Origin of the sequence: Brevibacterium ammoniilyticum (assembly GCF_038429965.1) — a bacterium.
Taxonomy (GTDB): domain Bacteria; phylum Actinomycetota; class Actinomycetes; order Actinomycetales; family Brevibacteriaceae; genus Brevibacterium; species Brevibacterium ammoniilyticum.
The window spans coordinates 1-56,378 of sequence record NZ_BAABNP010000011.1; the positions used below are offsets into that span (position 1 = coordinate 1).

The following is a 56,378-nucleotide window of genomic DNA, read 5'->3' on the forward strand; positions in this document are numbered from 1 at the left end:
GTGAACGTCCTGCGATTCGTAGACATGATTCCCTGTCGTGCCTTCCTGGTAACGACTGTCTACGAGAAGTGTCACACCCCAGTCGGTGGTGAGAGCGGTGAGGTGGCTGCGGGCGCGTTCGTAGTCGAGGCGCTGTGCGTCATCGTCGGGCACCGCGCCGAGGGGGTCGCGGCCGGTGATCTGCCACCGGTCACGGTAGGCGGCGACCACGACCAGGGAATGCTCCTCATCGGCATCGACCGGCTCAGCGAGCCCCATGATCCAAGGCTCCTGCCCGGTGCGGGCGCGGTCGACGACGGCGCGGGCACGGGCTTCGATGAGCTCCTCCCGCTCGGTCAGGGCCTGCTGGTCGTCGGGGTTCAGGGTGCCGGTCGCCCGCGGCAGCAGCCCCGCGATCAGCCCCGACACCTGGGGCGGGTGTGCGGGCGGGAACCGGTCGGCGAGCTTCGTGACCCGGTATCTGAGCAGCGTTCCGAGGTCGTCGACGTCCTCGAGCCGTCCTGCGCGGGTGATGGTGTCCAGGAGCTGGTCGACGTGGTGGCCTGCGGCCTCGAGGCGGCGCAGTTCGGCAGAGAGCGGCCCGAAGGAGTCGGCGTCGATCAGCTCGGTCAGCTGGCTCGTGGTGAGGCCGGCGCCTGCGAGGATGGTGACCCAGCGGCGGGTCTGCGCTTCCACGGCGATGGTCTCGTACTCCCCAGCCAGTTGCGCAATGGAGGAGGCGTCCTCGTGCTCTTGCAGGATCGTCTCGTGCGCGGAGACCTCTGTGCCCTGGTGCTTGAGGATCCCGTACAGCACCGAGCGGGCGGTCATCTTCAGGTTCTCGCGATGCTGGTGCTCCTCGAGGTGGGCCTGGTCGCTGGCGACGTAGACATGGTTGGCTTCGCGGCCGCGGGTCATCGACACGTACAGGCTCTCCCGGGTCATCTGCGGGGAATGCACGATCGCATGCGCCGTATCCACGGTCGCGCCCTGCGCCCGGTGCGCGGTCGTCGCGTACGCCAGCTCCAGATCCTGCGCGACGTACTCTGCTGGCAGGGTGATCGTGGTGCGCCACCTTGAGTGTTCGCGCCGTAGGGTGATCGATCCGTCGTCGCGGGTCTTGGTGACGATCCACCGGTCCCCGTTCTTCACCCATCCCCGCCCGAGTGCGAGGCGCCGGTGGTTGCGGCGCGTGACCACGACGTCGCCCTTCGATGCGTTATTGCCGTCGTGGAGGGTGACGCCGGGCTCGTCGGCGACATCTCGGCTGGCGATGCGGTCGGCGCGGGCGCGGGCGTTCAAGGCGGAGACGGTCTCTCCGGTTTCGGCGATCAGCAGCGACGTCTTCCTGGCGTCGCGGTCGGTCTGCCATGCGGTGTAGGCGTGCTCGAGGATTGCGTCGTAGTCGCCGTCGTGGACGCGGTCGTGGCCGATGTAGGCGTCGATCGCCTCGGTCTCACCCAGCCGCAGCGAGAGGGAGGCGTGCTTCTCCCAGTCGTGGCGGAACCGGTGCAGCTCCGACAACCGCGGGGTGTCGGGGCGGTCCCTGACCAGCAGCCCGAGGGCGCCGCCGGCGTCGACGGCGGTCAGCTGCTGTGGATCCCCTACCAGCAGCAGCTTCGCCCCCACCTCCTGCGCGTGGGCGGCGATCTCATCCAACGCGAGCGTTCCGGCGAGGGATGCCTCGTCGATGATGATCAGCTGTCCGGCCTGCAGATCCCACCGCCCCTTGGCATGCTCGTGCCGCCATTTCGCGGTGTTCTCCGTGCTGATCCCGAGGTCCTCGCTCAGCACCGCGGCCGCTGCCGCTGACGGTGCGAGCCCGACGACCGAGTCTGCTCCGTGCTCGGCTTCCCAAGCGCGCCGCAGTGCCAGCATCGTCGCGGTCTTGCCCGCACCGGCGGGCCCGATGAGGGTGTCGACGGCCCGCCCGGAGACGCCGATGCGGGAGATCGCATGCGCCTGATCCGGCGACAACACCGGACCATTCTTCGTGAACGGGGTGGCGGCGGTGGTCTCGATGCGCTCCAACGTGACGGTGGGTGCGGTGCGGGTGCGGGAGGCGGTCAGCAGCCGGTCCTCGGCCGCGAGCACCTGGGTCGAGGAGTAGACGGTGGCGTGCCGGGGTCGGAACGCGCTCGACCCGTCACGACGCCGGAACCTGGCCGGCGTCGACGCCAACAATGGCGGGGTGAGGGCGAGCGAGGCGTGCTCTGCGGCATCCGTGATCGCTCCGATGATGCGATCCCGATCCTCGGCGGAGGCGAACCTCCACGGCATCGACTGCCGTACTGCCTCCGCATGCAGGTTCCAGCGCCGCCACGTCGAGCGACGATCCCCCACCACCTCCAGCACGGTCTCGGCGAGCTCGACGATCGTCTCGTGCGGAAGATCATCCGCCCGGAGCAGCGGCTCCTCATCAGCAGCCGCGACCATGCGGGTGGCCCAGGTGACCGGATCCTCCTCGAGCATCCGTCCCGCACGCTCCCGCCACCGGCTGGTCAGTTCGGCCAGGGAGTGGGTCTGTTTCGCGGGGCGGGTCTCGAGGGTGGCCTGCTGGCGGATCTGCCACAGCACTTTCTTCGACGGCTGCCGCCCGAACTTGTCCACATAGTCGGCGATGAGGCGGTCCTTGGCCTCCTCGATATCGCGGGTGCGGGAGGAGAACGCATCCATCAGCTCCTGCGGGACACCGGCGATCTCCCACGCCGTCGACCGGCCAGGACCCCGCTCCCGCGACTCCCAACTCGCGGCGAGCGAGCGGGCGAGGTGATCGGAGAGGACGGCGTTGTAATGCTCGGACAGGCCGGTGACGGCGTTGTGCAGGGCACGCGAGTCCAGGGTGCGCCACTTCCCATCCCGTGCGGCCTGGACGCGGTTGGCGATCACCAGATGCGTATGCAACTGCGGATCGCTGGATCTGCTGTCGTAGTGGTCGTAGGCGGTGGCGAGCACCCCGCGCGTCTCCACCTGCGCCACCGCACCCCGCGGACCCGCCGCACCGACCCTTGTCATCGCGATATCCCGCTCGATAATCCCCAGCACGTCCTGCATCGCGGCATGGTGGGCCTGCGCGATCAGCGACTGCGTCCCCGCATCAGAGACCGCCCACAGGGTAGAGACCGACTTCGGCACCGAGAACGTCAGATCGAACCCCGCCGTCGGCGCCACCGACGGCCTCGCCGCCTCCTCCGCCGCGACCTTCCGGGCCTCCACCTCGCGCTCGTGATCCGTGAGGGACTCCGGCAGCTGCTCGAGCCGTGCCGCCACGCGCTCCGGCTCGGTCGCGAACGATCGGAACGGGCGGCCCAGCTGCTCGCCCGTGGTGGGGTCCTGGCCGTGTCCAAGGAGGCGACGCAGCTGCTCCTCACCGACCTCGCTCCCGACCGCCAGAGGCTCGGCCAAGCCGGTGAGCCCGGAGCCTTGCCAGCGGCCGGGAGGGGTGCCTGTTTGCTCGTAGTAACGGGCCAGCGCGGTCGCGGCATCACGATCACCGTCACCGACCACGACACTGTTCAGCAGGTACCGGAATCCTTGCCCTGCAGTCATCACTCTGATCGAGACCGTCACGCACCGTAGGTAGGTCCCGGAGATCCCGGTCAGCGTCGGCCGATGGCCGAGAAAGGTCTGTACTACCGCGAGCTACGGGGTCACAGGCCGAGCATGTCAGCGTCGCGATAGGACTGCAGGGCGGCGAGGCGATGACGTATCGGGTCGATGTCGCCGATCTCGGCACCGATCCATGCCCGGCCCATGCGCTCAGCGACCGCGTACGTCGTTCCTGATCCCCCGAAAGGATCAAGGACGAAATCACCGGGGCGGGTGCTGACGGTCAGCACCCGTTCCAAGAGCTTCTCGGAGAGCTCGTTCGCCCGGCGGGTCTTGGTGCTGCGATGCCGCACCGGTGGGATGTCGGTCCAGACATCGCTGAGGCTGAGCCCATCGGGGTGGAGCTTGTTGCGGTGCCCGCCGTAGTCCTTCACATCGCCGCCGCAATGCCTGCAGACCGGCACCGGCACACGCGGGGGCTCAAACCGGGCCGGGCGGCCTTTCGTGTAGTAGAGGAGGCTGTAGTGCGCTGGATAAAGGCGGTGCCGGATCGGGAAGCCGAGCGTGAGATACACCGCGATCCAGTGCCGGAACATCATCCCCGCTCTGCTCAGGTGATGGCCCAGCTCGATGTTCCAGCGCGGGAGATGGAACAGGTAGAACGCCCCTCCCGGGGCCAGCACCCGCACGCACTCATCAATCCACGCTCGGCACCACGCCAGATACTCGACCTCTGGACGGGCGTCGCTGACTTGTGAGCCGTAGTCCTTGCCGAGATTGAATGGTGGATCCGCGAAGATGAGATCCACCGTTCCGCTGGGGATGGTGCGCAGCACCTCCACGCAGTCGGCGTGGTAGACCCTCCCCAACCGGGTAATGAGAACTGGCTGCACGACACTCCTACCGAATCAGCAGCCCGATCAGCGCATCCGCGCCTCGGGCCTCTTACCGCGCTAGGTAGGAAGGAAGCCCGCCTACGACAAAGACTCCCGCGAAGCGCTTCGGCAGCGATCAAGTGGGGTCGTTGAACCAAGACACGTAGACGACAGGGCTCCGGCTTCGAGGTAGTACCTCGTGAGCGCCGAGGACGCGTCGCGGTCGCCATCCCCGGTCACGACAGAGTTCAGCAAGTACCGGTACCCATCGCCAGCGGTCATCACCCGGATTGAAACCGTCATCCCGGGCTCCCTAGCCATTCCCTACCGTGGGGGTGGTTAGGGATGCGCGATCGGATCGCGCTCTTGTGACCTCACGGCGCGCGGTCGAGCATCGGAATCTGCGTCAAGTTGACGTTCCCGCTGCTCGAGGAAGCTCCGATAGTTGCGGAGCTCCTCAGCAGCGAGCGGGTCATGCTTCGGCCACACCAACGACGATGCTTCCGAGCCCACCCCCATCAATGTGCTCCGCAATCCACTCGCCTGGCTCGAGGCCGTTGCCAGAAGCCCACCCGCGAACGCCGCCCGCATCGAGCCGCGCGACCGGCTACCGGTGGTTGTGACCGCGGTCGCTCCGTGCTCTTGGAACGCGTCACCAGCGGCATCCAACACCCGACCCAGCGACGACGGCATGCGAATGAGGTGATCCACGACATCGGCAACCTGCTCTGAATGCTCGCGCAGCACGCTCTTCGCTTGGTCGAGCCTCTCGGCGTGTTCAGCAAGCGCTCGCGCGACCTCGGCAGGATCAGTGACTGGAGACATCACGAGCTTCCTTTCAGTAACGGGCAACCAACAGGGCGGGTACCTCACCCGAAAGGTGTGGACTCAACAGAAGGCTCAGCGGCGATCTTGCCTAGGTGCAAGGTCAAGGTTCTCAGTGCTGTGTAGCGACGAAGTCCTCGTAGACGAGTTCATTTATCTACGTCCTCGTAGCTTTGCGTCCATCCAGTTGTTCCAGTTCATCCAGTTCAGTCGCTCGTGGCGGGGCTAGGGAGTGCCAATCTGGGGTGCCAGTAGCTCGTCATGGGGATAGCGTGAGCAGATGAATGAGCGTGAAGATGCGGCCTGCTACCCTAGAGTGGTGAGTTCTCCTGAGTCAGACAGAGCAGGGCTGCCGGTACATCGGTAGCCCTGATGCTTCTCGTCGCCCCGCAGTCGTAGCCCTCGCTCCTGCTCGGCTACACAGGTCGGGTTCTCGCGCATCTGAAGCGCCGGTAGTGCCGCAACGCATCGTTCCTCACTACTTCTCGCTCTTCGGAAGGCTCGCTCATGCCTGCTGTGCTCTATTTCCTTGCCTTGGCGGTATTCGCCCAGGGCACCTCTGAATTCGTCTTGGCGGGTTTGCTGCCAGACATCGCCCTTGACCTGGGTGTTCCCCTTGGCCAGGCCGGTTCGCTGACATCCGCGTTTGCGGTCGGTATGGTCATCGGCGCTCCGACAATGGCGGCGGTCAGCCGACGACTTTCTCCGCGCTGGACGTTGACGGGGTTCCTCGCCGTCTTCATCGCCGTGCACATCATCGGTGCATTGACTGACGACTTCGGCGTGCTGTTCACGACGAGGGTCATCGCGGCGTTCGCCAATGCCGGGTTCCTCGCTGTGACGCTGTCGACCGTCACCCGTTTGGTGTCGCCTGCGCGTCAAGCCCGCGCTCTATCTGTGATCCTCGGCGGAACGACGCTGGCGTTGATCGTCGGAGTACCGATGGGAGCACTTGTCGGCTCCGCGCTGGGTTGGCGTGCCACGCTCGGAGCCATCGCTGCGATCTCACTACCTGCGCTGGTTGCCGTCGTTATCACGACGCCTACGCGAGCGGGCGACCGCGCCCCGGCGACCAAAGGGCAGACGTTGGCGCGCGAGTTCGGTGCGTTGCGTGCTCGGCCAGTGCAACTGGCCATGATGCTCGCGATTCTCGTGAACGCCGCCACGTTCTGCTCGTTCACCTACCTCGCTGTCGTGGCTTCCGGCCCTGCCGGAATCACCGAGGCTCAGATCCCCCTCCTGCTCGCTGTCTTCGGGATCGGCGCGTTCGGTGGTGTGACGCTTTCGGGGATGTATGCCGACGCGCACTGGCGATGCATGATCGGCGTGAGTGGCCCGCTCTTGCTCCTGGGGTGGGGCTTGTTCGCACTGCTCTTCGAGCAGCCGGTCGCGATCTGGATGTTGGCATTGGTGCAAGGAGTGCTCTCCTTCGCGCTTGGCAGCACACTGATCGCTCGGATCGTCGCCTCGGCCAGCGACACCGCTCCCGCAATGGGCGGCTCGTTCGCGACCGTGGCGCTGAACCTGGGAGCGGTGATCGGCCCGATAGCCGGAGGCTTCGCGCTCGAGGTGACGGGCGTGCGCGGCCCGCTGCTGGTGAGCACTGACTTCTCTCTTGTCGCTGTTGTGCTCTGGGCCATCATCCGGATCATCGCACTGATTACCGGCGTCTTTCTGAAGGTGACGAAACGAGCGGCGCGGCGCTAATGAGACAGAGATGAGGACTCAGCATCTGAAAACAACCGCCAGCACCAAGCCTGCTATTCGTCCAACCAACACTGGACGGGGTTCGCTCCTGCGCGAAGCGCCGCTTCTGGTTCGTGATCAGACCGCTTATGCACCATCCGGGCCGGTAGCTGTCCCCACCGTCAAGGTCGTCTTCATGCTCTCTGGCTGGGCTCGAGTTCGCTCGACGTCGGGCGAAGCACTATTGGAGGCAGGAAGCGTGTTGACGATTCCTGCCTCACTACGTTGCTGGGGATTCCCCGCCGGGTCTGCACGGACGGTCACGCTCTATGTGCAGCCGGAGTTTCTTGCCGATCAGATGCGGTGGGTGCCTGCTGCTCATCCGTTGGTGCATCATCTGCATCTGGCACTCGATGGAGATCCCGACCTGCGATCGTTGCAACTCTCGGCTAGGGGCGTGCGGGAGCTCGCCCCGCTGCTTGCACGGCTCGCTCGCCCTCCCGATAGCGGTGTGGGTGATTTCGCACTCCTGGGTGGGGCTGCTGAGGTATTCGATGCACTCGGGCGGTTCGCTGGCGCACCGTCGGCGAGTGCAGAGGCCGCAGGCGGCCTGCCGCGCCGTGAAGTCCTTGCTGCGCTATCTCTGCTGCGGTCTGATCTGAGCGCTCCGTGGCGGATCGAGACGCTCGCCCGGGCCATCTCGCTCTCGCCGTCGCAGCTCACTCGCCTGTTCCGAACACAGGTCGGGGTATCGCCGGGCGCGTTTCTGAACCAGTTGCGGGCGGATCGGATGGCTGAGCTCCTCGCATCAACGTCGCTCGCGGTTAGTGAGGCCGGAGCCGCGGTGGGCTGGCCTGACCCGGCGGTCGCGTCGCGGTCGTTCAAACAGCGCTATGGAGTCGCGCCGAGCGCCTACGCGAACTTCCACCGGCCCCGACCGCTCCTGGACCGAAGCACCGCTGCCGATTCTCTAGCCACGACTACCGGTGAGCCCGAATCCCCGAGGTGACTTCTGATGCGACAAATCCTGGTGCAGGGGCCGTATTCGAGTGAGGCGAGTAGCTTCGCCGCTATCCTGAGAGTAGCGTTCTTCCGTCCGCATTAGAGCAGGTCGCGGCTTTCTTCGCCTTGGGATGGTTCGCCTGACCATATCGGAGAGTCGGCGTCCAAGCTTCCTAGCAATTCAACCGCAGCGCTCATATAGGTGCTGATCCAACGATCAAGTATGCGCTTGATCGGCATCGGCGCTGCTTCCTGGGCTCTACCCAGTTGGAACTGCAGGCGCTGTCGTCTGCATCGGCGGGGCCATCCTCCATGCCATCGCAGGGTTCGGGTACGTTCGCGCTCTACTCCACCGCCGTATCGACGGGGACGCATCGGAGCAGTAGTGCTGTCGCGCTTCGGCTATTGGCGCTGTCGTCGACGGACGGATCCGGGGGTCTGTCCGTTGATTCGGGTGAAGGCGCGATTGAACGCAGCCTCCGATCGGTATCCCAGTTCGGCGGCGAGACGGGTGGCGGTGATGTCCTCGTCACGCAGCCTGGATGCGGCAATGCTCATGCGCCAGCGAGTGAGGTATGCGATCGGTGCTTCACCGGTAAGTGTCGTGAAGCGGTTGCTGAACGACGACCTCGACATCGTTGCAAGCTGTGCGAGGCGGTCGAGGCTCCACTCATTGCCGGGGTCATGGTGGATTGCTTCGATCACGCGACCGATTCGTTCGTCTTCAAGTGCGCGCAACCAACCCGCGGGCGTCGTCGCACCGTTCATGAGCCAGGAGCGGATCGCTTGGACGACGAGAATGTCGGCAAGTCTGGTAGCGACGGCTTCGCCGCCGATCTGGGGGTGGGAGAGCTCGCCCGCCATAAGACGCAGCGTGTCCTTGATCGAGGACGCTGTAGAGAGCGTGTCACCACCGATGAAGAGCACGGCGGGCAAAGTGCGCATCAACTCGCGGGCGGCGGGATCGTCGAACGACACAATGCCGCAGATCAACTGCGCTGCACGGCCAGGACCCCCGTATTTGAGTATCGAGTACTGGGGATTCACATACTCCTGGGGCAGCTGGTCGACCCTCGGGCCGTGGTGCGCGTCGGCTTCGCTCAGTAGGTCATGACCCAGGCCGTGAGGAACAAGGGCGAGGTCTCCAGCGCGCATCTCGATCGGATCGGCTTCGGGCAAGCGTAGCCAGCAAGTCCCTGCGGTGACGACGTGGAAGCTCACCGAGTCGGCGATCGCAGGCATCTCCAGCGCCCACGGCTCCGAGAGCTCGGCATGGCAGTAGAAGGTGCTGCACATCCGGAGCGTGTGGAGCACGCGCGCCAGCCGATCCTGATGCTCAACGCGCGGGGTGACCTCCATGAGGCAATCGTGCCACACGGATGAACAAGCACACCGCAAGACCGGACGAACGAGCAAGAAATACGCTTTTTCGAGCATGGCTTCGCCGGGTATCGACGCATAGCGTAGAGGAACAGTTAAACGAATCTCACGGGAGGAGCAATCATGTATGCCATCGCAGGGGCCACGGGCAGAGTCGGATCGATGACCGCACAGATACTGCTCAATGCAGGCGTCGACGTACGCGTTCTCGTGCGCCGTAAGTCGGATGCGGAAGCGTGGGAGGCACAAGGCGCCGAGACACGGATCACCTCCTTGGAAGATCAGGCGGTGTTGAGCGATGCGCTCGATGACGTAGCGGGGTTCTTCGTGCTGCTGCCGTTCAATCTGTGCGCCGATGACCTCGAAGCTCACGCCGACGCGCTGATCGCTTCGATCACGGGTGCGGTCGCTGCTCAGCAGGTACCGCACGTCGTCTTGCTCTCATCAGGTGGAGCAGACCTGACCGAAGGCACCGGCCCGATCATGGGGCTGCACCGATTGGAGCAGGCACTCCTCGCGACCGGTACTATAGCGACCGCGCTGCGCTCGGGTCACTTCCAGGAGAAAGTGACCGACGTGATCGACGTCGCCCGAAGCAGCGGCATCTATCCGGTGTTCGCGGCGTCAGCCGACGTACCGCTTCCCTTGGTCGCGACCCGCGACATCGGAGCCGTAGCCGCCCAGATGCTACTCTCACCACCCGCCCGCAGCGAGGCCATCGATATCATCGGCCCCTCCTACACGGAACGTGATGTCGCCACGATGCTCGGTGAGGGCCTCGGGCGCGAGCTACATGTCGCCATGATGCCCGAGGAGGCCTGTGCCGACGCGCTGATCGATGCGGGGTTCCGCCCGCACATCGCAGAGAGCCTCGCCGAGCTGTACCGGGCCAGCGAACAGGGGCTGCTCGCGCCGCGCGGCGACCGCAGCATCCGAGTGGAGACGAGCATCGACGTCACCCTCGATCGTCTGCTCGCCCCACGCGCTGAGTAAGCATCGTGTTCAGCTTCGTATTCACGGCAGTGCTCACTGTCTCCGTCGTCACCAACGGGCTGCTGGCCGGTCTGTTCTTCGTGTCCTCCTGCGCAATCTGCCCTGGGTTCCGACGCATGGACGACGGGAGCTACGTCCGGGCATTCCGCGCTATCAATAGGACGATTCTGAACGTTTGGTTCCTCAGCGTCTTCTGCGCCGCACCGCTCACCGCCGTAGTAAGCACGATCATGATCGTCGGTCGAGAAGAGCCGACACCTCTCGGCTGGCTCCTCGCGGGTGCTGCCTGCTCAGTGCTCACCTTCGCCATCACCGCCGCCGGAAATGTGCCTCTGAACCGTGCTCTCGAGGTGGCTCCCGCCGACACTGAGCAGCAACAGCGCAGGGCCCGCCATGATTTCGAGGCCCGCTGGAACACATGGAACCACGCCCGCACCCTCTCAAGCATTGTCGCACTCACAGCCCTGGCGATCTCTTCCACAGGCTGAGGAGGCGGCCCAGGAACCAGCTCGTCTGCTCCTCCAGGGGGGCGAGGGAGGAATACCAGAGCTACTCGAAGCAGGTGCAAGCTCCGTCCTGACGCAGAGGTCCGATACGAGCAGCCGGGGGCTCAGGGCGGACTGCGCCTCTCGGGGATACCTCTCATCTCCGCCGAAGAGGTCGGGCTGCAAAAGTGTCGCACTGTGATCCGACGATCAAATACAGGCGCGGTCGGCTACGGCTGCTCCAGGGGCTTCGGAGAAGAAGTGAAGCGGGTCGGACGGGCGCTGATAGCCATGATGCGGCGTCGGGCGCAGCTCAGCATCTCGACAACGTGAGTTTCAGATGGGTCAATAGCCTTGCTCTGCGCCTGCAGCCTCGAGGAGATCCGGGACGCCACGATGAGACGAGTCACAAAGGTTTTTCAAGACCTGCGGCCAGTCCATCGACCAGAGCAGTGAGCCCAAATTCAAAAGTGTCGTCGTTATCGGTCTTGTCGGCGACGTCGTGTGCTCCGGCTTGTTCTTCCAATACGACCCCGACGGTGTATCGACTGATTGCTATCAGCGCGCTGATAGCGGAGTGCTCTTCGAAGCCTTGATTCACGAGTAGCCTAATCTGTTGGCTGGGTGCCTCAGAGAGGTTGGTTGACTCTCTGCAGGGCCTCCGATGGTATCCCGCGTGCAATCGCGCACCGTCACGCACGGCGTGAAGCGCTGTGCGGAAGCTTCGTGCGTTGCGCATCAGAAACGTTTCCCACCCTTCACCTGGCTCTGGCAACGAAGCGTGGTGTTCACGCTCGAGAATGTCCGCAGCCAGCGCAGACAACAAATCAGCCTTCGTGGGGAAATGCCAGTAGAGCCCCGGCTGCCGCACCTGCAGGTGGGCCGCCAATGCGCGGGTCGTGAAGCCGTCAAGCCCAGTTCTGTCGAGAACCTCGCGAGCACCGCAGAGAACTGCCGTTCGGTCCAGCCGTGTCCGCGCCTGAGTCATAGTTGAACTTTATCATCGATAACTTTATCGTTGATAAAGTGCAACCTCGTCACCCACACAGCGGAACCGTCGCCATGGTGCTCACTACCGCCAGCCTCGACGCCGTGGGGCTAGGCCTGGTTCTCCCGATCCTGCCCGCACTACTGGGTCAGGTCGGCTCGGCCGCAAGCACTATCCCCATGCATGTCGGATTGCTTACCGCGCTCTACGCGGTAATGCAGTTCCTTTGCGCTCCGGTACTGGGCAGACTGTCCGATCGCTTCGGCCGCCGTCGAGTACTGTTGGCTTCCTTGGCCGGCGCGACTGTCGACTATCTCATTCTGGCCTTGACTTCGAGCCTCTGGGTCTTCTACGTAGCACGGGCTGTCGCGGGCATCACCGGTGCAACAAATGCCGTGACCGCCACCGTGATCGCCGACGTCACCCCACCCGCAGAGCGGGCCAAGCGATACGGATGGCTCGGGGCTTGCTACGGCGGAGGAATGATCGCCGGCCCGGTAATCGGCGGTCTCTTCGGTGGCTTCTCACCCCATTTGCCGTTCCTCGTAGCTGCTCTCCTGACGGCGGTGAATCTCACTCTCAGCTTGAGCATGCTGCACGAGACAAGACCAGATCTCCCAATCAAGTCACAGGAGTCAGCATCGACGTCTGCGCCTTTTCGACTCCAAGCTATCCAGGGGGTGGTGCCCCTCATTGCGGCTTTCGGCCTCGTACAGCTCATCGGCCAGGCCCCCGGCTCGACGTGGGTTCTGTTCACGCAACAACGTCTCGACTGGAGCCCCGTCGAAGTCGGGATTTCCTTGTCCCTCTTCGGTCTGGTGCAGGTGCTTGTTCAGGCCGTCCTCACCGGACGGGTCGTGACGCGACTCGGCGAAACTGGAACGATCTATCTCGGCATTGTCGCCGACGCGTCGGGTCTCATAGGTCTCGCATTCGTCACCGGCTCCTGGGCGATGATGCCCATCCTCGCAGCACTTGGAGTCGGAGGTATCACGGTCCCGGCCCTGCAGACACTGCTCTCCCAACGTACTCCCGAGCAGCACCAAGGCCGGCTGCAAGGCCACCTCGCTAGCCTCAACAGCCTCACATCAATCCTCGGGCCTATTGCCTTCACGACGATCTTCGCCCTGAGTCAGATAGACGCCGATGGCACTCTATGGTTCTGCGCCGCTGCGCTCTACATTCCTTGCGCGATCCTCGTCACAAGGAACGCAAGATCCTCTGGGTAGGTCGGGCCAGGCGAACTGCTCCTTCCCTCGGGCTACTTCCGCGATGCAGCTCCAGCCATACGCTCACGCGTGCCTTGGCGCGCGGCTGGCGCACGGTACAGCCCCCTGGAAGATGCAATAGATCAAGATTCGCTGACGGGCATTTCGAAGCATCCAATGACACGCCAAGCACATCTGATAAGCCCCTGCTACGGCGACGCAGAGTCACCGCAGCATGGGCTTATCGTATTCAGATCAGTTCCATCACCGGACCGTCATGAAGAGCCCGATAGATTGTGTTTCGTATCGTGTTCGCCTGGTCTGCGGTGAGTGTATGGTCGATCGGACGGAGGATGATCCGCAGGAGTAGGTTGACCTGGCCCGGCTGAGTGCGCAGGCGTGATCGCGCGGCCTCGGGCAGCTCCTCATGCGCGGTGCGGCCCAGCACCTCGACCGTCTCGATCACCTCTGCGTCGTCGCCGAGAGCCGTGCGAACACGGTCGCCGAGGGTTTCCTCGTCCTCTTCGGTCGCGACAACCACGGAGATGTCGCGTCTGGCCGGTGGGAGCGGAGACACGTGCCGCCAGGGTTCCAGGGTGAGCATCTGAGCGGCGATCCTCGGGTCGCGGGCACGCAGGTAGCGGATGTCCGGAATCGCCTTGCGCAGCATGAGCGCGCGTTCGAGGCCCATGCCGAGCGCCAGTCCCGACCACTGCTCGGGATCGAGACCGCAGCCGCGAAGTACCTCAGGATGGATGCGCCCGCACTCGGCAAGCTCGAGCCACTCACCTTCGTGTCGAACGTCGATCTGCCTTCCTCCAACAGTGTAGGGGTGTTCGGCCTCGGTGATTCTCCACTCCGCGCACGGGAGGACTGCCTCGACCAGTTCCTCGATCATGTTGAGCATGTCCTCGTCGCGGGTGTCGGCCGCACTGCGGATGCGCCACAGGTCGACCTGGTGCGGTTCTCCAACGTGGCTACGATCAACGACGTCACGCCGGTACACGAGCCCTGGTGCCACGATCAGTTCGTCGATGCCAGTCTGCCCGGCATACGCTTCCAGCGCGGTCGGCAGCTCGGCGCTCATGTGGCTTCGCAGCATGACCGTTGGGCTGATGTATCGGGTGTACCGGCGGGCGCGGGTCACGTCATCCGGGTCGTAACCGAGGCGATCGTAGTTCGCGGCGACCGAGACGATAGGAGAGCTGCGCACATAACGAACCGTGCTACCCCACGTGCGTTCGAGCGGAGCGACCACGGCGCTCAAGAGCGCTTGCATCGCGTGCTCACCCTGGGCAGGGTCAGTGAGATCGCGCAGAGCGAGAGCGCGGCAGAGTTGATCAGGTGTCAGATATGCGGCATGAGCCATAGGAGAGTCTCCAATAGGGTTGCGGGCTGGTGAAAGATGAGAACATCCCCCGGCCGCGCCTGCGGAGACCCGGTGAGCTAGTGACGCACGTCGAGAACCCCGCGGCCGTTACCCGGCCGGGGGTGTAGAAATCGCTGCTGCCAACTCATGCGAGGAATACTAGCAGGAATCGGGGCATCGCAGTAGAACGTCGTGACAGCCGCGCCAGATACGAGTTGACCTACTCGGATACGGTGGCCGGCCTGCGAGCCGTCCTGCTCTGGGAAGCCAGCGGGGGCGATATGGCGCGCGCTGCGAGTCATTTCGCATCAACCAGAGGAGCGGGATGAAGCAAATGGGATACGGCAGACATGAATATGGATGCCATTGGTTGCGGTGACTACTCTTCGCCAGCCTGCCGGAGGGAGAGCGTGGCTGCCACGTCGACGGAGGACGGGCCTCCAGGGAACCCAGCCTGCGAGACGAGCACAGCGCCGAAGACTGCACTCCAGAACGTCTTCGTCGCACGGCCGATGTCTTGGTCCGTCGCCCATCCGTGCTCGCCCAGCACGCCCTCCAAGAACCGTTCGGATTGACGGAACAGGAGGCTGAGGCCAGTCTCGATCATTGGCTGCACAGTGGGATTCCCGCGCGCGAGGGCGAGCGCGCTGACGACGACGGTGGTGGACGGCATGGTGAGAGCGGTTCGAGCGAGCACCTGGCGCAGAGACTCTGGCGTGGACGCTCTGCGCCCTGCGTTCTGGAGACGCTCGGTGTCTCGCAGCAGAAGCCCGAATGCGGCATCGATGTACAGCGCATCCTTCGAACCGAAATGATGAGTGATCTGATTGGGGTAAGCGCCAGCTGCCTCAGCCAGCTCACTCACCGTGACGTCCGCGAACTTACGTTCTCCGAAGAGAGACATGGCGGCCTCGCGAATCCTCCGTCGCGTGTCTGCGCCACGAAGTGCGTGACTGGGCTGGTTCCTGCCGACCATGGCCATATTGTATGTGATACAACTGAGTTGTATGAGATACAAGATGGGAGAATGCTGATGCGAGTTGCGATGACGGGATACGGCGCGGTGACCCCCCTGGGAGTCGACGTGAGCACCTTGTGGTCGGGTTTGATCGAAGGACGCTCGGGCGTGCGCGAATTGGACGCACTTGACCAGGTGTGGGCCAGGCTTCCGGTCCGTGTAGCCGCTCCCGTGACAGCCGACCTGGAAGAAACTCTTGGCCGCGTCCGCGCAAGGAAGCTTGACCGAAGCCAGCAGTTGGCTCTGATCGCAGCTGATGAGGCGTGGCGTGACGCTGGCCTTGGTGACGTAGATCCCGATCGGCTGGCGGTGGCCGTCGGGACCGGGGTGGGTGGCGTTCAGACACTGCTCGACCAAGACGACCTACTTGAGAGCGATGGTGCGCGGCGAGTGGCGCCTCGTGCCGTGCCGATGCTGATGCCCAACGGCGCTTCAGCACAGATCAGTATTGCGTACACGGCCAAGGCCGGTGTGTTCACCCCCACCTCGGCCTGTGCATCGGGTGCCGAGGCGATCGCACTGGGGGCTCGCCTCATCCAAGACGGCGACGCGGACGTGGTGATCGCAGGCGGGGTCGAAGCGGCCATCACTCCTTTGACCCTCGCGGGATTCGCCCAATCACAGGCACTCGCCAAACCGGACGGAGGGCCAGCTGATCGGCTCTCCCGGCCGTTCGACACCGACCGCCGCGGCTTCGTGCTCGGCGAGGGAGCCGGCATCGTAATCCTTGAAAGCGAGAGCCACGTCGCCGCGCGCACGGGCCGAGTCCGCACTTGGCTTGCCGGGTGGGGCATCACCTCGGACGCCTACCACATCACCGGAACAGAGCCGGGCGGACTCGGCCAGGTCCGCGCCATACGCAAGGCTCTCGCAGTAGGCGGTCTCACAGTGAACGACATCGACCATGTGAATGCTCACGCGACCGGAACGACTATTGGGGACCGTGCAGAGGCGCAGGCACTCCGTGACGTGTTTGGAGAGGAGATGAACGTCACTGCCCCGAAGGGCGCGCTGGGCCACCTGGTCGGAGGGGCTGGGGCACTCGAAGCCATTATCACCGCGCGGACTATTGAATCCGGAATTATTCCCCCAACCGCCAACCTGCAGCACATCGATCCCGAGGTTCATCTGGATATAGTCAAAGAGACACGCCGCACGCCAGTGCGGGGTGCGATCAGCAACTCCTTCGGGTTCGGCGGGCAGAACGTGACACTTGCAATCTGTGCCGCATCGAATTGAGTTCGTCTGCGAGCCCGAGCTCGAAGCGCACAGCGAGCCTTCTGACGTTAAGGCCGTCCTTGTCCTTGCCTAGCCTCCTATCTGCCGAGCTCGCTCGGCGTGCGAGAGCGAGCAGGATGAGCGCTCCGAGCGTGAAACCCGCGGCGATGCGCGGAAGTGCAGTTATCCCGAACCTGGATGGGGCTACACCGTCGATCGCGGTTCCCATGGAGACGCCGAGGTAGGCGCCGGAGGTGTTGAGTGCCAGCGCTTGCCCGGCGACAGATCCGGCGAGCACATGCAGGCGGGCCTGAATCGCTGAGGAGTTCCAGAACGTCATCCCTCCCTGCATCTGACGCATCTCCTTTGAACAGAGGCCCTAGCCCAACAATGTCGCGTGTGTGCCGCGCTTACCGCAGCGACCGAAAGAACTCCCGCACATCGTTCAGCAGCAGGCCCGGCTCCTCGAGCGCGGCGAAGTGTCCGCCGCGCTCCTCGACATCCGTCCAGCGGACGATGTTGTTCGTCTTTTCTTCCGCGAAGCGCAGTCCGACGTCGTGCGCGAACACGATCACCGCAGTGGGCACCCCGGAGCTTGAGGTGTCTGCGCCCCAACCGGCATCTTGCGCATAGCCGACGTACGCCGACGACCCACCCGTCGTCGTGAACCAGTACAGCGATGCGTTGTCGAACAGGAACTGTTCACCGACGATCGCAGCGGCCGGCACATCTGCGGGGTGAGTCCATTCCTGGAACTTGTCGTGGATCCACGCGAACTGGGCGACGGGACTGTCCGCGAGCATCGCACCGATCAGTCCCGGCCGTGTCGACTGGATCGCGATGTAGCCGAACTCCCTCTGCATGAACTCGCCGACCCGTCGCATCCGATCCTGTTCGATCGGAGTCAGGGCCGCTGCGGTTTCCTCATCGACCTCGCCGACGAAGGAGCCCACCGACCCGTTCACATGCACGCCAATCACACGATCAGGGGCGAGCCGCCCGATCTCCGGCGCGACGCCCGCGCCCACATCGCCGCCCTGCACCGCGAATCGGTCGTAGCCGAGTCGAGTCATTAGCTCGAGCATCACCGTGGCGATGTCGCTGCGCTTCCAGTCGTGTCCGACCAGTGGCGTAGAGAAGCCGAATCCCGGATGCGACGGGATCACGACATCGAACGCATCGGCCGCGTCGCCGCCGTGCGCGATCGGATCGGTCAGAGGCCCGATCAGCTTCTCGAACTCGAGGAACGACCCTGGCCAGCCGTGCATCAGCAGCAGCGGTATCGCCTCCGGATGTGGCGACCGCACGTGCACTGCGTGGATGTTCTGCCCATCGATGCTCGTGATGATCTGTGGCAGGGCGTTCAGCCGTTCCTCGGTGGCGCGCCAATCGTGCTCGGCCCAGCGCGCGATGAGACTCTGGAGCTCGAACGAGGGGATGCCGGTGCTGCGATCATCGACCGGAAGCGGATGCTCGAATCGGGCGTTCACGAGGCGTGAGCGGAGGTCTGCGACGGCGGCCTCCGCGATCTCGATGCGGAAGGTCTGGATGGTTTCGTTCGTGTGCATGTCTTCCTTACTTGTTGGTGCGCTTGTAGTTAGTTATCAGCGTGTCCGTGTTCCTCGGGTGAAAGCCTTCCTGCGGTCGCGAGGGTCGCCACGCCCCAAATCAGCCATCCGCCGTAGATGAACAATCCGGTGGCGGGATCTTCTGCGGGGCTCTGGGCGACGCCCCACAGTCCTGAGACGCCGAGGGATAGCAGGACCAGGCCGCCGATCAGTGCAGTAGGTCGCATCCATCTCGGCGCGGGGCGATCCCACCAGCGCATGGCGATCAGGAGCGCCGGTACCGCGGCGAGAGAGACCGCCACCGTCGCGTAGAAGGTCGCATCGACGACTCCTACCGTGTCGGGCGGAGCCGCAACATCGATCCCGAACGCCCAGAGCGTCTTGAACGTCGGGTACACGAGCGACGCGGCGATCCCGACGATGGGCGCCCAAATTGGCACCGGTACCTGCATATCGCGTGCAGGCCTGAGCGGGCTCGGGAGGAGCCACAGGCCGAGAAGTGCGATCGCTGCCCCAATGGAGACGCAGGCGGAGATCGGGTCCACCGGGAACGGGATCGCGCCCACTGCCCGCAACAGATGCAGAAGGGACAGCGTGCACGCGCTCGGCAGTAAGAGTGCTGTCGCGATGAGCAGGCCCGCGTAGCGCTGACCCGTCGTTCGTGCGAACACGCGAGCCAAGATAGCGACGACGATGCCTGCCAGGACGAACCAGCGAGGCGAGTTATCTGCGACATACCCGGCGGCCGGGTGCAGGAGTGCGAGGACCCCGGCGACGGCCCCGATACCGAGCGTGACCCAACTCGTAGTCGCTCCCCGGGTTCTCATCCGATTCGATTCGGGAGCTTGTTCCAACATTCTCTTTCCTTCAAGGTCGTGATGGACTGCGGTGTCACAGCTTCTCGGTTCTGCGGTGCAGGGCATATCCCCACGTGGCGAGCGCCAGGAGCGGCCCCCACAGCCAGAACGGGAAGACCAGGGCAGTGGTCAACCTCGCTATCGCGAGTCCAGTTGACGGCTCACCTGCGAGTAGGAATGAGTCGAGTCCGGCAGCGGTAAACAGTATGGACACGGTCAGGGCGGGTATTACGGCCAGTGATACCGGAACAGGCTTACCTCCGAAGCGACCGAACCAGCGCGGAACGCGAAAGCCCCATGGCAGGACGAGCCCGAGCGTCAGGATGCCTCCTGTCAGCATTGCCGCGCCGAGGATGAGGCCGTTGACGAATGTCGATGCGGGGTCGTCGAAGTCGCGGGGATCCCCGAAGAGCGGCCACGGTGTCAGCCAGCTGAGCCGTGCGCAGACGTACGGGAGACTGCAGCATGCCGCGACCACGGTGATCGCGATGCGGTGCCGGAGCACGAACCTTCCGATCGTTCCCGGAGTTCGATACAGGAATGACGCGCCGATAAGGAACCAGATACCGGCGAACAGCATCAACACCAATGGTGTGATGAATCGCACGTCGACTAAATCAACGGCGAAGTCGAGGTACAGCGAACGGAGTGTCGTCAGCCCGAGAACGAGGAAGCTTACCGCTGCAAGACCGACGAGTGCGGTGAGCACGCGCTTCGCGAGTGTCCTCATCATCAGTGCGAGAAGTACGATGATGACCAGGGGCAGGGAGTATGCGAGCGTGTAGCCGGCAACGGCGAGGCTGCGCAGGCCTGTCAGTCCGACAGCGCAGACCATACCGATTGTGACGGCGATGCCGCTCAATATCGGAGTCATGCCGCGTCGACCGAACAGGGCCGCGAGGCCGACCGCCGACCCCGCGGCGCCGATGCAAGCCTGAAGCACGGAAGCAGCCATCTGGCCGAGGGCAGCGCTCTTGAAAAGATGGTGAATCGGCGCCGGGTTCGGACGAGCGGCATAGGGGCTGAGCTCTGGAGCGACGAGCCACACCAGGCTCGCCGAGAGCATCACCACGCCAAGTGCAGTGCCGAGCCAGATCAACATCCGCACGCGAGTCACTGGCGTATCTGTCGGAGGACGGGCAGTGGAGTTCATGGCGTCTACTCTTCCGAGAAAGACGGCCGAGATCATCGCCCCGGAAGGCGAGAGCGGCTCACCCGAACGGGTGATCTTCAGCGGTCGCCAAGCTGTCACCCGGTTGCACGACGCCGTTCTCGTACACCCAGATCACGACCTGGGAAGAAAAGCACGAGCGTTGACCCATCAACGGGAAATCACCTTCCCAGAACCGGAAATCTCCTCCTTGATCTTAGGGTCGCCGGAGTAGCGAATCTCGCCGCTTCCATCGATCAAGGCGTCAAGCGTGCCACTGATGAGCACATCAGCCATACCAGATCCTCGAACCTCGATGCGAGCATCAGTGCTTTGGAGATCCTCTGCTTGATACTCGCCCGATCCGCGAATCTCGACATCTTGCGTTGCAGTGGTTCCGCTGGCGGCGACTGAACCTGCCCCGTCGATCTTCGTCGTCAACTCTTGGACGTCGATGTGATCCACAGTGATCGATCCAGAGCCGTTGACGGTGATTGAAGCAACATCGGCTTTGATTCCGCTAGCGCGAACACTGCCCGACCCTTGGACAAGAACCATGGGCTCCGCTGCACCGGTGAAGTCAACTTCGGCGTCTCCCGATCCCAGAACTGTGACTGCGTCGAGTGTCGGAATGGTGAGTTCGTACCGGATATCCCCTCCCCAGGCAAGAGGCTCACCATCAAGACCTAAGTGCAGGACTTCGTCCTCAACGTCAGAAGTGAGTCGGTCGATCACCCTCTCGCCCGCCGTTACGGTGAGCCCTACGTGCTCACCTCTTGTCACGATCAGTTCCCCTGATGTGTCCAGTTCCACGGCGTTGACCGTATCGATCTCCCTCTCCTGTGTAGTTGCGGGACCAGTGTATGCCGAGCTGCACCCTGTGAATGCAGCGATACAGATCGACAGGGAAGTCACCAATGTGATCGTGCGTGTGGGTTGTTTGTTCATGCTGTCCACTCTTCTGTGGGGGACGGCCGAGGTCATCACCCCAGCGTATGAAAGCGGTTCACCCGAACGGGTGAGCTTCAGATGCTGAGCTGTCGCCCGGTTGCACGAGGCCATTCTCGTACGCCCAGATCACGACCTGGATCCGATCAGAAAGACCCAGGCCCGCGAGTACGGCCTTCACGTGTGTCTTCACAGTGTTATCGGTGAGGTAAAGCTTCGAGCCGATCTCAGCGTTGGATGCTCCGCGCGCCAGCAGCGCGAAGACTTCGCGCTCGCGCGGTGTGAGCGCGTTAAGGAGTCCGTCGGATGGCAGCGCCTGGCGGCGCACGTGTCGCAGCAGAGACGCGGCGGCGCGCGGGGCGATTGCGGCGTCTCCTTCGGCGACTCGACACACCGCATCGCACAGGTCTTGCGGTCGCGCGTCTTTTGTAAGGAAGCCACTCGCGCCGGCCTGGATCCCACCGAACACGTACTCGTCCAAGTCGAAGGTCGTGAGGATCAGCACTCTGGTCTGCGGGCTCGCTCTGAGAACCTCGACAGTCGCAGCGATGCCGTCCATCCCCGGCATCCGCACGTCCATGAGGACCACGTCTACGCGATGCGACAGGACGAACGACACGGCGGCCGCTCCGTCGTCAACACCACCTGCGATCTCGATGCGAGGGTCGGCGCCGAGCACCGTGCCGAGCGCTTCACGCAGCAGCACCTGGTCGTCGGCAAGAAGCACCGAGATCGGCCTGTTCATGAGGGCTCCTCAACAGGCAGTATCGCGCGCACGCGCCAACCGTGCTCCTTCCGGACGTCCAGGACCCCACCCGCGCGCCGTACCCGCTCGACCAGGCCGATTAAGCCTGTGCCGTTCAGGTCGTCGCGGTGCAAGGATCCTCGTCCGCCATCATCGCTCACCGTGATGACGACCTCGGCCGCGTGCCATTCGACGCCGACGTCTATTCGTGTCGGTGGCCGGACATGCCTGATCGCGTTGGTAACCGCCTCTTGGACAACGCGGAACGAGGCGAGATCGGCGTCAGGCGCGAGACGCCGAGGATCGCCCCGCACGGTCAGATCGATCGTGTGCTCAGCGCTATTGGCGTGTTCGACAAGCCCGGCAATCGCATCGACCCCGGAGACCGGTGCCAGCGGACTCGCGTCAGGATCTCCGAGCGTATGGATCATGCTGCGCAGGCCACGCATGGCCTCGCGTCCGGTCTCCGCGACGCGCTCGAACGCGGCATCGGCCTCCGGGCTGTTACGGGAGACGCTGGAGCCGGCCACAACACGAGCGGCCTCTGCCTGGGCGATCATCACCGTTAGCGAGTGCGATACGACATCGTGAAGATCCCGGCTGATCCGCGCTCGTTCTTCACTGACGGCATGCTGCATCGATTCCTGAGCTCGTCGGTACTCCGCAAGACGCGACTGGCGTGCCAGCGCACCGAGAGCCCACGCCGCAAGGACCGCGGCGACGAGGCTTACCGCCTCAAACATCAACGTCATGCGATCGCTGAGACTAGTCTGCACTGCGCTTACCGCGGTGATGACGCCGACCCCGATTAGCCAGTCGTCAGGGCGCCGAGCGAGTGCCGGCGGTTCGGGCTCGAGGCCAAACGCCACAGCAACAACAGGTAGGCGACGCTTGACGGCAGCAGCGCGGCGCTACCGACGCCAGGAACGATCGTGAACGCGAGGAGGAGCATCAGCGCCGATCCACCGACGAACGCGGCAATCGGGCGCCCAGAACAGAAGAACCCGGTCACGTGCAGCAATACGAGGAGGGAAATAAGCCATGTGAACTGCCCCGGGCTTAGCGGCTCCGGCGCCGCTTGTAGGAGACCCACAACCGTCAACGGCAAAGCGAGAACCATCATGATCGCCGCAGTGACAATCTCCCCTGGCACGGTTCGCCGGAACCGCCCGGCGGGAAGTTCGTCATCGCTCATCACAACGCCATTATCCGGCAGGAGCGAATGTAACGCATCACCCGCGAGAGTGAGACAAGCCTAGCGAGGATCTTGACCTCTGCACCGCTCGGCCATGGGGCTTCCGCGGCACCCGGACCATACGGGAGTCAGCAGCTGCGCACCTTGCCATAAGCTCTATGCGAGTGACCCCTATGGCTACGCCCGCAGTGAATCTGGCAAGGAAGCGTGTGACGGGGATACGGGTGTTGGAGTTCGAGGGCGTCAGTCGATTTCGCTAGGGGGATGATGTCTCCTGTTCCTCATGGTCTCAACGTCATACGTTGAGGCCGACCCGCGGATAGTGTGGCAGCTCGATGTCGGTGGATTTATTGAACTGCTTCTGCATGAATCCTCGCATCGGCCAGCGGGTGGCCCAGGACATCGATGCCTGAACAAGACGGATCGTGAGGTCGTTCATCGGGGCGAATCCTCCCGTGCCGCCCGCGAGCTGTTGGGCACCTTCGGCATAGGGACGCACTATCCGATCGTAGGCTTCGAACGCGGCAACATGCCCTGCCCCGCTGCCGAGTTCTCCCGCTAGGACGTAAGCCCCGACGAGGGCGACGCTGGTGCCCAGCCCGCTCAACGGGCTCGGGCACGCCGCAGCATCGCCAATCAGCGCCACCCTGCCGTTCCACCACTGGTCGAGGTCGACCTGACCCATAGCGTCGAAGGAGAAGTCTGACGACGTGCGGGCGGCCTCGAGCAGCTGTGGCGTTCGCCAGCCGGCGTCCGCGAAACGCTCGACGAGGAGCGCAACCTGCGCGAGGCGGTCATGTCGGTTGTGGCGGAGCGTCTCGCCCCGGCGCAGGCGAAAGCTCAGCGCCGCCTTGGACTCCGTCCTGACCCGACCGGGCCGGACGGAGGCGACGAGCCCGCCAGCACGGTTGTACGTCTGGTACCAACCGTTTAGGTCGTCGAAAGCGGGTGCTGTAAACCAGGCCGTGTACAGGCCGAGGGGCTTGACGAATTGCTCCTCAGGCCCGAAGGCCGCGGCTCGCACCGCCGAGTGGAGGCCGTCGGCGCCGATGACGAGGTCGAATCGACGTGCTGGCGCGTGGCGGAAGGCGACCTCGACGCGGTCGGAGTCCTGGGTGAGCCCCGTGATGGTGTCGTTGAAGAGGTATTCAATGTCGCTGTCGAGCTCGCGATGGAGCAGATCGACGAGGTCGCCCCGAAGGATCTCGATCTCCGAGATGAACCCCTCCCCGTCGAAGTCGTCGGATCTGATCGCTGCGCGGGGGCGGCCGCGCTCGTCGACCCAGGAGATACCGGCCTGATCGAGACTGATGCTGCGGGCATCTTCGAGCAGGCCCATGCGTTCGGTCACTGTGCGTCCAGCTCCACGCAGGTCCACGGCCTGCCCGCCTCGCCGTGGCGTTGACGCGATTTCAACAATCGTAACGGCGAAGCCGTGCTTGCGTAGCCAGTACGCACAAGCTAGTCCAGCGATGCTTGCACCCGAAATGAGTATTCGTTTTCCAGTCATGCCGCCAGCCTAGAAACGCCCGAGGCGAACGGGCAATCGCGTACTAGTACAGCTAGTGTCCCTGGCCGGGGAGACGATGATGATCGCGGTGTTTGCCGATCAGTGGTGTTCTAGTACAGGATGAAGAGATGAGCACCTCGTCGATGACTATCGCCGCTGAACTGCGCGACCAGATCGTGTCCGGTGCCCTGCTGCCCGGAGAGCCACTTCCCTCTGCGCGGGAGATCATGCGAACCCGGCACGTCGCCATCGCCACGGCCAGCCGGGTGCACGCGCTATTGCGCGCCGAAGGACTCGCGCTCCCCGTGCCAGGGGTCGGAACTGTCGTAGCGGGAGATCGCAACGGCGGTGCGCCCCGCCTTCGCACCCGTCGGCCGAAGAACCGACATGCTCAGTCTGCAGCACAGCGAGCTGCGCCACTCAACGTCGAGCGGATCACGGTTACCGGCATCGCGATCGCCGACGCCGAAGGCGTGGAGATGCTCTCGATGCGCCGAGTCGCTCATGTGCTACGAACCCAGCCGACGTCGCTGTACCGGCATGTGACCAGCAAGGAAGACCTCGTCTCGCGGATGATGGAGTATGCCCTCGGAGAATGGTCTCCGGTGGCCGGAAATGGCGATTGGCGAGATCGGCTGATCCAAGGTCACCGGGAGCTCTGGCGGGTCTTCCGTCGTCATCCGTGGCTCGCGCCGCAGCTTTCAGTGACCCGACCGCAGCTTCTCGCCGCGGCGCTATCCTTTGCAGAGTGGGCGATCCAGACATTGGGGCAGGCCGGCATCAGCTCCGAGGAGGCGTTCGAGGCGCACTTGCTTCTGTTCACGCAGATACGCGGCATGGCCGTCCTGCTCGAGCCAGAGGCTGAGGCCGAATCTGCCTCCGGGGTTGACGCTGACACGTGGGTTGAGGAGCGCATGGACATGCTCCGGGATCTGACCTACCGGGATCATCATGCTGGCTTGCGTTCACTCGTCGGATCTGGCTATGAGCTCGATCTGGATCGACTCTTCGAACGAGGCCTGGGTCTTCTCGTCGACGGCATCGCCTCTCGACTCGACTCCTAATGCCGCACTTCCAACGTCAGCGGAAGTGTTTGGCGTGCGAACTAACCTGTTAGAGAGTGCGACCCAATCACGAGCTGCGACGGAGCGCCACGACCCGAATGCCCAAGTGGATACGAGTGATCTGTCCTGGACTCAGCGGCTCGGGCGGGGCCTGCAGCAACCCAATGACCGTCAGCGGCAAGGCGAGAACCGTCATGATCGCGGCAGCGACCGTTTCCCCGGCACAATTCTCTGGAACCGTCGGGAGGGAAGTTCGCCATTGCTCGTCACGGTGCCATTATCCGACAGGGGCATCTATACCGCATCACCCTCGAGAGTGAGACGAAGCGAACCGGGATCATAACCTCGACCTCGTTCGCTCGTAGACAGTTCGCTCGTGGGCCGAGGGGCTCGAGAGCGAACCGGGGCCGACAGCACAGCAATGCGTCTCAGCTCTTTCTGCGAGTGAGGTCCGCAACAGGTGCGCTGGCGGTGAATCCGGCTGCGAGGTAGGTGGCGAGAGCGCCGGCGTTGGAGTTCTCGGCAACGACGACCGCGGCAGAAGCGCCGTGCTCTCGCAGAGTTTGAGCGCCAGCGAGGGTGATGGCCGTGCCGTAGCCATGGCCGTGGTGCGCGCGGTGCACTCCCATCGGTTCGATGAGGCCGGGGCGTCCGTCTCCGGCCGTCCAGACAGTCGTGACAGCAACGGGCTGATCTATAGTGTCGAATCCGATGAGGTGAGAGGCGAGGTGACCGAACGGGCCCGTTGCCATCGCGGTCCACCGTCGGATAAGACTCTGCCTTTCCTCGACGGTCGGCAGCGTTCCCCTGAATGCGGAACAGTGCACCGCAGTCCATTCTTCTGCCTGGTCGAGGCCGATCTGCTCGACTCTCAGCGCTGCGTTGCGTGGATTCTCGGGGACGGGAGAACGCAGGTCGAGCTGCATCGGCGTCCAAGGCTCGTCGTTCTCCCACCCATGGAGGCTAAGTAGGGCCTGCAGTGCAAGCGCGCCGCGGGCTTCGACGGTCACCGTTCCGGGAGGAAGCACCGTCATGAGATCGGTTTCCATGCGACGGGCGAGTGCGTCATCGTCGAAGGTCGAGGGGCTCACCGCCATGCGGAAGAGATCGTCGCCATCGAACATGCCGATCGCGACAATCGATCCATCGTCTGTCCAACATCGTAGATCCGCGGCGGTTCTCTCCGCGCCAACCATCGAGTGCCAACCGAGGTCTCCGGGATGCAGCTGTCCCTTCCAGTCGGCGGTCTGCCACGCGCTCAGCGTTCTGATGATCTCGGTGAATTGAGAGGTAGTCGGTGTCGTGAAGGTTGGCATCTTTTCTCCGTGACTTGCAAGGCTGGTGGCGCTGTCGGGCGTGAACTCATCGCTTGATGGCACGGGTGGCGATGTAGGCCGGGAAGTACTGCGCAGTGATGTCTGCGTGATGTGGCGCTTCAGTGAGATCGGTGAGCAGGAAACCCGCTGACAGCTGCCCGCCGATCTGCTCGGTGAGCGAGTGGCTGTACTCGATGGGGCCGTCTCCGTAGGCGCGCATTCGGTCGTTCTCCGAGAGGTCGAGCGAGCTGAAGGGAAGTGGATGGCGCAAGACGAGCTCTTGTTGATCGAGCGACACCTCGTCGAAGAGGTAGACGTCGGGGTTCATGAACCCGGTGAGGAGCAGTCCGCCGGGCCGGAGGACGCGGAACGCCTCCGCCCAGACCGGAGCGAGGTCGGGGCAGAACACGTTCGACACGGGGTTGACGATGATGTCGAATGCGTCGTCGTTAAGAGCGCTGAGGTCGCGCATGTCGCCCAGAACCGTGTGAATCTCGAGCCCCTCACGTGTGGCGACCTCGTCGTCACGGGCAAGTTGCTTGGGAGAGTTGTCGAACACCGTTACGGTCGCGCCCGCGGCTGCGAGGATAGGCCCCTGCTGACCTCCACCAGAAGCGAGGCAGAGTACGCGAACGCCGACCAACTCGGCGGGAAACCAATTGCGCGGCGTCGGTTCATGGCCGATGAGGACCACGGACCAGTCGCCCTCGCGTGCGCGTTCGATGATGTGAGTGCCGACCGGTCGCGACCATTCGATATCGCTGTCGACGAGACGATCCCAGGCGAGGCGGTTATGTGCAACTGGGTCTAGGTCTTCTCCCATTACAGCCGGCTCTAACACGCCGCTGGAACGCTCCCTTGCGTTGGGAACCATCGAGTCGGGCCGATCAGTCATCTCGAAGCGCAGACGGAGAGATGCTAGGGCTTGTCATTCTCAACGTCGCCCCTGGTGCCGTAGGTCGTATCAAGGCAACTGAGCTACTCGTCATATTGGCCGTATCGTCCTGGAATCCAACTGAGCGGTAGTAGTGGATCGCGTCCTCGTTCGAGCGTTGAATCACGGCGCGGATGCGCTGTACTCCGTTTTCTTCTGCGATGGCTGCGGTCGCATGTGACAGGCTCCGACCAATGCCCGAGCCTCTCGCACGGTCAGTAACGAACGTGGCGATGTCCGCCATGTCGTGCGGAAGGTCCGCATGGAAGCGTTCAAGGGCCTGGAAGCCGAGGATCCCCTCGTCGGTGTCTGCCAGGAGGCAGCTGATGCAGTGGGGGCCGGTGATGAACCATTCCGCGAGCTCGGGGCCGGACAGCGGAGTATCGATCGCGGTCTTTCCGCCTTCGGCAATGATGCTGTTCAGTATGCGGGCCAACTCTTCAGCGTCGTCGATTTCAGCCTGACGGATGTGCATGCAACCACCCTAATTCCAGGCTGTAGTTCCTCGGATCACCCGTCCGGGTGATCCGGTCTCACCCGAGTGAGCGATGCTCTGAGCCGCCGCCCGCGGAAGAGTAGACGGCATGAATACCACCGCTCTTGCTTCTGCAGGGGAATCAAAGATGGTTGAAAGTCTTCGCTTCACGCTGGCATCCGCGCTGAGTTTCGACTCCTGCGCAGTGCTTCACACCTACAACTCTGCTGACCGGCCATCGCAGGCTGGCTCTCGCTGAAATAAAGAAAGGAAGATCAGATGTCGTTCCAGGCATATCTAGACACCATTGAAGACAAAACCGGCCTCACGCCGCGTCAACTTCTCGACATCGCCAAGAGTCGCGGTTACGACGCACCCGAGGTTAAGGCAACCGTCATCCTCGAATGGCTCAAAGACGACTACGGACTCGGCCGCGGCCACGGAATGGCGCTTGTCCATGTCATCAAGAAAGGGGCACGCATCGACAGCAGACACGTCGGCACCACCGGATCGCACCGCGACGAATCCGACATGCTCTGGCTCGATGGCAAAGCGAGCAAACCGCAGTGATCACGATCATCGACCGAAGCGCCCTGCAACTTCCTGGTTCACCCACCTCCCGATTCGAAGGAGCCGACCACAGCGCCGATGTGTCGATGTTCTGGGTTCATACTCCACCGGGGAAAGGCCCAGATTTTCATTGGCACCCCTACACCGAGACATGGGTGGTGCTCCAGGGGGAGGTCCGGATCGAGGCAGGCGACGAACAGTTGCTGGCGCAGACCGGCAACATCGTGACCGTCCCGGCGAACACCAACCATCGATTCCGGAACGTCGGGAGAGCAGAACTGGAAATGCTCTGCATACACGCCTCTCCGACCATCATCCAAGAGTTCGTGACACCTCCACCCTCGCCTCGATAGCGCTCGACGCCGAGGATTCTGGAAGAGGGTGACCCCCGTGACAACATTGGGCGCGCCTCCGCTTGGATCCACCAGCACGCCGCTGGTAGTCCATGATCAGAGGGCGGATAAGCCTTCAGGCCCAGTTGCGACGACCGCGACAAAAGTCGTGTTCACCATTTCAGGTTGGGCTCAGGTGCATTCATCGTCAGAACAAATCTGCCTGGAGCCCGGGAGCATCTTGACGATCCCGGCTGAGGTGGAATGCCGAGGCTTCCCCACCGGGCATGCGCGCACGGTGACCTTCTACTTCCATCCCGATTATCTGGCTGATCAACTGCGATGGCTGCCTGCCGCGCATCCCCTCGTCCACCACATCCACCACGCACTGCACGGCGATCCTGAGTTGCGCACTCTGCAACTTGCCAGCGCCGCGGTACGCAAGCTCGCGCCGCTACTCGTACGCTTGGCGCACCCCACAGACATCATAGGAGACCTTGCGAAGTTATCGATGGCCTTCGATGTGTTCGATGCGGTCGGTCGGCTCAGCGGCGTGCACGCTGGAAATGTCGACCCTTGGAGAACGGCCCCACGTCGTGAGGTAGCCAGAGCCATCTCACTGTTGCGCGCGGATCTGAGCCGGGCCTGGAGGATCGATGAGCTCGCCCGAGAGATCGTATTGTCCCCGTCGCATCTGGCTCGGCTGTTTCGTACCCAGGTTGGTGTCTCACCAGCAGAGTTTCTTCGGCAGCTTCGAGCGGACAGGATGGCGGAGGTGCTCGCAACGACGAGCTTGACTGTGGGTCAAGCTGGAGCGGTCGTGGGTTGGAATGATATGGCGATGGCATCCCGTTCGTTCAAACAGCGGTACGGCGTGCCGCCGAGCGTCTACGCGAACCTGTATCGCAGATCGACAGTAGTTCCTTCGGTCATGCCAGAGACGGTCCGTTGAGCCACAGGCATGATGACGAGGACGCCCTCAAGGGCTCAACGAGTGATTGCCGATCGTGTGGAACAGCTTGGGAGGCTCCCCGGTCACCGGTTCTGACGCGGGCCTGATCGCACGATGGCGTGCGAGATCCTCCAGCCGGTTTGCCGCCGGGTCGGGGTTTCGCGCCTTGGCTGGACTCAGGCCTTGATCGGGGGCGGCTTGGAGCGCAGCACACCTGGCAGGTGCCGTTCGTCTCGCAGGATCCCCTTGCGGGCCGGCCTACTGCCAGGAGGTTATGCCCGTGTCGATCCCCCCATCCGCGCCCGCCGCGCTGCCCGAGCCCGCCCTCGATCGTGACGGGGCGCTGATCTACCACGGCGATGCCGTCGCGCTGCTGCTCCTGCTGCCTGAGCAGAGTCTCGACGTCCTGATCACCGACCCTCCCTACGGGCTCGCGTTCAACGGGCAGGACTGGGACGACGTCACCGGGTTCCGTGAATCCCTCCCCGATGTGGACACCTCCGGGATGAGTGCTGCGGAGGTGTTCGAGGAGTGGTGCTGCGCGTGGGGCCGCGGTGCGGTGCACGCGTTGAAGCCGGGCGCGCTTGTTGCAGCGTTCGGTGGTGCACGCACGTGGCATCGGATGGTGCGCGGCCTGGAGCGTGCAGGGCTGCAGATCCGGGAGCAGATCGCGTGGCTGCACTCGACCGGGATGCCCAAGAGCACCGATATCTCGTATGCGATCGATAAGCACCACGGCGCCGAGCGCACAGACCGGGTCGTGCAGCACAGCGACACCGACGGCGTGCTCGGCCAGACCCGCTCGGTCACCGAGCAGGGCACCCCGGTGACCGAGGACGCGAAGCAGTGGGAGGGGTGGGGCACGGGCATGCGGCCGGCGTTCGAGCCGATCATCATCGCCCGCACTCCGATGGCCGGCAGCACGATCGCGAACGTCCTCGAGCACGGCACCGGCGCCGTCCATGTCGAGGCGGGCCGGTTCGGGGGCGGGAAGTGGCCCACGAACGTCGCCCTGGATCAGAGCCAGGCCGATGCCCTGGATGTCCTCACGGGCACCTGGGATCAGGCGGTCCCGATCTCCTCCCGGTTCCCGATCTTCCGGTTCGAGGCGAAGCCGGGGCCTGGGGAGCGGCCGCGCGCGTTCGGGGTCTCGCACGCCACGGTGAAGCCGCTGGGTTTGATGCGGTGGCTGATCGAGCTGCTCACCCCGGCAGGGGGTCGGGTGCTGGAGCCGTTCGCGGGGTCGGGCACCACGATCGAGGCGGCCCTGCAGTGCGGGTTCGAGATCACCGGGATCGAGCGCGACGACACGTATCTGCCGCTGATCGCCTCTCGCCTCGACCGCCTCCAGGACGCTGCGGTGAGTTGAGAACTGTTCGCAAGGAAGCGACCATCAACACCCCCCCCTGTGGCCACTCCCCGACGACAGGGGTCGGGTCTTGCGGATACCCGTACCTCGCTGGTGGAGCGCCTGGGCGATGGGCCGGGGGCGTGTGAGGAACGGAGGATGAGCATGGCCGAGGCGAGGACCCCGGACGATGGGGACTATCTGGCGGATTTCCGGGTCGGGGTCGACTTCACCGTCGGCGCCGGTGACATGACCGAAGCGCACGCCCTGATCGAGCGTGCTCTAGATATGGAGGACGAGGTCGGCCTGACGTTCATCGACCAGTTCCACGATGTCCTCGACGACGGGCGTTCCTGGGGGCCGTCGGGATGGGAGCTAGCCCCGGCCCGCCCCTCGCAGGTGGCCCTGGTGCAGGAGCGGTACCCGGGGCTGGTGAACGATGCCGCTGTGATCGACGTGCTCGAGGCCGTCACCCGTGCCGAGGACCGGTCGTTCGTGCCCGCTGAGGTGCTGTCGCAGGACACGCGCGATCGTGTCCGGGAGATGCTCGCGGGCCTTGACCCGGCGGTGCGGGTGGAGGATCCCGACCGTCACGACCGGCTGATCTACGAGGGACCGGCCAGCGGCGCAGCCCAATATCTGACCGAGGGCGCGTATCGCGCGTTCGATATGAACGACCGCGAGCACGCGCTCCTGGTCGCCCCGTCGGAGCTCACCCCCTCGGGGCGGATGTCGCGGGCGATCCCGAAAGACCGGCACGACATGCGCACCCTGGACGAGATCGCCGCGCTGCTGCGCGAGCACACCCGCGAGCAGTCCCTCCCCGACTTGGTGCGGCACATCAGCCGACGCCTGGAGACCACCAGGCGTGAGGGACTGCCCAGCTGGATGCCGCTCGGAGATGAACCGGCCGCGGTCGAGCCTGCGGAACATGTGAACGTGGGGGTGATCGTCTGGTCCGATATGGCCGAGGACGAGCCCACCGTGCTGGCCGACCAGCACCCGGTGCGGCTGGCACGGGCTCTGGCGGAGACCTTGCACGCCTCGCTGCGGGACTCGGACGTGTTCGCCGGGGCAGCCGATTTCCTCGATCATCACCAGCCACCGGCTGCGTGGGAGAAACCCGAGGACGTCGATGCCTGGCTCGAGGATCTGCGTGCGGCGACCGACTACCCCTCGTTCTCCATCCAGCGCCTCCCCATCGGAACACCATCCTCCCCGGCCAGAGAGCTGCCTGCGGCCGAGGCCACGAGGACACCCGTAGCGCAGGAGCCGCTGTTCACGTACCGGATGCCCGTGACGTTCGAGGTGTCCGCGCGCACGGACGAGGAGGCGCGCGAGCTGCTCGATGAGGCCCTCACCGGGGATGCGGCTCCGGCAACGCCCGAGCTGGTGCAGCGTGGCCAGCACGTGCGCGCCGACGGCGACGTCCACGGAGTGCTCGGCTGGCACCACGAGAACCAGGAACCCCTCCCGCGCAGTCTGGACGTGGTCGGTGAGGTGCTTCGGGAACGGGGCCGCGATCTCGACGCCGACCCGAGTGGCCGTGCGAGCACGAGGCCGGGTGGCGGGCCGGATCGTGGGCGGGACGGGTTGGGCTGATCTGACGTTGCCGCGCATGTTCTTGACCCGATCGCGCATCTTCCCTGCGGAGGCGTGCACCACGCGGGGTGGTGTGCGTACGCAGGATACGAGAGGCCCGTACCTCTCACGCAGGCATGACCGGCACAACGAAAAGGACCCACCATCATGAGCATCCCGAACGATCCCAACACCCCGGACGGCACCGGCGGCGAGCCGCGTATCCGGCACGTGCGTGTCACGCTCACCATGAACGACGCCTCGAACGATACCTCTGACGCGCAGATCGCCTCCGCGGTCGAGGGACTGCTGGATGCCGCGATCGATGGCCGCGCCCCCGATCCGAGTCTCGACCAGGCGCGCTCACGCATCGCCTCCTGGACGGTAAGCGACCAGGGCAGGGTTCCTGCGGGGTGGGCGGCGTTCGAGGACTCAGGCATCCCCGAGATGGTCGCCGAGATGTTTCCCCCGGAACCCCGCCGGGAGGACTACCGCACCCCAGGTGGCGGCATCGATGACGAGGAGTTCGTAAGCGCCCAGGATGACTGGCGCAGTGAGTGCCTCCGTCTGGCCGTCGCCGCCTCCCAGCTGCCGGAGGTGCTGGACCGGCTGGAGCGCGCCGAGGGCGTGCAGGACCGGATCGCCGACGTCCACGCCCGCAACCCGCTGCCCGTGCGCCCCAGGCGGCAAGACTTCCCCGAGCAGTTCTTCGGGACACGACCGTTCGATGCGACCGCGTATGCGCGGGCACACGAGCGGTGGCAGCAGGAGATGCGGCAGACGGCCACGGCCCGTGATGCCGCGATCGAGCGGATCCTCACGGAGTCCGAGTCGCACGGCCGGTATCTGCCGGCGCAGTTCCAGCAGGAGTGGATCCCGAAGGATCTGCTCGCGGTGAGCACGCTGCGGGCGCTGCTGGACGCCGACCCCGCCACCACCAGCCATCTCATCGACCGAGATACAAGGCAGCAGCTGGAGGCGATGCTGTACTCCGGCGACCCGTATGTGCGCATCATCGACCCGGACCACCCCGACGGGCCAGAGCTCTACGAGGGCCAGGCATCCGAGGCACACCGGTGGATCCCCGCCGGGGTGTTCGCCGCGACCCAGGCTGAGGGCGCGGGCGAGTTCCGGGTGGTCGTGGGCCGCAGCCCCGTCGGGGACGAGCCGACCGCGTCAGCCGCGTTCCCACCGGCCGAGCACGACAGCCAGATCCTCGGCCAGCTCTCCCGCGTCCTGGAGACCGCCCCCGAGGACACCTCCCCCTGCGAGCTGCTGCAGCAGGTGTCCGCGCTGGTGGAGAGCACCGGACGAGAAGGCTGGGACCAAGGCGCCACGACGCTCATCGAGCGCGGGACGCTGTTGAGTGATCTGCTCGCCCAGCGCGACCGGCGGCTCGGCGACACCGACCAGCACCGTCACGATCGTCCCGACCTAGGCGATTCGGGCATCACCCGATAGCGCCCGGTGCCGGGACGGATTCCGCGGGCAGATCACCGGCCTCCCGGGGCGGCACGCGTATCACGGGTGCGGGCCGATGGCGGTGAGCGGACTTGATGATGTCGCGCATGTTCTTGACTTTTTCGCGCACGTTGGCCCCGGAGGGGTTGTCTGTGTTGATTTTCCGTGCGTAATGGATAGCACGAAGGATTCTCGGTCCCCGCCCTCTGGCTACCCGCCAGGCCCGGTGGGTGACCGTGCAGGCTCCGACCCAGGGGCGTTGCCGCACCTTCAGGTCACGAGCCTGAATCCGTCTCCCACCCGTCATGTGGGAGACAGCATGGAGGTGCGACGATGCCACACACGAAGCCGCTGTTGCCGCTCGAGCAGGCAGCAGTCCTGCCGCTGCGCGAGGCCGCCCACGCCTATGCGGAGGCCGGGGTGGGCGTGTTCCCGTGCTGGCCGGGCAGCAAGCGCCCCGCGATGCCGCACAGCTTCCAGGACGCGAGCACCAGTCACCGGCAGATCGACTCCTGGTGGTCGTGGCAGCCGGAGGCGAACATCGCCCTGCGCACCGGCGACCACACCGACGTCCTCGACATCGACGTCCACCCCACCGGCGACGGCTTCACGAGGCTCCGCGAACTCTTGGACGCGGGCCTTGGGACCGAGTGGGCGCACGCGGTGCGCAGCCCATCTGGGGGTCTGCACCTGTACTACCCATCGGACCCTGACGCGCCGCAGCCCAGCTGGAATCGGGTCCGGGAGCATGTGGACTTCCGCGGCACCGGCGGCTACATCATCGCCGCTCCCTCCCGCATCACCCACGCCGGGCAGTCGCGCGGCCAGTACCAGCCGATCGGCGCCGCCTATCCCGGACGGCCCGTGCAGGCGGAGCAGATCCGTGAGCTGCTCACCCCGGCCCGCCCAGACTTCGAGGTGCCGGTGCTGATCGGTGAGAGCCGGGACGATTACGGCTCGCGCATCAGTGACTGGCTCGCCGGCTACGACGGCTCGGACCCGTCGGGGGCGGCGTACTGGTCGGCATGCCGGCTGGTCGAGGCCGGCGCCGACGAGCCCACCGCCTACACCTACCTCGCCGCCCCCTCCGCCCAGCTCGGATTGCGCGAGAGCGAGCTGGTGGGTGTGATCATCCGCGCCCACCACGCCGCCGGCCCGGACCCGGACGTGATGGCCTGGCTCGAGCGCACCGGCCAGCCCCTCAGCCCGACGCGCAGCAGTGGGCGGAGCCTGCCATGACCCCGGACAGAGGCATGCGGGGGCGGGTGTCGTGGCCGGTGGTGGTCGCGGTGGCCGGGACGCTGGGGCTGGCAGGCGCCGCGTTCGTGCTCTCCTTCACCGCCCTGCGCGACCTCGCCGCCCTCGCCGGGATCCCCGCCGCACAGTCCTGGCTGTGGCCGCTCGTCGTCGACGGCGTCATCCTGGAAGCCACGATCAGCGTCGTCGCCCTCCGCAACGCCACCGCCCGGGCGCGCCGGTTCGCGTGGCTGCTGCTGGTCAGCGGGGCGGGGATCTCGGTCGCAGCGAACATCACCCACGCCGTCGTCATCGTCCTCGGCGACGAGCGCATCCCCGCGCTGATCGCCGCGTTCGTCGCCTCCGTCCCACCACTCACCCTCGTCGCGATGACGCATCTGACCGTCGAGCTCATCCGCAACACCGGCCCCACCCCACCAGACCCGCCGCCGCTCCCAGTGCCAGGGGCGGAGGCAATCGCCGAGCCCGACGAGCCCGAAGACGCAGAGGAGTCGGTAGCGCCCGAGATGAGGCTCGAGACGCAGTCGCATCCGTCTGCGATCGAGGCGTCCGAGTCCTCCGCCGCAGGCGAGGCGGGGCGGTCGCGACAGCAGCAGCGGGCACTGGCGGTCGCTCTTGCCGCCGATCCGTCGCAGGAGCTGTCGTTCCGGCAGATCGCGGAGCGGGTGGGGGTGCATCCGACCACGGTCGGCCGGTGGGTCTCCCCACCTATCGGGCATCCCGATCACGGAAGGAACGATGATGAGCCCGACACCTGACCCCCACACCACCGCCGACCCGGGGGCGCCGCAGGCCGAACGCGCCGAACACGCCGCCCCGGACACCGACGCTCGGGAGACGGAGGTGGCGGAGGCGGAGCGCTCGCGCCTGGCGACCGACCCCGACCCCACCCTCACTAGCGAACACGCCCCGCGCGGGCACACGTCGGTGGAGTGGGCCACCGCCCCCGATCTCGCTACCCGCGGTGCCAGCCGCACGCTCGGCTACGGGGCCGAGCTGCCGCAGCGCCTGCAGTCGGCGGTGCAGGAGATGGCGCAGGAGCATCGCGGCCGCCTCCAGGAGCGCCTCGCCGACCGCGCCGCCGAGGTCGAGCCGGCCGCCACCAGCGCGCGCTCGCGCACGCAGGCGCCGGAGCGAGAGGGGGTGGGCCGATGACCTCAGCTCAGCCAGGCGCCACCCGAGACGCCGACTGAACCCACCACCACTTCTCGACCCGCACCACTGACTCCGTACGCGCCAGGGCATCGTGCCCCTCGCCCACCGCCTGCGAGACCCGACCGGCCTCGCAGGGCTGGCCGAGCGCGCCCATTTTCCGGGCCGCGCCGGGGATGCCGTTTCGGGTCCGTACCTGACCTGCATGACCACGCTGACCTGCTGAGGACTATCGCCATGAGCACCACCACTATTGTTTCGAATCCTGACCGCGGCCCTGGGGAGGGCATCGACTTCACCACCGGGGAGGGCCTGCGCCAGGTCATCACCGAGCTCGACGCCGCGAACGCCTGGGCCATCAGCCCGGTTGCGGCGGAGCTGATGACGTATGCGGCCGCGAAGTACACGCCCATCGCCCGCGCCTGGCATCGCAGCCCGGAGGACGCGGCGACCGAGGCGTTCTTCGTGATGCGCACCGCCTCGACCGTGCGCGCGAAAGACCCGTGGGGCGTCGTCACCGACGCGGTCGCGAAATCGCTGACCGCTGAGACCCGCGCCGAGCGGGGTCTGATCTCCCCCGACAACGCCCGTCGTCCCGAGCTGCGCCCGGCCGAGGGGCCGGTGCGGGCCGGGGACTACACCGAGTTCCTGTTCGACATTCACCCCCGCGAGGAGGCGGGCACTACCGATACGGTCGTGGATCGGGTGGTGCGGGCGGTGTCGGTGTTCCTGGTGATCACGGGCTGGCAGCCGCGCCCGGTCGAGCAGGCCGTCGACTATCTCGCCTACCGTATCTGCGGGCTCTCCTCCCGTGAGGCCGCCGCCGAGACCGCCGCGAAAGACATCCATATCGCCACCCGTCTCGGCTTGCGCCCTGACACCTGGCGGGGCCTGGTGCGCCTGACCGTCGGCCGTACCCCGCGCCGCGGGGAGGCCGAGCAGGGCCTGTTCGCCCGCGTGTTGCTCGGCGACCGGGTCGCCGACCTCCTCTCGGACGCGGCGTTGGTGGCGGCGTCGCGGAAGCTGACCGGGCAGGTGCTGCCATGAGCCGCGGACACCTCATCCTCGAGCACGCGATCGATCAGGTCCACCCCGGCATCAGCTTCCGCCACGACGCTGAGGACGACCTGGACGGGCTGTGCGAGTCGATCGAGCGGATCGGGCTGATCCACCCGCCGGCGGTGACCGAGCAGTACTCCATCATCGACGGCAAGCGCCGCCTGGCCGCGCTGCGGCGGATGGGCGCCAGGGTCACCCCGCTGTGGATCGTGCACGGCGTCTCCGACGCTCTCTCCCAGGTGCTTGCGATCCGTGACGAGGAGATCCTGCGCAAGGCCCTCAAGCCCATCGAGCAGGCCTCCCTGTATGAGGAGCTCAAAGCCCTCTACGCCGAGGAAGCCGAACGCCGCAAGGAAGCCACCCAGTTCGGCGCCCCCGCCCGCAGTGAGGGCGCGTCTGGGGAGGGAGAGGGTGGTGGTGCCGATTCGGCACCACCGGTAAGCGGGAATGATGCGAAGTCGCGGGTGCAGGCCGCCCGCGCGGTCACCGGCCGCGACTCGCGCACCCAGATGGAGCAGATCAGCGAGCTCAAGCGCATCGCCGCCGACGACGCCGAGGACCCGATCGTGCGCCAGCAGGCCGCCGAGGTCCTCATCGAGCTCAACGAGGACGGGAAAGTCAACGGCCGCTACCAGCAGGTCAAGACCGCCCAGCACCTGGCCCGCCTGCACCGATGGGCCGAGCATCCCGACACCCCCGACCCCGTCCGCGAGGCCGCACGCGCCGAGCTCACCGCCCTCGACGGGCTCCCTGCGGGGCCGGAGGCGGCAAAAGAAGCCGGGCTCGCCGTCGCCCGCGTCACCCAGCTCGCGCAGGCCGAGGACGCCAAGAACGCTGGTGAGCGGGTGGGGTGGGCGGATGTGGATCCGCTGCTGCGGCAGAAGCACGCAATCCGCCGGCTCGTGGATCTGCTGCGCCGCGAGCACGGCTGGTGGGAGCGCGCCGACCCGACCGATGTCGGACGCTACGCCGATGAGGAGCAGTGGCAGCTCATCTCCTCCTACATCGACGGCGCCACCGACTTCTACACCACCGCCCAGACCGCCAGAAACCAGGAGACCGGCAATGTTGCCAAGGAGTGAGGACCCGGCCGAGGCGTCGGAGGCGTTCAGCGAGGCGGTGGGGGACCTGTCGCTGGCCAGCCGCTGGTTTAAGGAGCCGGGTGAGAGCTATCAGGTGCTCGGGAACCTGCAGATCGGGATGATCGACTTACATCAGGTTCTGACGCAGGTGGCCGGCTTCCACCACCGCACCCGCGACCGTGCCGCCAGCGACGACGGCGACCGTGCGCTCGGTGCCGAGCACGCCGATGCCGCCTCCGCGCATCTGGAGCACGCCGCCCGGCTGCTCGATCAGGCCACCGACGAGCTGATGGCCGGGTTCTCCCACAGCGGCCACATCGCCTGGCAGCAAGCCCCCGCCCAGGCGGTTCTTGATCAACGCCAGCACGACCTCGACGTCGAGACGTCACCGGTTGAGACGCGAAAACCGTCGCCGCCGTCCTGGTAACCCTGCTCTGTGGTCTGCGCCCTGCCCTGCTTCGGGGGCAGGGCGCGGTCGTGTCTGGGGTTCCTACCTGCCTGGTGCAGCCGAGCGCGCTCTGCGACGGCGCGAGGGACGCACGAACGAATGGAGCAGGTGATGGCGGATCTGACGCCCTACGACACCGGTAAGCGGCTCGAGCCGCGGGTGTGGGTGCACGGAACGGTGACGAGCCCGGACGGTGAGGCACGAGAGGCGGTCGAGGCCGACTACGGGCGGGTCGATTTTGACAACGACATGGGCGCGACGATCGCGACGGTGTTCATGGAGCCGAGCGAGCGCGGGTTCCAGATGCGGGTCGATCAGCACACCGACGACTACCTCAAGGTCATTGGCGCCACGCCGCCGCCGGCGCTGGAGCCCGAGGCGTACACGGTGGATGCGGAGTATCGGGCGCAGCAGATGATGGTCCTGCACGAGGGCCTGCACGAGGTGGGGCGGGAGTTCTCCGAGCACGTGTTCTTCTACGACGACGGCGACCCCTTCGCGTTCCATCCCGGCAACTACGTGTTCATGCCCGCCGAGGCACGCGACGGCTCCTGCTTCGCGATCGAGGAGCGCTACGAGCGCGGCACCGACTGGAGCGACGACGAGCGCGTGCCGGTCGGCTGGGACTGGGTCGACTACGGACCGGCGATGATGCGAGACGGCACCACGCGCATGCGCCTGCAGGCCGAGGGCACGACCCTGCCCTCCGACATCGAGCACCTCATCAGCCGCGCCCGCACCTGGGCAGCCGAGCACAGCGAGCAGGCCGCCGCCGAGGAGCGCCTCCAGCGCACCCTCCTCCGGGCTCGCCAGCAGGAGGATCCCGGCCCCACCCGCTGACCCTGCGTCTCCGATCCCCGGGGTCCGTGCGTTCTGACCCTGCGGGCGGTTGGGGTGCGTACCTGTGCCTGCGACCCCCACCCGCGGATGGAAGGACCCGTCTCTCATGGCACGCCCCACACCCACTACTGCGCCCCGGCGTCGCAGGCGCACGATCGGCCTGATCATCGCCGCCGCGTTCGGCGGCCTCCTGCTCGTGCTGACCATCGCCGTCGGCATCTACGGGCTGATCATCGGCCCGCCTGACCGCGACACCGACGCCCCCGGCAGCCCGGCACCGACGGGCGAGTCGCCCAGGCCGCCTGCGACGGTGGCGCAGATCCCCGAGACGACCGATGGGGAGGAGTTCGCGACCGCGGTCGCGCACGGCCTGTTCACCTGGGACACCCACACCGTCCTGACGGTGGAGGACTACCGGCAGCCGCTGCTGGAGGTCACCGACCCCACCGGGCACGAGACCAACGGCCTCGTCGCCGACCTCGAGGATTACCTCCCGAACCGCGAGACGTGGATCGCGTTGCAGGAGTACCAGACCCGCCAATGGCTGAGCGTCGATGACGTGTTCGTCCCGGCCCAGTGGGAGGAAGCCGTTGAGGTGGGCGGGGATGCGATCGCGGAGGGCACCGTCGCCTACACGGTCACCGGCACCCGCCACCGGGAGGGCGTCTGGCATGGGCGGGAGGAGACCTCGCAGCATGAGGTCGCATTCACCCTGTTCATCACGTGCCCGCCGGAGGGTGAGGCGTGTCACCTGCTGCGCCTGTCGCTGCTCGATGAGCCCCTGCAGTAACGAGGGCTGGGACTGGGTATGAGGAAGGTCATCACCGCGATCCTCGCCCTGGTGCTGCTGGCGCCGATGCTGCTGGTGCTCGGGGTCGGGATGATCGCGAACCCCGCCGCCCACCAGGGCGCCGCGTGCGAGAGCGAGAGCCTCATCGTCGGCCCGATCCCCGACGAGCTGACGTCGGAGACCGTGAACGGGGAGACGGTGACGTTGAACCGGACCCAGTTGGAGCGGGCGGCGTCGATCATCACCGGCGGCAGCAGCATCGAGGGGGTGAACCAGGAGGCGGTCATCATCGCGCTGATGGCCGCCCTGACCGAGTCGACCCTGCGGCAGCTGGCGAACACTGGCACCTACCCGGAGTCTGGGGACTACGAGCACGACGGCGACGGCGCCGATCATGACAGTCTCGGGTTGTTCCAGATGCGCCCGCAGTCCGGGTGGGGCACCGTCGCCGAGCTCATGGACATCGACTATCAGGCCGAGGCGTTCTTCGGCGGACCCACCGGGCCGAACTATCCCTCACCGCGGGGGCTGCTGGATATCCCGGACTGGGAATCGATGGAACGCGGAGAGGTCGCCCAAGCCGTGGAAGTGTCCGCGCATCCGGAGCGGTACGCGAACTGGGAGCCGGTCGCGCTCGACATTATCGACGCGCTCATCGTCACCGACACCGGCGGGGACGGGACGCCTGCGGATCCGGATATTCCCGAGACTGGCCGGCTGGTGTTCCCGCTGCCGGAGGGCACGTATGTGTGGACATCGGGGTTCGGGTGGCGCTCGGACCCGTTCACCGGGGTGCGGACCTTCCACTCCGGCACCGACCTCGCCGCCCCCGACGGCACCCCGATCCTCGCGATCGCCGACGGCATCGTCGTCGATGCCGGGATGGTCGGCGGCACCTCGGGGCAGATCACCATCGAGCACACCATCGACGGCAAGAAGGTCGCGACCCGCTACATCCACATGTGGTCCCACGGCATCCACGTCAGCGGCGGCGACCGGGTCCAGGCCGGCGATCACATCGGCGACGTCGGATCCAGCGGCTACTCCACCGGCCCCCACCTCCACCTGCAGATCCATCCCGGTGGCGCGAACGGGGAGCCGGTAGATCCGGAGCCCTGGCTGGCTGCGCACGACCTGGAGACCGGCGTTCCCCCCGAGGAGCCTGCCCCGGGCGGCATGTGCCTCTGAAGCGAGGTGTCCGGGTCGCACCTGACGCACACCGTCACCGACCCTTTGGAGGACCGATCTCATGTCCGCACCCGCCCCCGCCCTCGCCCTCACGTCGACTCTGGCACCCGGGATAGGGGTAGGGGCGTCGGTGTTTCCGGACTTCGATGCGCTCGGCGGCACCGACCTCATCCTCGAGGTCCTCGGCGCGCTGCTGACGATCGTGCTGGTGTTCTCGCTGCTGATGCTGCTGGTGAGCATCATCGCCTGGGCGCTCGGCGCTGCCACCGGGAACGCGCAGGTCGCCGCCCGGGGACGCACCGGCGTCCTGGTCTCCCTCGGCGGGGCGACATTGGCGGGAGGCGCGGTCGTGTGGACGAACTGGCTCATCGGGGTCGGCTCCACGGTCTGACCCCTGTTGCCGGGCGCGTACGTGCCGGTGTCGGCGGGTGTGGGGTGTGGGGTGTGACGGGTTGGCGCACCCACCTGAACGGTCGAGCCCGCGAGAGGCGCGGGCACCCGGATCCAGGAGGCCCACCGTCATGTCTGCGCTGCTCGAGCTCACCCCCATCCTCACCACCGTCGTGCCGATGAACGTCGACGTCACCCCCAACGACGACGGCCTGCCCGGGATCGCCGCCCTGCGCACCATCGTCGGCGCAGTCATGACGGTCGCGCTGATCCTGTCGGTCCTCGCGCTGCTGATCTCCGCCATCGTGTGGGGCTTCGGCTCAAACAGCTCAAACCCCCACCTTTCGAGTCGGGGGAAGCTGGGGGTTCTCATCTCCTGCGCCGCCGCAGTGATTACCGGGGCCGCGGTCACGTTGATCAATTTCTTCTGGAACGTCGGTCAGACCGTCTCCTGACCCCCAGGCCTGGTGTAGGGGGCCGTTCTAGATGTCCAATGTGCCGCTCTACATGGCCATTGCGCCGCCCGAGATGTCACCGAGCTGGCATCTGGACCACCTACCTGGCATATGCGGACGGCGTCCCTGCCTGGCGCCCCGACGACCGCGCACCCCCTTGCCGACTGCGACGGGGCTCGCCCACAACGACTCGTGATCGAGTGAGAGGAGACCGGGCATGGCCGGCATCTGCGATATCCCCATCATCAGCAACGTCTGCGACGTCGCCGGCGACACCGTCGCCAGCGTCGTGATCGCGCCGTTCGAGTGGATGGCCGAGGCGATGGGCGAGACCGCGAAGTGGATGTTCGAGGGCATCTGGGAGCTGTTCCACACCACCACCCTCGTCGACATCACCAGTGACGAGTACCTCGGCGTCTACAACATGGTGTTCGGGATCGCGGTGCTGCTCACCTTCGCGTTCTTCTGCCTGCAGCTCATCGGCGGCCTCATCCGCAGAGAGCCCGGCGCCCTCGGCCGGGCCGCGACCGGCATGGCGAAATCCATCCTCGGGGCGTTCATCCTGGTCACGATCACCGCGACCCTGCTGGAGATCACCGACCAGCTCTCCCTGGGCCTGATCAACGCCTCCGGGAACACGATCGAGGAGATGGGCGACCGGATCGCCGGCCTCGTCGTCGGGCTCAGCGTGGCGAGCATCTCCGCCCCCGGCATCGGCATCCTCGTCACCATCTTCCTCGGCTTCCTCGCTATCTGTGGCGCGCTGATCGTGTGGTTCAGCCTTCTGATCAGGAAAGCCCTGCTCCTGGTGCTCGTCGTCCTCGGCCCCATCGCCCTCGCCGGGGCCGGGTGGGATGTCACCCGGGGCTGGTTCGCGAAGTGGGCGTCGTTTGTGATCGCGCTGATCGTCTCGAAACTGATCGTCGTGCTGGTATTCCTCGTCGCGATCACCCAAGTCAGTGCGCCGATCGATATGGATCTAGCGTCCATCGCCGACCCGATCGCCGGCGTCGTCCTCATGCTCGTGGCCGGGTTCGCACCGTATCTGGCGTTCAAGCTCCTCGCCTTTGCCGGGGCGGACATGTACCACCTCTCCTCCACGGAGCAGGAGGCGAAGCAGGCGGTGAACCGCCCGCTGCCCGTCCCGCACGCTCCCAAGGGTGACGGCCCGAAGAAGGTCTTCGACGGTGACGAGGACGGCGGCGGGAAAGGCAAGGGCAGCAAGGCTCCCGCGCAGGCCTCCCCGAAGCCGACCGGCGGCGAGGGGTCCGAAGCCGGCGCCGGAAGCGGCGCCGGTGCCGGTGCCGGTGGTGGGAGTGGCGGCGCTGCCGCAGGCGGCGGGGGTGCTGCCGCCGGTGCGGGAGCGGGGGCTGCGGCCGGGGTGGTCGTGGTCACCGAGACCGCGAGGGCCGGCAAGGAGACCGGCGAGACGGTCGGTGCCGCCGCCGAGGAGCAGGGTGGTCAGGCCTCCGAGTCCGACGGCGCCTCCGCGCCGCCCTCGTCCACACCCCAGAGCCCGCCACCTACCTCCCCACCACAGACCCCGCAGCAGGACCAGCAGACGCCGAGGCAGAACCCGCCGGAGCCGCCCCCGACCCGCTGACCTGCCCGTTGAAGCCTCAGCCGCGACTCGTTGAAGGGAGGTGACGTCCGCTCGAACGGGCGGCGGACCCCCAGGCCACATACCCCGGCCCGGGGTGGGAATGGCGACCCACCCCGGCCGGTGCCGGCCCGGGGATCCGCTGCCCGTTTCGCATGCCCGCCCCCGGTGCGGGCGAGGGGTCGTGGCGCGTACCTGACCTCCGTGACCAGCCCCGTAGATGGGGCTCGTGCTCTCGGAAGGAACCCCCTGAAAATGCCTGCTGCCACAGACTCAGACAGCGCCCTGTCGCCGGTGAAGCTCTCCCGCCTGTCCAAGCGCGGCGTGCTGCTCGGCCTCTCCCTGGCCCAATTGCTCACCCTCGCACTCGCGGTGGCGGCGTTCATCGGCGGGATGATGGCCGGCGGCACATTCCTGCTCTACTCCGCCGCACTCTGGGCGCCGGCGCTGCTCATCGCCGTCGTCCCCATCGGCGGACGGGCGATCGTCGAATGGCTGCCCGTGGGCGTGCACTGGGTGTGGCGGTCGATGCTCGGCCAGACCCGCTACCGGGCGCGCATCACCCGCCCCAGGCCCGCAGGCACCCTCGCGCTGCCCGGGGATGCGGCGGCGCTTCGCCAGTATGCGGATCCGGTGACGAAAGCGGTGATGGTGCACGACCCGCACGCCCAGACGCTGACGGTGCTGCTGGAGGTGAAGCACTCCTCGTTCGTGCTGCTGGATCCCGGCGAGCAGGAGCGCCGCGTCCAGGCCTGGGGCAGGGTGTTGGCCACCGGGTGCCGGTCGGGACGGATCGGCCGGCTGCAGGTCCTCGAGCGCGCCATCCCCGACTCCGGATCCGGGCTCGCCCAGTGGTGGGCCGAGCAAGGCTCCGACGACGGATCCTGGGTGGCCGAGACCTACAAGGCCCTCATCGACCAGGCCGGACCCGCCGGCGAGCGGCACATCTCCACCATCTCCCTGAGCCTGGACATGAAAGCCGCCGCCCGGCAGATCCGTACCGCCGGCCGCGGACTCAAGGGTGCCGCCGAGGTGCTGCGGCAGGAGATGCGCACCCTCATCACCGCACTCAGGGCAGCCGACCTCGAGCCCTCGGATTGGTACGGGTCGGGCGAGCTGGCGATCATGCTGCGCGGCGCCTACGACCCCGAGGTGTCCGTCGCCCTCGACCGGGCCGGCGGCCTCGGCGAGGACCTCGCTTCTGCGGGGCCGGTCGCGGTCGAGGAGTTCTGGGACCGGCTGCGCACCGACTCCGGCTGGCACACAGTGCTGTGGATCAGCGAATGGCCCCGCAGCCTCACCTACCCCGGCTTTCTCGCACCGATCATCCTCGCCGGCGGCATCCGGCGCGCGTTCACCCTGCTGTGTGACCCGCTGCGCGCAGACCAGGCCGCCCGCGATGTCCGCAAACGCAAGACCGAGCACATCTCCGACCAGGCGCAACGCCGTCGTATCGGGCAGATCGAGGACGCCACCCAGTCCGCCGAGCTCGACGACGTCCTCCAGCAGGAAGCCGACCTCGTCTCCGGCCACGGCTCCCTGCGCTACACCGGCCTCATCGCCGTCACCGCCCCCACCAGCGACGAGCTCGACGCCGCCGTCTCCGCGATCGAGCAGGCCGCGGTCCAGGCCTCGTGCGAGACCCGCCGCCTCGTCGGACAGCAAGCCAGCGCGTTCGCGGCCGCAGCACTGCCGCTGTGCCGCGGCCTCTAACCCACGAACCCGAGTAGATAGGAGCCTTTTGATGCCACCGCATGAGCATCGCCGCCTGCACACCAGCGCCCTGACCGGCACCGCGAAAGCCTCCCGCAAGGCCCGCAAAGCCCAGGAGAAGGCCGCGACGAAGCGGCGCACCCAGGACGCCGCCGACCGCAAGCGCGCCGCCGACGAGCAGGCCCGCCTCGAACGGGAGGAGGCCCGGAGCACGCACTATCTGCCGCGTGCGGGCGAAGCAGGGCCTGCGGCGCTCAGGACGCCGCGGCGGTTTCGTGCCCGCCCGCACCAGGACACCTCCGCCGCGCTACGCGGCGCCTACCCCTTCCTCGCCGAGGGCGGGCTCGGATCGAACGGGGTGCTCATCGGTCAGGACATGTACTCCGGCGGGTCGTTCGTGTTCGATGCGTTCGAGCTCTACCGGCAAGGCGTGATCACCGCCCCGAACATGACCATCGCCGGGATCGTCGGAGCCGGCAAGAGCGCCCTCGTGAAGTCCTTGTATGCGAGATCGATCGCGTTCGGCCGCAAGGTCTACCTGCCGTGCGATCCCAAAGGGGAGCACTCAGCGGTCGCGGAGGCCGTCGGCGGGCGGGCGATCCAGCTCGCCCACGGCTCCGGCGCCCGCCTCAACCCCCTCGATGAGGGCTATCGTCCCGCAGGCACCAGCGATGAGATGTGGGGGCAGATGCTCGCCTCCCGCCGCCGCGACCTGCTCGGGGCGCTGGCCGAGGTCGTCCTCGAACGCCACCTGACCGCCCTGGAGCACACCGCGATCGATCTGGCGCTGCAGCAAAGCGTCCGCGACGCTGATGTGCCGATCCTGCCGATGGTCGTCGACCGGCTCCTCGACCCCCGCCCCTCGCAGACCGAGGACCTCACCGCCGAGGACGGCCGCATCGTCGGCCACGCCCTGCGCCGCCTCGTCGCCGGCGACCTCAGCGGCCTGTTCGACGGGCCATCGACCGTGCACTTCGATCCGTCGCTGCCGATGATGAGCCTGGACATGTCCAAGGTCGTCGAGAATGCGTCCTTGATCTCCGTGCTCATGACCTGCGCCTCAGCCTGGATGGAAGCCTCCCTGCTCGACCCGACCCAGGGCAAGCGTCTCGTCGTCTACGACGAGGCCTGGCGCATCCTCACCGAACCCGCACTGCTCAAGCGCATGGACGCCCAGTGGCGCATGTCCCGGCACCTGGGGATCAGCAACGTCCTGATCTTCCACAAAATCAGCGATCTGGAGACCGTCGGTGACCAAGGCACCGCCATGCGAGCGCTCGCGAACTCGCTGCTGGCGAACGCCGAGATCAGGGTGATTTACAGGCAAGCTTCCGACCAGCTTTCCAGCGCCGCGGCCGCGCTCGGTCTCACCGGCACGGAGCAGGCCTTGCTGCCGGGCCTGGGTATTGGACAGGGGCTGTGGCGCATCCGTGAGCACGCCTACCTGGTTCAACATCAACTGGCGGCTGCTGAGCTGGAATTGTTTGATACCCGTAGCCGCCTGGTTTAGAGGCGATTTTTCGGGCCGACGGCAGGCGACACCGACGGGCCGGGCGATAGGGAAACGCCGCTGTCCAGGGTGGCGAGAACGATGATGGCGATCATGATCGGGCGGCGGATGAGCAGGCTGATCTTCAGGGGTCTGCTTCCGGCCTCAGACCCGTGGAGTCCTCCTCCGGCGTTGATGCTTACCCCAGACCTCCTCGTATACCGCGTGACGACCGCTCCTCCATCGCACTCGCCTCCCTCGCCGTGTCAGATACCCGGTATCCCAGGGCTGCGGTGATCTCGTGACCGTCCAGGCCCTCACAGGCAGGGTCGCCGTGCCAGAATCTGCTGGCCCGGCGCCGAGGAGCCGCTACCTGGAGGTGTCGAGGCCGCGCAGGAGCCGGGCAAGGTGGTGGTGGACGCGGCGGGCGCTTTCGAGGGTGACCTCGAGCTGCTGGGTCTCGGTGCCGACCGCGATCCACACGTCACGGTCGCCGACCATCTGCACGATCACCACGATCACCACGGTCGCCTCGACCGGCTCGGCCTGCGGGATGATCTGGGTCGTCTCGGCGTCGCGGATGCGCACGCGCTCGATGACCGGGATGGTGGTCATCGAGCTGAGGTGGAGCCGGTCCACCGGATAGTTCTGGCCGTCGTGGTCGCCGCTGCACCACGACGGGCACGACTCGGTAAGCCAGGCAGGGCGAGGACGGACGGTATGCGTGGGTTCCATCAGGGACTCCTTGATCGGTGAATATGTTGGAGCACACATACAGCCCGATCCCCACCAGAAAAGCCATCCCCTAAGCGCGGGCGACCACCAGCCTGCAGCCAAGGCCAGTGCGCAGGAACGGGTGCGCACCTGGTGGACATGAGTGATCTCGATGGCCTCAGCGAGTACCGGCCCGAGGTGCCCTGGCGCGTGGTGGCCCTGGATGTCGGTCTGCGCCGTCTGCAGCAGCGCTTCGACGAGGACATCGACCTTGACGATCGTGATGAGCCGCTCACCGACGATGACCGCGACATCGAGTGGACGTATGCGTTGTATCCCGTCGATAGCCTCTCACCCCGGCTGCTGATCAATGAGCGCTACCCGGATCCAGATCAACAGGGATCGGATGAGGCTTCTCGATGGCCGAGCGCTTGGCAGTGGCGCTCACAGGTCGGCGGAGCGGCGGAAGATGGTCAGTACCAGTGGGTCACCGTCACCGGCGGTCAGGTCGACTGCGCCAACGTCGACGAGCTTCTTACCGTTGCTGAGGAATGGGCGAAGACTGTGCATGAGCTTATCGGCAGCGACCCGACACGGCAGTCCCTCACCCTGAAAACGACCATGCAACAGCACAGGGACCAAGGCCGCCCCCTCGCGGAATGACCGCAGCGGCTCTGGTCGGTACCGTGGTGAAGCCCATCCGGGATGTGCGGCTCGGATGGAGTTGTCTGCTCGCGTACCTACCGGGCATGACGCAGCACAGCAGCATGTCCTCGCCTCGGGTGCGGTTTCTGGCGCACGGGCCGGAGTGGATGATCGCGACTATCGACGGCATCACCTTGCAGGCGGTGCCGGTACGGGTGGAGGAGGTGGAGCAGACCGCGCGGGAGATCGCCGCTCATCTGGGCGGGCCGATCGATGTCGAGGTCCGCGACCATACGGGCACCACCTGGCACACCTTGATCACACCCGATGCCTCCGGTCCCGTCAACTGGCGGGCCAGGGCAGTCGAGCACCGCTCGGATGAGCCGCTCGAGGCCGGAGTGCGGGGGCGTGACGGCGCGGGCTGGTTCGTGGGCGGGATCGCGGTCGCAGTCGCGATGCTGCTCGTACTCAGCGCGCTCCTCTGATCGCCGGTCGGGGCGCGTACCTGGAGGGGTGTGAAACGACGCAAGAACACTCCTGCAGATGCCCCCGCTCCGACGCGCCACAAGCCACGGCGACGCTGCCACGGTTCTCATTCCGCGGGGGCGGGTGAGGTGCCGCCGGTGCTGCCGGTCATCATCGCTGAGGCCGATGGCGATCACCTGCTGGTGACTGTCTCCGGGGCGAAGGACACTGCCGAGCGGGTCGCCCGCACTGATCTCGGGCAGGTTCTTGCCCGCCTCGTCGCCGACCTCGGCGTCCCCACCCGCCTGGAGATCCGCGAAGCCGATGGCCGCGTCCTCGTCGACATCCTCGACCCACCCCACACCCCCGACGAAGACGAGGAGCCTGCCTCCGAGGATCAGGGTGAGGGCGAGGCGGACGCGTCTGGGTTGGTGGAGATCAGCGGGCGCGATTTCACGCCTGGGGAGGCGGTCGCTGCTGCGGTGGTCCTGCGCCACACCTCGGCTGACGGTGACGGAGTTGCCAGTCTGCTGGTCGATCCGGCCCTGCTGCCCGGCGGGGGTGGCGCGGAGGTGGTGCTGGTCGGGCGGATCTCGCAGACGGTGACGGTTCGCCCGCTCACCTGACCGGTGCGCTGCAGCACCAGGCTGTGGCGCAGGAAGGGTGAATCGTGCAGAACCGTCCACCGAACGACCAGCTCGTCAGTCTCGTCCTCGCCGGCCTCGCGATCCTCGCAGGCTTTGCGATGCTGCTGCGCTATGCCGGGAACGCGGCAGCGATCCTCACCGGCCACCCGATCCCGACCGGCAGCCCCGCCTCTGGCCTCGCCGTCCTCGCCCAGCCCCTCACCCCGGGGCAGGCGATCGGAGCGCCAGGGCTGAATCCTTTCGTGTACTGGCTCATCGTTCTCCTTGTTCTCGCCGGTCTTGGGGTGGGGGCGTGGTTCATGCGGCGGCTGGTGCAGCGCAACCAGGAGCAGGCGCGCGTGCATAACCTCGCCGGGACTGCGACGGCGAGCGAGGTCGCCCGCGTCGCCTCCCGCAAGGCACTGCTCAAGCGTGCCAGCACGCTGCGCCCCTCACTCACCGACGGCAAGATCCAGCCCCAGCAGGTCGGGTACCTGCTGGGCAGCGCGAACGGCGGCGAGGTCTGGGCGACCGTCGAGGACTCGATGCTGCTGGTCGGCCCGCCCCGCAGCGGGAAAGGCTTGAACGTCGTCATCAACGCGATCCTGGACGCACCCGGTGCGGTGCTGACCACCAGCACCCGCCCCGACAACCTCACCGCGACCATGAAAGCCAGGGAGAAGAGCGGCCCGGTCGCTGTGTTCGACCCGCAGCACCTCGCCCCGGGGCTGCCGGCGGGGATGCGGTGGTCGATCGTGCGAGGCTGCGCTGACCCGCTCACCGCGATGATCCGCGCCAAGGGTCTCTCCTCCGCATCCGGGTTCGGCGGGGTCTCCGACGGAGGGTTCTGGGAGGGGAAGACGACCGCCGCGATCCAGACGATGCTGCACGCCGCCGCCCTCGACGGACGCGACTCCAAAGCGGTCTATCAGTGGTCGCTGAGCCCGTCGGCGGCCGCGGACGCGGTGCAGATCCTCTCCACACACCCCGACGCCGCCGAAGGATGGGCCGAGTCGCTGGAGGCGATGATCCAATCCGATCCACGCACGAGAGACTCCATATGGCAAGGCGTGTCGTTAGCGTTCGGGTGCCTGGCGGATCCGCGCGTGCTTGACGCGGTCTCGCCCGACCCTGACGAGGTGTTCGACCCGGAGCAGTTCCTCCGAAACAACGGCACCCTGTATCTGCTCGCCACCGGCGCCGGAGCTGGCGCGTCGGCGGCGCTCGTGTCGGCGTTCATCGAGGATCTCGTCGAGACCGGCCGGAAGATCGCCGCAAGATCCGCGGGGTCGCGCATGGACCCGCCCCTGCTGCTGGCGTTGGATGAGATCGGGAACCTCGCGCCCTTGCCTGCACTGCCGGTGCTCATGGCCGAGGGCGGCGGCACCGGGATCACCTGCCTGCCGGTGCTGCAGAGCCTGGCCCAGGCACGCGAGAAATGGGGCGAGAACAACGCCAACGCCCTCTGGGACGCGAGCATTGTGAAGATCCTCCTCGGCGGCGGCAGCAACTCGAAAGACCTGCAGGATCTGGCCTCCCTGATCGGTGAGCGAGACGAGAAGACCGACTCCGTGACGACCGATGCGTACGGGGCGCACTCCAACCAGCGGTCGGTGCGGCGGGTGTCGATCATGCCGCCGGAGGTGCTGCGGACGCTGCCGTTTGGGACGGGGGTGGTGATGCTGCGCACCGCCCGCCCGATCATCACCCGGCTGCGGCCCTGGACCGCGCGGCCGGACGCGGCGCAGCTGAAAGCCAATCGGGGCGAGGTCGAGCAGCTCCTCCACGCCGGCAACGCCTGAGCCCGTGGCGACTGGTTCGGGGTCCTACCTGTCGGGTAGCCCGGCACCTGGCCTGGGCATCACTGAGGAGAGGACCAGATCATGGCGATGCCGACCACGCCCGCGGTGGAGGGTTACTTCACTGCCAACCCGACGCTGAAGCCGACCCGCAACGACTCGCACTACTTCACCGCCCGTGTCGCGCTGAACACCGACGAGGTGCTCGAGGATGGCACGATCGTCGAGCACGAGCCGCACTACACCAACCTCGATATGTTCGGCGCCTCGGCGCAGCGCGCGTTCGAGAAGTACCGCTCGGGTGACGTGTTCATCGCGATCGGCAAGGCCGAGGAGACCGAGCTGACCAACCGCGACGGGGAGCCATTCACCCGTGAGCGGTTCCACGCCCGCGGTATCGGGCACAACAGCAACGTCACCGACTATACCGTCGAGCGGCGCGGCCCCGAACGCGATGCAGCCGGCCAGGAAGGACCCGCCCGCGATGCGGCTCGGGATGCTGCCCAGGCCGAGCAGGGCGTGGAGGCGCAGACCGCGGCCGATGTCGCCCCAACGGTGGCCGAGACGCAGACCGTCGATACCCCGGCCACGGAGACAGAGACTCCCGCGCCCGACGCAGTACCAGCCCAGCCCGGCGCGCAGCAGGTGACGGAGCGTCCGGATGCCGGCCCGGACACCGTGGAGGGGCTGTCAGCCGGTGGGCCGGCGGTCGGCGAAGGCGGGCCGGCGGCGGGAGCTGTCGCCGATTCTGCCGGAGTACAGGCACAGGTCGCCGAGGTCCTCGCCCAGCGCGAGGCACAGGTGAGCGCCGAGCCCACCCCAGAGCACACGGCGACGCAGCCCTCCCACGATCCGGTCGGCCGATAACCCACCGGCCCCATGTACCGGCGCGGCGGTCAGCGCCCCTCAGCCGCCTGCGGCTGACCGCCGCGCCCCCTCTTTTTTGCTGCCGTTTCGATCCAGGAGAACCGCGATGACCACCCCCACACAGCCCGACCCACCTGACCAGCCTGTCGATATGGAGAGCCTGCCCCCTGAGGTGCTGCAGCAGGTGCGGCGCATGGTGCAGGCCGAATACGCCAAAGACCTGCGCACCCAGCTCGGACAGGTGCCACGCACCATCAACTGGCGGACCCTCTCCCCGGAGGATCTCGAGCAGGAGCTGCTCGATCTGAACGCCTTCGTGGATTGGCTCCGACACGAGTACGGGCTGCCCGCCCAGATCATTCCTCCGATGTGGCACCGGCACCCCGAGCTGCTCTGGGAGCTCTCGGCACTGCGGCAGCAATGGCTGACCTGCTACGACCAGCAAGCCAAAGGCAACATGGGTGTGGTCTGGCATGCCGAGTTCGCCGCCGCCCGGGAGCGCCTGCGCGACTGGGTCTCGACCTCTGGGACTCGCCTCGATCGGGACCGGGCGACCCGGATCACCGAATGGCCCGGCGGCGAGGCTGAGGACTTCACCCCGCCGGACACCAGCGAGCGTCCAGTCACCAATCGCAGCAAGGACTTCGTCGCCTTCGTCACCCACGCGGTCCAGGCTCGCCAGGGTGAGCAGGACGCCGCCGTGCGCGAGATCGTCGAGGGAGAGCCGAAGGACCAGTCGTCATGAACACCACCGACGCGCTCCCGGCAGTGTCACCGCTGGTGACCAGCCGCGTCGCAGCAGGGTACCTGAACGTGTCGGAGTCGACACTGTCGAGGTGGCGCAACGAGCACAAAGGGCCACCGTTCTTGCAGATGGATGGCATCATCCGCTACCGGCGTGACGCGCTCGATGCCTGGCTGCGCGAGATCGAGCACGCCCATGAACAATGAGGAAAAGAAGAAGCCGCCGATCCCGCCGATCGGGGTGAAGCTCGCCACGGACCTGGAACACCGCCGCTCCGGGATCCGTGCCCGTGCGCGCTGGACCAACCCACTCACCAAGGAGCGCGAGACCCGAGCACTGGTGGTGCCCGACGAGGAAGCCGCCGAGGAGTTCTTCCAGCAGCTCCAGCGATCGGCCGTACTCGGTGTCGACCTCACCACGACGCTGGCGGACTACATGGAACAGATCGAGGACCGGTGGAAACGCGGCCTCGACCCAACCTCGACCGTACAGGGCTACGAGATCGGCATGCGCCTGCGCGTACTACCCTCCCTCGGGCACCTTCCCGTCGCATCGATCACCACGGGGATGATCGATCGCACCATTGACAGCTGGGAAGACAAGGGGCTTTCCAGCTCGATCATCAAGCACAGCGTCGCCCCGCTGGTACGGATCCTCGACGAGGCCGTACGAGACGAGATCATCGCCAGCAACCCCGCCCGCAACCGCTCCCGCCGAAGCCTCGGCAAACGCACCGCACAAGACCTCACCGAAGACGTCTCCCCGCGCTCCTACGCGCTGCCGAACCTGGAGAAACTCAACGAACTCGCCGGCGCCTGCGCCAAAGTGCACCAGTGCTACTCCGACTACGTGATGCTCGCCGCCCTCCTCGCCGGCCGCAGCAGCGAGGTGGCAGGCCTCCAAGTCGGTGACGTCGACTGGGACACGAACATCGTGACCATCCGCCGCCAAACCAGCCCCGGCGTCGGAGGCCTGGTAACCAAACAGACCAAGGGACGCGACATCCGCCACGTCCCGATCCTGCAGCCCCTCAAACCCGTGCTCGAACGCCTCACCACAGGCCGCAAACCGGAGGAGCGGCTCGTAACCGGACCCCGCGGTGGCGTGCTCACCACGGCGACCGTGCGCGATGCCACCCGCTGGGACGACCTCGTCACAGGCCTCGACGAGCCAAACCTTACCCGGCACAGCCTGCGCCACACCGGGGCCACCTGGATGGCCGACGCAGGCATCCCACTGCACGTGCTCCAGAAGATCCTCGGGCACAAGTCGCTCGAGACCACCCGCGGCTACCTCCACCCCGACAACCGCCAGCTCCTCCAGGCAGCAGACCTCGCCAACGCGTTCTTCGACGCCCAACAGATCGATGCCGATCAGCCCGAACCCGAGACTCGCACGCGCGGCCGCGGCAAGGCCGATCCGCCCGCGCCCTGCCGATGAACGAGGGCGCGGGATGCCTCCACCCGGCGGATTGGTCCCGGTTTGGTCCCGGCTGGTGGTAACAGCGCCGCGAGCGAGGCTCGGGCGTCGCGCACGAGCAGACTCGCGGGACGCCACGCCGGATCTCGAACGGGCTCCTCAAAAACGAAGCAAGCCCAGGTCAGAAACATGCTCTGACCTGGGCTTTTACGTCGGGTTGACAGGATTTGAACCTGCGACCCCCTCACCCCCAGTGAGGTGCGCTACCAAGCTGCGCCACAACCCGTTGTTCAATTATTCGTGCGACTGCGGCCTCTGGCACCCTTAACCCCCAGTCAGGTGCGCTACCAAGCTGCGCCACAGCCCGTGGCATGGATTTTCAGTTGTTCGGGCCGACCAGAGCGGGGTAAACCCACTTAACCCCTCAGTCAAGGACGTCGACGGTCTGACGACGCAGAGCACGGGCCTCCTCGCCCGCGGTGAGCCGGGGCTGCGGCCGTGCACCCCGCGCGGCATCATCACCCTCCTCGACGAGACCGGCATCGACCTCGACGGTGCGCGTGCCGTGGTCATCGGCCGGTCCGAGCTCGTCGGACGGCCCATGGCGCAGCTGCTCGTCAACCGCAATGCGACGGTGACGATCGCCCACTCGCACACCGCGGACCTGCCCGCCGTCGCGCGAGAAGCCGATGTCCTCGTCGTCGCGATGGGTCGGCAGGAGGCCGTCGACGACGCCTTCGTCGCGCCCGGGGCGACGGTCATCGACGTCGGCATCCACCGCACCCCTGCGGGTCTGCGCGGTGACGTCGCCTTCGCCGAGGTGGCCCCCATCGCCGGTGCCATCACCCCGGTTCCCGGCGGGGTCGGTCCGATGACGATCGAGACCCTGCTGCGCAACACCCTCGACGCCGCGCGCCTGCAGGCCGGGTTGCCGCCCAGCGACGCCTGAGCGGGCGGCCGCGCGGCGGCGCGGTGTGCTGACGCCTGTGCCCGGCACTTCGGGCTGACACGGGAAATGGAGGGCCGATCCTCGATGAGGATCGACCCTCCATTC

Annotated in this window: 55 protein-coding genes and 1 tRNA gene; 36 read left to right on the forward strand and 20 right to left on the reverse strand. The window is 66.3% G+C overall.

The genetic code is table 11. From position 1 onward, the window contains the following. The 3 genes from mobF to AAHA49_RS13025 all read right to left on the reverse strand — a co-directional run. Positions 1-3,528 (reverse strand): MobF family relaxase (gene mobF / locus AAHA49_RS13015; protein WP_342038606.1); only part of this gene is annotated, 3,528 nt, incomplete at its 3' end. A gap of 101 nt (positions 3,529-3,629) precedes the next feature. Further along, positions 3,630-4,421, reverse strand: coding sequence for a DNA-methyltransferase (locus tag AAHA49_RS13020; RefSeq protein ID WP_201671186.1), 792 nt, complete (start codon positions 4,419-4,421; stop codon positions 3,630-3,632). Positions 4,422-4,742: 321 nt separating this feature from the next. Continuing rightward, the gene (locus AAHA49_RS13025; protein WP_342038607.1) at positions 4,743-5,228 is read right to left on the reverse strand and encodes a hypothetical protein; all 486 of its coding nucleotides are present in this window, start codon (positions 5,226-5,228) and stop codon (positions 4,743-4,745) included. A 507-nt stretch (positions 5,229-5,735) separates the two neighbouring features. Between AAHA49_RS13025 and AAHA49_RS13030 the strand changes: the two genes are divergently transcribed. Both AAHA49_RS13030 and AAHA49_RS13035 read left to right on the forward strand, forming a co-directional pair. Next, complete coding sequence (locus AAHA49_RS13030; protein ID WP_201671182.1) at positions 5,736-6,935, forward strand: Cmx/CmrA family chloramphenicol efflux MFS transporter; 1,200 nt, start codon at positions 5,736-5,738, stop codon at positions 6,933-6,935. Between the two features lie 10 nt (positions 6,936-6,945). Further along, positions 6,946-7,923, forward strand: a complete 978-nt coding sequence (locus AAHA49_RS13035) for a helix-turn-helix transcriptional regulator (RefSeq protein ID WP_201671180.1) — start codon at positions 6,946-6,948, stop codon at positions 7,921-7,923. Positions 7,924-8,318: 395 nt separating this feature from the next. Here AAHA49_RS13035 and AAHA49_RS13040 read toward each other — a convergent pair whose 3' ends face one another. Further along, complete coding sequence (locus AAHA49_RS13040) at positions 8,319-9,275, reverse strand: AraC family transcriptional regulator (RefSeq protein ID WP_201671178.1); 957 nt, start codon at positions 9,273-9,275, stop codon at positions 8,319-8,321. Positions 9,276-9,419: 144 nt separating this feature from the next. On the opposite strand from AAHA49_RS13040, the gene AAHA49_RS13045 reads away from it, so the two are divergent. Continuing rightward, positions 9,420-10,289 (forward strand): NmrA family NAD(P)-binding protein, encoded by an 870-nt coding sequence (locus AAHA49_RS13045; protein ID WP_342038608.1) that lies wholly within the window; start codon positions 9,420-9,422, stop codon positions 10,287-10,289. Positions 10,290-10,294: 5 nt separating this feature from the next. Then, on the forward strand, positions 10,295-10,777 hold the full coding sequence (locus AAHA49_RS13050) for an anthrone oxygenase family protein (RefSeq protein ID WP_236586874.1): 483 nt from the start codon (positions 10,295-10,297) through the stop codon (positions 10,775-10,777). Positions 10,778-11,180: 403 nt separating this feature from the next. Here the strand turns inward: AAHA49_RS13050 and AAHA49_RS13055 are convergent, their stop codons facing one another. Further along, a complete protein-coding gene (locus AAHA49_RS13055; RefSeq protein ID WP_201671168.1) occupies positions 11,181-11,762 on the reverse strand; it encodes a TetR/AcrR family transcriptional regulator C-terminal domain-containing protein in 582 nt (193 codons plus the stop codon). A gap of 77 nt (positions 11,763-11,839) precedes the next feature. Here AAHA49_RS13055 and tet(65) point away from each other — a divergent pair, with 77 nt between their 5' ends. Next, on the forward strand, positions 11,840-12,991 hold the full coding sequence (tet(65), locus tag AAHA49_RS13060; protein ID WP_201672116.1) for a tetracycline efflux MFS transporter Tet(65): 1,152 nt from the start codon (positions 11,840-11,842) through the stop codon (positions 12,989-12,991). A 229-nt stretch (positions 12,992-13,220) separates the two neighbouring features. Here the strand turns inward: tet(65) and srmL are convergent, their stop codons facing one another. Both srmL and AAHA49_RS13070 read right to left on the reverse strand, forming a co-directional pair. After that, entirely contained in the window at positions 13,221-14,339 is a 1,119-nt protein-coding gene (srmL, locus tag AAHA49_RS13065; protein WP_201671158.1) for a PheS-related mystery ligase SrmL, read from the reverse strand. Between the two features lie 379 nt (positions 14,340-14,718). Then, positions 14,719-15,315 carry a TetR/AcrR family transcriptional regulator gene (locus AAHA49_RS13070; protein WP_201671156.1) on the reverse strand — a complete coding sequence of 199 codons (597 nt, stop codon included), beginning with the start codon at positions 15,313-15,315 and terminating at the stop codon, positions 14,719-14,721. Between the two features lie 69 nt (positions 15,316-15,384). Here AAHA49_RS13070 and AAHA49_RS13075 point away from each other — a divergent pair, with 69 nt between their 5' ends. Continuing rightward, entirely contained in the window at positions 15,385-16,596 is a 1,212-nt protein-coding gene (locus tag AAHA49_RS13075) for a beta-ketoacyl-[acyl-carrier-protein] synthase family protein (RefSeq protein WP_342038675.1), read from the forward strand. A 389-nt stretch (positions 16,597-16,985) separates the two neighbouring features. On the opposite strand, the gene AAHA49_RS13080 is transcribed toward AAHA49_RS13075, so the two are convergent. From AAHA49_RS13080 to AAHA49_RS13115, 8 genes are all read right to left on the reverse strand, one after another. Continuing rightward, on the reverse strand, positions 16,986-18,143 hold the full coding sequence (locus AAHA49_RS13080; protein WP_201671154.1) for an epoxide hydrolase family protein: 1,158 nt from the start codon (positions 18,141-18,143) through the stop codon (positions 16,986-16,988). Between the two features lie 29 nt (positions 18,144-18,172). Continuing rightward, positions 18,173-19,000 carry a hypothetical protein gene (locus AAHA49_RS13085; protein WP_201671152.1) on the reverse strand — a complete coding sequence of 276 codons (828 nt, stop codon included), beginning with the start codon at positions 18,998-19,000 and terminating at the stop codon, positions 18,173-18,175. A gap of 34 nt (positions 19,001-19,034) precedes the next feature. Further along, a complete protein-coding gene (locus AAHA49_RS13090) occupies positions 19,035-20,153 on the reverse strand; it encodes a hypothetical protein (protein WP_201671150.1) in 1,119 nt (372 codons plus the stop codon). A 168-nt stretch (positions 20,154-20,321) separates the two neighbouring features. Then, complete coding sequence (locus AAHA49_RS13095) at positions 20,322-21,134, reverse strand: head GIN domain-containing protein (RefSeq protein ID WP_201671148.1); 813 nt, start codon at positions 21,132-21,134, stop codon at positions 20,322-20,324. 22 nt (positions 21,135-21,156) lie between these two features. Then, positions 21,157-21,843, reverse strand: coding sequence for a response regulator transcription factor (locus tag AAHA49_RS13100; RefSeq protein ID WP_201671146.1), 687 nt, complete (start codon positions 21,841-21,843; stop codon positions 21,157-21,159). Then, complete coding sequence (locus AAHA49_RS13105) at positions 21,840-22,595, reverse strand: sensor histidine kinase (RefSeq protein ID WP_201671144.1); 756 nt, start codon at positions 22,593-22,595, stop codon at positions 21,840-21,842. Before AAHA49_RS13105 ends, AAHA49_RS13100 begins: the two co-directional genes overlap by 4 nt. A gap of 56 nt (positions 22,596-22,651) precedes the next feature. After that, positions 22,652-23,038 (reverse strand): hypothetical protein, encoded by a 387-nt coding sequence (locus tag AAHA49_RS13110; protein ID WP_201671142.1) that lies wholly within the window; start codon positions 23,036-23,038, stop codon positions 22,652-22,654. A gap of 295 nt (positions 23,039-23,333) precedes the next feature. Beyond that, complete coding sequence (locus AAHA49_RS13115) at positions 23,334-24,548, reverse strand: FAD-dependent monooxygenase (RefSeq protein WP_201671140.1); 1,215 nt, start codon at positions 24,546-24,548, stop codon at positions 23,334-23,336. A gap of 128 nt (positions 24,549-24,676) precedes the next feature. Here AAHA49_RS13115 and AAHA49_RS13120 point away from each other — a divergent pair, with 128 nt between their 5' ends. Then, a complete protein-coding gene (locus AAHA49_RS13120; protein ID WP_201671138.1) occupies positions 24,677-25,612 on the forward strand; it encodes a TetR/AcrR family transcriptional regulator C-terminal domain-containing protein in 936 nt (311 codons plus the stop codon). A gap of 428 nt (positions 25,613-26,040) precedes the next feature. Here the strand turns inward: AAHA49_RS13120 and AAHA49_RS13125 are convergent, their stop codons facing one another. Genes AAHA49_RS13125 through AAHA49_RS13135 form a run of 3 tightly spaced genes read right to left on the reverse strand, consistent with a single transcriptional unit; the run spans position 26,041 to position 28,337 of the window. Next, positions 26,041-26,928, reverse strand: a complete 888-nt coding sequence (locus AAHA49_RS13125; protein WP_201671136.1) for a GNAT family N-acetyltransferase — start codon at positions 26,926-26,928, stop codon at positions 26,041-26,043. Positions 26,929-26,974: 46 nt separating this feature from the next. Continuing rightward, positions 26,975-27,802 (reverse strand): class I SAM-dependent methyltransferase, encoded by an 828-nt coding sequence (locus tag AAHA49_RS13130; protein WP_342038609.1) that lies wholly within the window; start codon positions 27,800-27,802, stop codon positions 26,975-26,977. A 13-nt stretch (positions 27,803-27,815) separates the two neighbouring features. Beyond that, on the reverse strand, positions 27,816-28,337 hold the full coding sequence (locus AAHA49_RS13135) for a GNAT family N-acetyltransferase (protein ID WP_201671132.1): 522 nt from the start codon (positions 28,335-28,337) through the stop codon (positions 27,816-27,818). Positions 28,338-28,616: 279 nt separating this feature from the next. Here AAHA49_RS13135 and AAHA49_RS13140 point away from each other — a divergent pair, with 279 nt between their 5' ends. The 20 genes from AAHA49_RS13140 (at position 28,617) to AAHA49_RS13235 (ending at position 48,065) form a co-directional block, all read left to right on the forward strand. Continuing rightward, positions 28,617-28,907 carry a DUF4287 domain-containing protein gene (locus AAHA49_RS13140; protein ID WP_070637958.1) on the forward strand — a complete coding sequence of 97 codons (291 nt, stop codon included), beginning with the start codon at positions 28,617-28,619 and terminating at the stop codon, positions 28,905-28,907. Beyond that, positions 28,904-29,260 carry a cupin domain-containing protein gene (locus AAHA49_RS13145; RefSeq protein WP_236586873.1) on the forward strand — a complete coding sequence of 119 codons (357 nt, stop codon included), beginning with the start codon at positions 28,904-28,906 and terminating at the stop codon, positions 29,258-29,260. Before AAHA49_RS13140 ends, AAHA49_RS13145 begins: the two co-directional genes overlap by 4 nt. Before the next feature lie 220 nt (positions 29,261-29,480). Then, complete coding sequence (locus AAHA49_RS13150) at positions 29,481-30,191, forward strand: AraC family transcriptional regulator (protein ID WP_342038610.1); 711 nt, start codon at positions 29,481-29,483, stop codon at positions 30,189-30,191. 280 nt (positions 30,192-30,471) lie between these two features. Continuing rightward, positions 30,472-31,560 (forward strand): DNA-methyltransferase, encoded by a 1,089-nt coding sequence (locus AAHA49_RS13155; protein ID WP_342038611.1) that lies wholly within the window; start codon positions 30,472-30,474, stop codon positions 31,558-31,560. 138 nt (positions 31,561-31,698) lie between these two features. Then, complete coding sequence (locus tag AAHA49_RS13160) at positions 31,699-33,141, forward strand: hypothetical protein (protein ID WP_201671119.1); 1,443 nt, start codon at positions 31,699-31,701, stop codon at positions 33,139-33,141. Between the two features lie 147 nt (positions 33,142-33,288). After that, positions 33,289-34,581, forward strand: coding sequence for a hypothetical protein (locus AAHA49_RS13165; protein WP_201671117.1), 1,293 nt, complete (start codon positions 33,289-33,291; stop codon positions 34,579-34,581). A 333-nt stretch (positions 34,582-34,914) separates the two neighbouring features. Further along, complete coding sequence (locus AAHA49_RS13170; RefSeq protein ID WP_201671114.1) at positions 34,915-35,820, forward strand: bifunctional DNA primase/polymerase; 906 nt, start codon at positions 34,915-34,917, stop codon at positions 35,818-35,820. Then, complete coding sequence (locus AAHA49_RS13175; protein ID WP_201671112.1) at positions 35,817-36,596, forward strand: DUF2637 domain-containing protein; 780 nt, start codon at positions 35,817-35,819, stop codon at positions 36,594-36,596. The genes AAHA49_RS13170 and AAHA49_RS13175 overlap by 4 nt, the downstream gene beginning before the upstream one ends. Then, entirely contained in the window at positions 36,580-36,993 is a 414-nt protein-coding gene (locus AAHA49_RS13180) for a hypothetical protein (protein ID WP_342038612.1), read from the forward strand. Before AAHA49_RS13175 ends, AAHA49_RS13180 begins: the two co-directional genes overlap by 17 nt. A gap of 234 nt (positions 36,994-37,227) precedes the next feature. Continuing rightward, a complete protein-coding gene (locus tag AAHA49_RS13185) occupies positions 37,228-38,037 on the forward strand; it encodes a hypothetical protein (protein WP_201671109.1) in 810 nt (269 codons plus the stop codon). Next, entirely contained in the window at positions 38,034-39,131 is a 1,098-nt protein-coding gene (locus AAHA49_RS13190; RefSeq protein WP_201671107.1) for a ParB/RepB/Spo0J family partition protein, read from the forward strand. The genes AAHA49_RS13185 and AAHA49_RS13190 overlap by 4 nt, the downstream gene beginning before the upstream one ends. Then, positions 39,115-39,558, forward strand: a complete 444-nt coding sequence (locus AAHA49_RS13195) for a hypothetical protein (protein ID WP_201671105.1) — start codon at positions 39,115-39,117, stop codon at positions 39,556-39,558. Before AAHA49_RS13190 ends, AAHA49_RS13195 begins: the two co-directional genes overlap by 17 nt. A 120-nt stretch (positions 39,559-39,678) precedes the next feature. After that, a complete protein-coding gene (locus AAHA49_RS13200) occupies positions 39,679-40,419 on the forward strand; it encodes a hypothetical protein (protein WP_201671103.1) in 741 nt (246 codons plus the stop codon). A 106-nt stretch (positions 40,420-40,525) separates the two neighbouring features. Beyond that, the gene (locus AAHA49_RS13205) at positions 40,526-41,209 is read left to right on the forward strand and encodes a hypothetical protein (RefSeq protein WP_236586872.1); all 684 of its coding nucleotides are present in this window, start codon (positions 40,526-40,528) and stop codon (positions 41,207-41,209) included. An 18-nt stretch (positions 41,210-41,227) separates the two neighbouring features. Next, positions 41,228-42,397, forward strand: a complete 1,170-nt coding sequence (locus AAHA49_RS13210) for a M23 family metallopeptidase (protein WP_342038613.1) — start codon at positions 41,228-41,230, stop codon at positions 42,395-42,397. 61 nt (positions 42,398-42,458) lie between these two features. Continuing rightward, the gene (locus AAHA49_RS13215) at positions 42,459-42,788 is read left to right on the forward strand and encodes a DUF6112 family protein (protein WP_236586871.1); all 330 of its coding nucleotides are present in this window, start codon (positions 42,459-42,461) and stop codon (positions 42,786-42,788) included. A 178-nt stretch (positions 42,789-42,966) separates the two neighbouring features. After that, positions 42,967-43,242, forward strand: a complete 276-nt coding sequence (locus AAHA49_RS13220) for a DUF6112 family protein (protein ID WP_414017405.1) — start codon at positions 42,967-42,969, stop codon at positions 43,240-43,242. A gap of 217 nt (positions 43,243-43,459) precedes the next feature. Continuing rightward, a complete protein-coding gene (locus AAHA49_RS13225) occupies positions 43,460-44,845 on the forward strand; it encodes a TrbL/VirB6 family protein (RefSeq protein ID WP_342038614.1) in 1,386 nt (461 codons plus the stop codon). A gap of 252 nt (positions 44,846-45,097) precedes the next feature. Further along, positions 45,098-46,555 (forward strand): SCO6880 family protein, encoded by a 1,458-nt coding sequence (locus AAHA49_RS13230; RefSeq protein WP_342038615.1) that lies wholly within the window; start codon positions 45,098-45,100, stop codon positions 46,553-46,555. Positions 46,556-46,586: 31 nt separating this feature from the next. Then, a complete protein-coding gene (locus AAHA49_RS13235; RefSeq protein ID WP_201671094.1) occupies positions 46,587-48,065 on the forward strand; it encodes an ATP-binding protein in 1,479 nt (492 codons plus the stop codon). 348 nt (positions 48,066-48,413) lie between these two features. On the opposite strand, the gene AAHA49_RS13240 is transcribed toward AAHA49_RS13235, so the two are convergent. Then, positions 48,414-48,779, reverse strand: a complete 366-nt coding sequence (locus AAHA49_RS13240; RefSeq protein ID WP_201671085.1) for a DUF6907 domain-containing protein — start codon at positions 48,777-48,779, stop codon at positions 48,414-48,416. A gap of 138 nt (positions 48,780-48,917) precedes the next feature. Between AAHA49_RS13240 and AAHA49_RS13245 the strand changes: the two genes are divergently transcribed. From AAHA49_RS13245 to AAHA49_RS13280, 8 genes are all read left to right on the forward strand, one after another. Next, positions 48,918-49,421 carry a hypothetical protein gene (locus AAHA49_RS13245; RefSeq protein ID WP_201671077.1) on the forward strand — a complete coding sequence of 168 codons (504 nt, stop codon included), beginning with the start codon at positions 48,918-48,920 and terminating at the stop codon, positions 49,419-49,421. Between the two features lie 86 nt (positions 49,422-49,507). Then, a complete protein-coding gene (locus AAHA49_RS13250; RefSeq protein ID WP_201671075.1) occupies positions 49,508-49,888 on the forward strand; it encodes a hypothetical protein in 381 nt (126 codons plus the stop codon). A gap of 138 nt (positions 49,889-50,026) precedes the next feature. Next, positions 50,027-50,494: a hypothetical protein gene (locus AAHA49_RS13255; protein ID WP_201671073.1), complete on the forward strand. Its 468-nt coding sequence runs from the start codon at positions 50,027-50,029 to the stop codon at positions 50,492-50,494. A 44-nt stretch (positions 50,495-50,538) separates the two neighbouring features. Beyond that, positions 50,539-52,296 carry a type IV secretory system conjugative DNA transfer family protein gene (locus tag AAHA49_RS13260; protein WP_425547698.1) on the forward strand — a complete coding sequence of 586 codons (1,758 nt, stop codon included), beginning with the start codon at positions 50,539-50,541 and terminating at the stop codon, positions 52,294-52,296. An 81-nt stretch (positions 52,297-52,377) separates the two neighbouring features. Continuing rightward, positions 52,378-53,160, forward strand: coding sequence for a hypothetical protein (locus tag AAHA49_RS13265; protein WP_201671071.1), 783 nt, complete (start codon positions 52,378-52,380; stop codon positions 53,158-53,160). Positions 53,161-53,311: 151 nt separating this feature from the next. Next, positions 53,312-53,905, forward strand: a complete 594-nt coding sequence (locus tag AAHA49_RS13270; RefSeq protein ID WP_236586870.1) for a hypothetical protein — start codon at positions 53,312-53,314, stop codon at positions 53,903-53,905. Next, positions 53,902-54,111 (forward strand): helix-turn-helix domain-containing protein, encoded by a 210-nt coding sequence (locus AAHA49_RS13275; protein WP_201671069.1) that lies wholly within the window; start codon positions 53,902-53,904, stop codon positions 54,109-54,111. The genes AAHA49_RS13270 and AAHA49_RS13275 overlap by 4 nt, the downstream gene beginning before the upstream one ends. After that, a complete protein-coding gene (locus AAHA49_RS13280; RefSeq protein WP_201672109.1) occupies positions 54,101-55,345 on the forward strand; it encodes a tyrosine-type recombinase/integrase in 1,245 nt (414 codons plus the stop codon). The genes AAHA49_RS13275 and AAHA49_RS13280 overlap by 11 nt, the downstream gene beginning before the upstream one ends. A 191-nt stretch (positions 55,346-55,536) precedes the next feature. On the opposite strand, the gene AAHA49_RS13285 is transcribed toward AAHA49_RS13280, so the two are convergent. Next, positions 55,537-55,610: transfer RNA gene (locus AAHA49_RS13285), tRNA-Pro, on the reverse strand. A 204-nt stretch (positions 55,611-55,814) separates the two neighbouring features. On the opposite strand from AAHA49_RS13285, the gene AAHA49_RS13290 reads away from it, so the two are divergent. Continuing rightward, positions 55,815-56,273 carry a hypothetical protein gene (locus AAHA49_RS13290; protein WP_483073342.1) on the forward strand — a complete coding sequence of 153 codons (459 nt, stop codon included), beginning with the start codon at positions 55,815-55,817 and terminating at the stop codon, positions 56,271-56,273. Positions 56,274-56,378: the final 105 nt, after the last annotated feature.

What these genes read in the sequence shown, in the direction of transcription:
- AAHA49_RS13025 (WP_342038607.1), bottom strand. Translation starts at nt 5,228, where the DNA reads ATGTCTCCAGTCACTGATCCTGCCGAGGTCGCGCGAGCGCTTGCTGAA.
- AAHA49_RS13030 (WP_201671182.1), top strand. Translation starts at nt 5,736, where the DNA reads ATGCCTGCTGTGCTCTATTTCCTTGCCTTGGCGGTATTCGCCCAGGGC.
- AAHA49_RS13035 (WP_201671180.1), top strand. Translation starts at nt 6,946, where the DNA reads ATGAGGACTCAGCATCTGAAAACAACCGCCAGCACCAAGCCTGCTATT.
- AAHA49_RS13040 (WP_201671178.1), bottom strand. Translation starts at nt 9,275, where the DNA reads ATGGAGGTCACCCCGCGCGTTGAGCATCAGGATCGGCTGGCGCGCGTG.
- AAHA49_RS13045 (WP_342038608.1), top strand. Translation starts at nt 9,420, where the DNA reads ATGTATGCCATCGCAGGGGCCACGGGCAGAGTCGGATCGATGACCGCA.
- AAHA49_RS13055 (WP_201671168.1), bottom strand. Translation starts at nt 11,762, where the DNA reads ATGACTCAGGCGCGGACACGGCTGGACCGAACGGCAGTTCTCTGCGGT.
- srmL (WP_201671158.1), bottom strand. Translation starts at nt 14,339, where the DNA reads ATGGCTCATGCCGCATATCTGACACCTGATCAACTCTGCCGCGCTCTC.
- AAHA49_RS13070 (WP_201671156.1), bottom strand. Translation starts at nt 15,315, where the DNA reads ATGGTCGGCAGGAACCAGCCCAGTCACGCACTTCGTGGCGCAGACACG.
- AAHA49_RS13075 (WP_342038675.1), top strand. Translation starts at nt 15,385, where the DNA reads ATGACGGGATACGGCGCGGTGACCCCCCTGGGAGTCGACGTGAGCACC.
- AAHA49_RS13080 (WP_201671154.1), bottom strand. Translation starts at nt 18,143, where the DNA reads ATGCACACGAACGAAACCATCCAGACCTTCCGCATCGAGATCGCGGAG.
- AAHA49_RS13085 (WP_201671152.1), bottom strand. Translation starts at nt 19,000, where the DNA reads ATGTTGGAACAAGCTCCCGAATCGAATCGGATGAGAACCCGGGGAGCG.
- AAHA49_RS13090 (WP_201671150.1), bottom strand. Translation starts at nt 20,153, where the DNA reads ATGAACTCCACTGCCCGTCCTCCGACAGATACGCCAGTGACTCGCGTG.
- AAHA49_RS13095 (WP_201671148.1), bottom strand. Translation starts at nt 21,134, where the DNA reads ATGACCTCGGCCGTCCCCCACAGAAGAGTGGACAGCATGAACAAACAA.
- AAHA49_RS13100 (WP_201671146.1), bottom strand. Translation starts at nt 21,843, where the DNA reads ATGAACAGGCCGATCTCGGTGCTTCTTGCCGACGACCAGGTGCTGCTG.
- AAHA49_RS13105 (WP_201671144.1), bottom strand. Translation starts at nt 22,595, where the DNA reads ATGACGTTGATGTTTGAGGCGGTAAGCCTCGTCGCCGCGGTCCTTGCG.
- AAHA49_RS13110 (WP_201671142.1), bottom strand. Translation starts at nt 23,038, where the DNA reads ATGAGCGATGACGAACTTCCCGCCGGGCGGTTCCGGCGAACCGTGCCA.
- AAHA49_RS13115 (WP_201671140.1), bottom strand. Translation starts at nt 24,548, where the DNA reads ATGACTGGAAAACGAATACTCATTTCGGGTGCAAGCATCGCTGGACTA.
- AAHA49_RS13120 (WP_201671138.1), top strand. Translation starts at nt 24,677, where the DNA reads ATGAGCACCTCGTCGATGACTATCGCCGCTGAACTGCGCGACCAGATC.
- AAHA49_RS13125 (WP_201671136.1), bottom strand. Translation starts at nt 26,928, where the DNA reads ATGCCAACCTTCACGACACCGACTACCTCTCAATTCACCGAGATCATC.
- AAHA49_RS13130 (WP_342038609.1), bottom strand. Translation starts at nt 27,802, where the DNA reads ATGGTTCCCAACGCAAGGGAGCGTTCCAGCGGCGTGTTAGAGCCGGCT.
- AAHA49_RS13135 (WP_201671132.1), bottom strand. Translation starts at nt 28,337, where the DNA reads ATGCACATCCGTCAGGCTGAAATCGACGACGCTGAAGAGTTGGCCCGC.
- AAHA49_RS13140 (WP_070637958.1), top strand. Translation starts at nt 28,617, where the DNA reads ATGTCGTTCCAGGCATATCTAGACACCATTGAAGACAAAACCGGCCTC.
- AAHA49_RS13160 (WP_201671119.1), top strand. Translation starts at nt 31,699, where the DNA reads ATGAGCATGGCCGAGGCGAGGACCCCGGACGATGGGGACTATCTGGCG.
- AAHA49_RS13165 (WP_201671117.1), top strand. Translation starts at nt 33,289, where the DNA reads ATGAGCATCCCGAACGATCCCAACACCCCGGACGGCACCGGCGGCGAG.
- AAHA49_RS13170 (WP_201671114.1), top strand. Translation starts at nt 34,915, where the DNA reads ATGCCACACACGAAGCCGCTGTTGCCGCTCGAGCAGGCAGCAGTCCTG.
- AAHA49_RS13175 (WP_201671112.1), top strand. Translation starts at nt 35,817, where the DNA reads ATGACCCCGGACAGAGGCATGCGGGGGCGGGTGTCGTGGCCGGTGGTG.
- AAHA49_RS13180 (WP_342038612.1), top strand. Translation starts at nt 36,580, where the DNA reads ATGAGCCCGACACCTGACCCCCACACCACCGCCGACCCGGGGGCGCCG.
- AAHA49_RS13185 (WP_201671109.1), top strand. Translation starts at nt 37,228, where the DNA reads ATGAGCACCACCACTATTGTTTCGAATCCTGACCGCGGCCCTGGGGAG.
- AAHA49_RS13190 (WP_201671107.1), top strand. Translation starts at nt 38,034, where the DNA reads ATGAGCCGCGGACACCTCATCCTCGAGCACGCGATCGATCAGGTCCAC.
- AAHA49_RS13195 (WP_201671105.1), top strand. Translation starts at nt 39,115, where the DNA reads ATGTTGCCAAGGAGTGAGGACCCGGCCGAGGCGTCGGAGGCGTTCAGC.
- AAHA49_RS13200 (WP_201671103.1), top strand. Translation starts at nt 39,679, where the DNA reads ATGGAGCAGGTGATGGCGGATCTGACGCCCTACGACACCGGTAAGCGG.
- AAHA49_RS13205 (WP_236586872.1), top strand. Translation starts at nt 40,526, where the DNA reads ATGGCACGCCCCACACCCACTACTGCGCCCCGGCGTCGCAGGCGCACG.
- AAHA49_RS13210 (WP_342038613.1), top strand. Translation starts at nt 41,228, where the DNA reads ATGAGGAAGGTCATCACCGCGATCCTCGCCCTGGTGCTGCTGGCGCCG.
- AAHA49_RS13215 (WP_236586871.1), top strand. Translation starts at nt 42,459, where the DNA reads ATGTCCGCACCCGCCCCCGCCCTCGCCCTCACGTCGACTCTGGCACCC.
- AAHA49_RS13220 (WP_414017405.1), top strand. Translation starts at nt 42,967, where the DNA reads ATGAACGTCGACGTCACCCCCAACGACGACGGCCTGCCCGGGATCGCC.
- AAHA49_RS13225 (WP_342038614.1), top strand. Translation starts at nt 43,460, where the DNA reads ATGGCCGGCATCTGCGATATCCCCATCATCAGCAACGTCTGCGACGTC.
- AAHA49_RS13230 (WP_342038615.1), top strand. Translation starts at nt 45,098, where the DNA reads ATGCCTGCTGCCACAGACTCAGACAGCGCCCTGTCGCCGGTGAAGCTC.
- AAHA49_RS13235 (WP_201671094.1), top strand. Translation starts at nt 46,587, where the DNA reads ATGCCACCGCATGAGCATCGCCGCCTGCACACCAGCGCCCTGACCGGC.
- AAHA49_RS13240 (WP_201671085.1), bottom strand. Translation starts at nt 48,779, where the DNA reads ATGGAACCCACGCATACCGTCCGTCCTCGCCCTGCCTGGCTTACCGAG.
- AAHA49_RS13245 (WP_201671077.1), top strand. Translation starts at nt 48,918, where the DNA reads ATGAGTGATCTCGATGGCCTCAGCGAGTACCGGCCCGAGGTGCCCTGG.
- AAHA49_RS13250 (WP_201671075.1), top strand. Translation starts at nt 49,508, where the DNA reads ATGACGCAGCACAGCAGCATGTCCTCGCCTCGGGTGCGGTTTCTGGCG.
- AAHA49_RS13265 (WP_201671071.1), top strand. Translation starts at nt 52,378, where the DNA reads ATGGCGATGCCGACCACGCCCGCGGTGGAGGGTTACTTCACTGCCAAC.
- AAHA49_RS13270 (WP_236586870.1), top strand. Translation starts at nt 53,312, where the DNA reads ATGGAGAGCCTGCCCCCTGAGGTGCTGCAGCAGGTGCGGCGCATGGTG.
- AAHA49_RS13275 (WP_201671069.1), top strand. Translation starts at nt 53,902, where the DNA reads ATGAACACCACCGACGCGCTCCCGGCAGTGTCACCGCTGGTGACCAGC.
- AAHA49_RS13280 (WP_201672109.1), top strand. Translation starts at nt 54,101, where the DNA reads ATGAACAATGAGGAAAAGAAGAAGCCGCCGATCCCGCCGATCGGGGTG.